At 68.1% G+C, this 57,433-nt stretch carries 50 protein-coding genes and 1 tRNA gene; 19 read left to right on the top strand and 32 right to left on the bottom strand.

Annotated elements, in window-relative coordinates:
• Positions 1 to 178: 178 nt before the first annotated feature.
• Positions 179 to 2,008: an alpha/beta hydrolase gene (locus tag RWR81_RS04375; RefSeq protein WP_314454954.1), complete on the bottom strand. Its 1,830-nt coding sequence runs from the start codon at positions 2,006 to 2,008 to the stop codon at positions 179 to 181.
• Between the two features lie 478 nt (positions 2,009 to 2,486).
• Between RWR81_RS04375 and RWR81_RS04370 the strand changes: the two genes are divergently transcribed.
• Complete coding sequence (locus RWR81_RS04370; protein ID WP_314454951.1) at positions 2,487 to 3,431, top strand: hypothetical protein; 945 nt, start codon at positions 2,487 to 2,489, stop codon at positions 3,429 to 3,431.
• A gap of 3 nt (positions 3,432 to 3,434) precedes the next feature.
• On the opposite strand, the gene RWR81_RS04365 is transcribed toward RWR81_RS04370, so the two are convergent.
• Together RWR81_RS04365 and RWR81_RS04360 are read right to left on the bottom strand one after the other, a co-directional pair.
• Positions 3,435 to 5,180 (bottom strand): hypothetical protein, encoded by a 1,746-nt coding sequence (locus RWR81_RS04365; protein WP_314454948.1) that lies wholly within the window; start codon positions 5,178 to 5,180, stop codon positions 3,435 to 3,437.
• A 16-nt stretch (positions 5,181 to 5,196) separates the two neighbouring features.
• Entirely contained in the window at positions 5,197 to 6,483 is a 1,287-nt protein-coding gene (locus RWR81_RS04360) for an adenylosuccinate synthase (protein WP_314454946.1), read from the bottom strand.
• A gap of 160 nt (positions 6,484 to 6,643) precedes the next feature.
• On the opposite strand from RWR81_RS04360, the gene RWR81_RS04355 reads away from it, so the two are divergent.
• On the top strand, positions 6,644 to 7,624 hold the full coding sequence (locus RWR81_RS04355; protein ID WP_314454943.1) for a hypothetical protein: 981 nt from the start codon (positions 6,644 to 6,646) through the stop codon (positions 7,622 to 7,624).
• Positions 7,625 to 7,687: 63 nt separating this feature from the next.
• On the opposite strand, the gene RWR81_RS04350 is transcribed toward RWR81_RS04355, so the two are convergent.
• From RWR81_RS04350 to RWR81_RS04310, 9 genes are all read right to left on the bottom strand, one after another.
• The gene (locus RWR81_RS04350; protein WP_314454941.1) at positions 7,688 to 8,356 is read right to left on the bottom strand and encodes a DUF624 domain-containing protein; all 669 of its coding nucleotides are present in this window, start codon (positions 8,354 to 8,356) and stop codon (positions 7,688 to 7,690) included.
• Between the two features lie 118 nt (positions 8,357 to 8,474).
• Complete coding sequence (locus RWR81_RS04345) at positions 8,475 to 9,380, bottom strand: carbohydrate ABC transporter permease (protein WP_314454938.1); 906 nt, start codon at positions 9,378 to 9,380, stop codon at positions 8,475 to 8,477.
• On the bottom strand, positions 9,377 to 10,222 hold the full coding sequence (locus RWR81_RS04340) for a sugar ABC transporter permease (RefSeq protein WP_314454935.1): 846 nt from the start codon (positions 10,220 to 10,222) through the stop codon (positions 9,377 to 9,379). The genes RWR81_RS04345 and RWR81_RS04340 overlap by 4 nt, the downstream gene beginning before the upstream one ends.
• A gap of 221 nt (positions 10,223 to 10,443) precedes the next feature.
• Positions 10,444 to 11,787, bottom strand: a complete 1,344-nt coding sequence (locus tag RWR81_RS04335; protein WP_314454932.1) for an ABC transporter substrate-binding protein — start codon at positions 11,785 to 11,787, stop codon at positions 10,444 to 10,446.
• 414 nt (positions 11,788 to 12,201) lie between these two features.
• Positions 12,202 to 13,251, bottom strand: a complete 1,050-nt coding sequence (gene fbaA, locus RWR81_RS04330; RefSeq protein ID WP_314454928.1) for a class II fructose-bisphosphate aldolase — start codon at positions 13,249 to 13,251, stop codon at positions 12,202 to 12,204.
• Between the two features lie 174 nt (positions 13,252 to 13,425).
• The gene (locus tag RWR81_RS04325) at positions 13,426 to 14,181 is read right to left on the bottom strand and encodes a TrmH family RNA methyltransferase (protein WP_314454926.1); all 756 of its coding nucleotides are present in this window, start codon (positions 14,179 to 14,181) and stop codon (positions 13,426 to 13,428) included.
• 53 nt (positions 14,182 to 14,234) lie between these two features.
• Complete coding sequence (gene pyrE, locus RWR81_RS04320; protein WP_314454922.1) at positions 14,235 to 14,804, bottom strand: orotate phosphoribosyltransferase; 570 nt, start codon at positions 14,802 to 14,804, stop codon at positions 14,235 to 14,237.
• 125 nt (positions 14,805 to 14,929) lie between these two features.
• Entirely contained in the window at positions 14,930 to 15,427 is a 498-nt protein-coding gene (tpx, locus tag RWR81_RS04315; protein ID WP_314454920.1) for a thiol peroxidase, read from the bottom strand.
• 80 nt (positions 15,428 to 15,507) lie between these two features.
• The gene (locus RWR81_RS04310; RefSeq protein ID WP_314454917.1) at positions 15,508 to 16,284 is read right to left on the bottom strand and encodes an SDR family NAD(P)-dependent oxidoreductase; all 777 of its coding nucleotides are present in this window, start codon (positions 16,282 to 16,284) and stop codon (positions 15,508 to 15,510) included.
• Between the two features lie 64 nt (positions 16,285 to 16,348).
• On the opposite strand from RWR81_RS04310, the gene RWR81_RS04305 reads away from it, so the two are divergent.
• The 3 genes from RWR81_RS04305 (at position 16,349) to RWR81_RS04295 (ending at position 18,990) form a co-directional block, all read left to right on the top strand.
• Complete coding sequence (locus tag RWR81_RS04305; RefSeq protein ID WP_314454914.1) at positions 16,349 to 17,158, top strand: exodeoxyribonuclease III; 810 nt, start codon at positions 16,349 to 16,351, stop codon at positions 17,156 to 17,158.
• Positions 17,159 to 17,643: 485 nt separating this feature from the next.
• Positions 17,644 to 18,066: a hypothetical protein gene (locus RWR81_RS04300; RefSeq protein ID WP_314454911.1), complete on the top strand. Its 423-nt coding sequence runs from the start codon at positions 17,644 to 17,646 to the stop codon at positions 18,064 to 18,066.
• A 429-nt stretch (positions 18,067 to 18,495) separates the two neighbouring features.
• Complete coding sequence (locus tag RWR81_RS04295) at positions 18,496 to 18,990, top strand: hypothetical protein (RefSeq protein WP_314454908.1); 495 nt, start codon at positions 18,496 to 18,498, stop codon at positions 18,988 to 18,990.
• Between the two features lie 197 nt (positions 18,991 to 19,187).
• Here the strand turns inward: RWR81_RS04295 and RWR81_RS04290 are convergent, their stop codons facing one another.
• Positions 19,188 to 20,039, bottom strand: a complete 852-nt coding sequence (locus tag RWR81_RS04290; RefSeq protein WP_314454906.1) for a serine hydrolase domain-containing protein — start codon at positions 20,037 to 20,039, stop codon at positions 19,188 to 19,190.
• A 205-nt stretch (positions 20,040 to 20,244) separates the two neighbouring features.
• Here RWR81_RS04290 and RWR81_RS04285 point away from each other — a divergent pair, with 205 nt between their 5' ends.
• Positions 20,245 to 21,030 carry a 3'-5' exonuclease gene (locus RWR81_RS04285; RefSeq protein WP_314454987.1) on the top strand — a complete coding sequence of 262 codons (786 nt, stop codon included), beginning with the start codon at positions 20,245 to 20,247 and terminating at the stop codon, positions 21,028 to 21,030.
• Positions 21,031 to 21,319: 289 nt separating this feature from the next.
• Here RWR81_RS04285 and RWR81_RS04280 read toward each other — a convergent pair whose 3' ends face one another.
• The 3 genes from RWR81_RS04280 to RWR81_RS04270 all read right to left on the bottom strand — a co-directional run bounded on the left by RWR81_RS04280 (position 21,320) and on the right by RWR81_RS04270 (position 23,757).
• Positions 21,320 to 22,447, bottom strand: a complete 1,128-nt coding sequence (locus tag RWR81_RS04280; protein WP_314454903.1) for a hypothetical protein — start codon at positions 22,445 to 22,447, stop codon at positions 21,320 to 21,322.
• On the bottom strand, positions 22,444 to 23,079 hold the full coding sequence (gene dcd, locus RWR81_RS04275; protein ID WP_314454900.1) for a dCTP deaminase: 636 nt from the start codon (positions 23,077 to 23,079) through the stop codon (positions 22,444 to 22,446). The genes RWR81_RS04280 and dcd overlap by 4 nt, the downstream gene beginning before the upstream one ends.
• Before the next feature lie 129 nt (positions 23,080 to 23,208).
• The gene (locus RWR81_RS04270) at positions 23,209 to 23,757 is read right to left on the bottom strand and encodes a TM2 domain-containing protein (protein WP_314454898.1); all 549 of its coding nucleotides are present in this window, start codon (positions 23,755 to 23,757) and stop codon (positions 23,209 to 23,211) included.
• Positions 23,758 to 23,995: 238 nt separating this feature from the next.
• On the opposite strand from RWR81_RS04270, the gene RWR81_RS04265 reads away from it, so the two are divergent.
• Together RWR81_RS04265 and RWR81_RS04260 are read left to right on the top strand one after the other, a co-directional pair.
• Positions 23,996 to 24,069, top strand: a tRNA-Gly gene (locus RWR81_RS04265).
• A 267-nt stretch (positions 24,070 to 24,336) separates the two neighbouring features.
• Positions 24,337 to 24,861, top strand: a complete 525-nt coding sequence (locus tag RWR81_RS04260; protein ID WP_314454897.1) for an OsmC family protein — start codon at positions 24,337 to 24,339, stop codon at positions 24,859 to 24,861.
• Between the two features lie 130 nt (positions 24,862 to 24,991).
• On the opposite strand, the gene RWR81_RS04255 is transcribed toward RWR81_RS04260, so the two are convergent.
• The 14 genes from RWR81_RS04255 to RWR81_RS04190 form a co-directional block, all read right to left on the bottom strand.
• Positions 24,992 to 26,206, bottom strand: coding sequence for an extracellular solute-binding protein (locus tag RWR81_RS04255; RefSeq protein ID WP_314454894.1), 1,215 nt, complete (start codon positions 26,204 to 26,206; stop codon positions 24,992 to 24,994).
• Between the two features lie 216 nt (positions 26,207 to 26,422).
• Positions 26,423 to 27,130 carry a M50 family metallopeptidase gene (locus tag RWR81_RS04250; RefSeq protein ID WP_314454891.1) on the bottom strand — a complete coding sequence of 236 codons (708 nt, stop codon included), beginning with the start codon at positions 27,128 to 27,130 and terminating at the stop codon, positions 26,423 to 26,425.
• 54 nt (positions 27,131 to 27,184) lie between these two features.
• Positions 27,185 to 27,877, bottom strand: coding sequence for a TetR/AcrR family transcriptional regulator (locus tag RWR81_RS04245; RefSeq protein WP_314454889.1), 693 nt, complete (start codon positions 27,875 to 27,877; stop codon positions 27,185 to 27,187).
• 97 nt (positions 27,878 to 27,974) lie between these two features.
• Complete coding sequence (locus RWR81_RS04240) at positions 27,975 to 28,469, bottom strand: NUDIX domain-containing protein (protein WP_314454887.1); 495 nt, start codon at positions 28,467 to 28,469, stop codon at positions 27,975 to 27,977.
• Positions 28,466 to 29,440: a hypothetical protein gene (locus RWR81_RS04235; protein WP_314454884.1), complete on the bottom strand. Its 975-nt coding sequence runs from the start codon at positions 29,438 to 29,440 to the stop codon at positions 28,466 to 28,468. The genes RWR81_RS04240 and RWR81_RS04235 overlap by 4 nt, the downstream gene beginning before the upstream one ends.
• Positions 29,440 to 30,543: a VWA domain-containing protein gene (locus RWR81_RS04230; RefSeq protein ID WP_314454882.1), complete on the bottom strand. Its 1,104-nt coding sequence runs from the start codon at positions 30,541 to 30,543 to the stop codon at positions 29,440 to 29,442. Before RWR81_RS04230 ends, RWR81_RS04235 begins: the two co-directional genes overlap by 1 nt.
• Complete coding sequence (locus RWR81_RS04225; protein WP_314454879.1) at positions 30,540 to 31,652, bottom strand: VWA domain-containing protein; 1,113 nt, start codon at positions 31,650 to 31,652, stop codon at positions 30,540 to 30,542. The genes RWR81_RS04230 and RWR81_RS04225 overlap by 4 nt, the downstream gene beginning before the upstream one ends.
• Positions 31,646 to 32,167 carry an alpha-amylase gene (locus RWR81_RS04220; protein WP_314454876.1) on the bottom strand — a complete coding sequence of 174 codons (522 nt, stop codon included), beginning with the start codon at positions 32,165 to 32,167 and terminating at the stop codon, positions 31,646 to 31,648. Before RWR81_RS04220 ends, RWR81_RS04225 begins: the two co-directional genes overlap by 7 nt.
• A gap of 3 nt (positions 32,168 to 32,170) precedes the next feature.
• Positions 32,171 to 33,139, bottom strand: coding sequence for a DUF58 domain-containing protein (locus RWR81_RS04215; RefSeq protein ID WP_399497983.1), 969 nt, complete (start codon positions 33,137 to 33,139; stop codon positions 32,171 to 32,173).
• A gap of 118 nt (positions 33,140 to 33,257) precedes the next feature.
• Positions 33,258 to 34,583, bottom strand: coding sequence for a MoxR family ATPase (locus tag RWR81_RS04210; RefSeq protein ID WP_314454871.1), 1,326 nt, complete (start codon positions 34,581 to 34,583; stop codon positions 33,258 to 33,260).
• Positions 34,584 to 34,792: 209 nt separating this feature from the next.
• Positions 34,793 to 35,710, bottom strand: coding sequence for a DUF2993 domain-containing protein (locus tag RWR81_RS04205; RefSeq protein WP_314454869.1), 918 nt, complete (start codon positions 35,708 to 35,710; stop codon positions 34,793 to 34,795).
• 1 nt (position 35,711) lies between these two features.
• Positions 35,712 to 36,545 carry a hypothetical protein gene (locus RWR81_RS04200; RefSeq protein ID WP_314454867.1) on the bottom strand — a complete coding sequence of 278 codons (834 nt, stop codon included), beginning with the start codon at positions 36,543 to 36,545 and terminating at the stop codon, positions 35,712 to 35,714.
• A gap of 183 nt (positions 36,546 to 36,728) precedes the next feature.
• Positions 36,729 to 37,931 carry an FHA domain-containing protein gene (locus RWR81_RS04195; protein WP_314454864.1) on the bottom strand — a complete coding sequence of 401 codons (1,203 nt, stop codon included), beginning with the start codon at positions 37,929 to 37,931 and terminating at the stop codon, positions 36,729 to 36,731.
• Positions 37,928 to 38,764 carry a protein phosphatase 2C domain-containing protein gene (locus tag RWR81_RS04190; protein ID WP_314454861.1) on the bottom strand — a complete coding sequence of 279 codons (837 nt, stop codon included), beginning with the start codon at positions 38,762 to 38,764 and terminating at the stop codon, positions 37,928 to 37,930. The genes RWR81_RS04195 and RWR81_RS04190 overlap by 4 nt, the downstream gene beginning before the upstream one ends.
• Positions 38,765 to 39,139: 375 nt before the next feature.
• On the opposite strand from RWR81_RS04190, the gene RWR81_RS04185 reads away from it, so the two are divergent.
• The 6 genes from RWR81_RS04185 to RWR81_RS04160 all read left to right on the top strand — a co-directional run bounded on the left by RWR81_RS04185 (position 39,140) and on the right by RWR81_RS04160 (position 45,849).
• On the top strand, positions 39,140 to 40,384 hold the full coding sequence (locus RWR81_RS04185) for a hypothetical protein (RefSeq protein WP_314454859.1): 1,245 nt from the start codon (positions 39,140 to 39,142) through the stop codon (positions 40,382 to 40,384).
• A 74-nt stretch (positions 40,385 to 40,458) separates the two neighbouring features.
• On the top strand, positions 40,459 to 41,745 hold the full coding sequence (locus RWR81_RS04180) for an MFS transporter (RefSeq protein ID WP_314454856.1): 1,287 nt from the start codon (positions 40,459 to 40,461) through the stop codon (positions 41,743 to 41,745).
• A gap of 161 nt (positions 41,746 to 41,906) precedes the next feature.
• Complete coding sequence (locus RWR81_RS04175; protein ID WP_314454853.1) at positions 41,907 to 43,154, top strand: glycosyltransferase 87 family protein; 1,248 nt, start codon at positions 41,907 to 41,909, stop codon at positions 43,152 to 43,154.
• 262 nt (positions 43,155 to 43,416) lie between these two features.
• A complete protein-coding gene (locus RWR81_RS04170) occupies positions 43,417 to 44,688 on the top strand; it encodes a phosphatase domain-containing protein (protein WP_314454849.1) in 1,272 nt (423 codons plus the stop codon).
• A gap of 351 nt (positions 44,689 to 45,039) precedes the next feature.
• Positions 45,040 to 45,384, top strand: a complete 345-nt coding sequence (locus RWR81_RS04165; protein WP_314454846.1) for a hypothetical protein — start codon at positions 45,040 to 45,042, stop codon at positions 45,382 to 45,384.
• A gap of 135 nt (positions 45,385 to 45,519) precedes the next feature.
• On the top strand, positions 45,520 to 45,849 hold the full coding sequence (locus RWR81_RS04160; protein WP_314454842.1) for a YtxH domain-containing protein: 330 nt from the start codon (positions 45,520 to 45,522) through the stop codon (positions 45,847 to 45,849).
• Between the two features lie 128 nt (positions 45,850 to 45,977).
• Here RWR81_RS04160 and RWR81_RS04155 read toward each other — a convergent pair whose 3' ends face one another.
• Positions 45,978 to 46,868, bottom strand: coding sequence for a trimeric intracellular cation channel family protein (locus tag RWR81_RS04155; protein ID WP_314454839.1), 891 nt, complete (start codon positions 46,866 to 46,868; stop codon positions 45,978 to 45,980).
• A 198-nt stretch (positions 46,869 to 47,066) separates the two neighbouring features.
• Here RWR81_RS04155 and RWR81_RS04150 point away from each other — a divergent pair, with 198 nt between their 5' ends.
• From RWR81_RS04150 to RWR81_RS04140, 3 genes are all read left to right on the top strand, one after another.
• Entirely contained in the window at positions 47,067 to 47,981 is a 915-nt protein-coding gene (locus RWR81_RS04150; protein ID WP_314454836.1) for a cation diffusion facilitator family transporter, read from the top strand.
• A 66-nt stretch (positions 47,982 to 48,047) separates the two neighbouring features.
• The gene (locus RWR81_RS04145) at positions 48,048 to 48,959 is read left to right on the top strand and encodes a copper homeostasis protein CutC (protein WP_314454984.1); all 912 of its coding nucleotides are present in this window, start codon (positions 48,048 to 48,050) and stop codon (positions 48,957 to 48,959) included.
• 294 nt (positions 48,960 to 49,253) lie between these two features.
• The gene (locus RWR81_RS04140; protein ID WP_314454833.1) at positions 49,254 to 50,078 is read left to right on the top strand and encodes an alpha/beta hydrolase; all 825 of its coding nucleotides are present in this window, start codon (positions 49,254 to 49,256) and stop codon (positions 50,076 to 50,078) included.
• Between the two features lie 78 nt (positions 50,079 to 50,156).
• On the opposite strand, the gene RWR81_RS04135 is transcribed toward RWR81_RS04140, so the two are convergent.
• Complete coding sequence (locus tag RWR81_RS04135) at positions 50,157 to 51,329, bottom strand: endonuclease/exonuclease/phosphatase family protein (protein ID WP_314454830.1); 1,173 nt, start codon at positions 51,327 to 51,329, stop codon at positions 50,157 to 50,159.
• A gap of 53 nt (positions 51,330 to 51,382) precedes the next feature.
• Here RWR81_RS04135 and RWR81_RS04130 point away from each other — a divergent pair, with 53 nt between their 5' ends.
• A complete protein-coding gene (locus tag RWR81_RS04130) occupies positions 51,383 to 56,035 on the top strand; it encodes a DUF3418 domain-containing protein (protein WP_314454827.1) in 4,653 nt (1,550 codons plus the stop codon).
• A gap of 302 nt (positions 56,036 to 56,337) precedes the next feature.
• Positions 56,338 to 57,276, top strand: coding sequence for an ABC transporter permease subunit (locus tag RWR81_RS04125; RefSeq protein ID WP_314454823.1), 939 nt, complete (start codon positions 56,338 to 56,340; stop codon positions 57,274 to 57,276).
• Positions 57,277 to 57,433 lie beyond the last annotated feature (157 nt).

Raw genomic sequence — 57,433 nt, 5'->3', positions numbered from 1 at the left:
TGGTGTTGGTTTCCTCAACCTCCTGGACGGATGGGGGTGGCCTTTCGGAGGAGACGGATCACGAGCACTCTCCTCCTCCAGAAGGAGAACGCATCCGCGCCCTCCGGTCCGGGGCCTTGGGTCCACTCGTTGAGTGGACCCAAGGTCCCGGAGCGTTTCGCGGGTGCGGTGCTGTTTGTCAGCCCTCGGCGGGTTGTGGGTCGGCGGCGCAGGTGGTGCCCTCATCCGGCATGGTCCCGTTGACCAGGAAGCCGGTGATGGCCGTGGTAGCGCAGCTGTTCCTGTCGAAGGCGCCGTGACCGTAGCCCTCGACGGTGAGCAGGTGGCCGTTGTCCAGCTGGCCGGCCAGGCTCCGGGACCAGGAGTAGAGCGTCTGGGCATCCCCAGTGATCCCGACGACGAGGATCGGGGCGGAGCCCTCGGCACGGGTCTCCTGGGGCGGGGTCGTCCCCCGATGCCCCCAGCCGCGGCAGTAGGCCTCCGCGGCGTTCGAGGTGCCGCCGAAGAAGGGGTGGGCCTTCCTCTCGGCGGCTGCCTGCGCGTCCATCTCAGAGGCGGTACTGCCCGTATCTGGGTTGTCGTTGCAGACGACCGCGTTGCCTAGGACCATGGCGTTGGCGGAGCGAGCCGCCTCCTCGGCGGTCATCTCCGGCGACAGCCCGGGCGAGCCCTGCTTCGCCTTGGCCATGAGGGTGCCGTCGTGGTTGGTCATCGCCGGGGTGAGCATGGCGGTCAGTCCGTCCCAGTCCGGCCGTCTGACGGCGAGCTGCAGGATGATGTCGGTGGCCTCCTGCGTGTTGACGGTGGCGTCGGAGTCCGGGGTGGTCAGTGGGTTCTTGTCCAGGCCGTTGACGAAGGCGGCCAGCTGGGTGATCGCCTCGTCCGTGGATCCGGTCAGGGGGCAGGCGCTCTGTGCCTGGCAGTGCTCGACGTACTGACGCAGAACACCTTCCGAGAAGGCGACCTGCCCTGCTCTGAGTTCGCCACCCAATCGTTTCGAGGGATCGACGGCGCTGTCCAGGACTGTGCGTCCGACACGGCCCGGGAAGAGGTCGGCGTAGAGGGCTCCGATGTAGGTCCCGTAGGAGATGCCCAGGTAGTTCAGCTTCGCGTTGCCGTTGGTGGCGCGCAGGACGTCCAGGTCACGGGCGACGTCGCGGGTGCCGACGTGGTCGAGCAGCTCAGGGACCTGTGAGTACTTGGCGCACCTGGCAGCATTGGACGCACCCCGGTCGATCCTCTCCTGGACGGAAGGATTTTTGGAGAAGACGGCATCGGTCGCCATGATCTCGGAGAGCGTGCTGCTTTTGCCGTTCTTGGTGTCCGTGAGGTGCTGGTTGAGCTCCTCATCGCTCCAGCAGGTGATCGGGGTGGACTGCCCCAAGCCCCGAGGATCGAACCCGATAATGTCGTAGGAGCCTCGAAGCTCCTCGAACACGGAGGCCTTGGCCTCCACTACCTCAATTCCGCTGCCGCCGGGGCCTCCGGGGTTGAGGAACAGGGAGCCGTGCTCGGCGTCGCCGTCTAAGGCGGGAAGCTTCTTCACCGCGATGGTGATGGTCTTGCCGTCCGGGTGCTCATAATCCACCGGGACGGTGACCGTCCCACACTGGAAGGTCGTGGTCTCGTTCGAGCAATCCTTCCAGTCGATGTCCTGGCTGTAGAAGCTCTCCAGCCCCCGGGGAGCATCGCCCTGGGAACCCCCAGTGGGGTTGGAGGTGGAGCCGTCGCTGGGGGTGCTGGTCTGGTCGGTGGACGTAGGTGCAGCGGTGGTCGCCGCGGTCCCGATGGAGCTGCCGGAGCCATCGGAGGAGCCGTCAGTGGGGGTGGTGGTGGAGCCGTTGGTGGGGGCGCTGGTCTGATCGGTGGATTCGGTGGATGCGGTTGCAGTGGTGGATGGGGCGGCGTCGGTGGAGCCGTCTGGTTGGCAGGCTGCTAGGGCGGTTGACAGCATCAGTACTGCCAGGGCCGCGCCTGCCTTCCGTGCGGTCAGGGGTGTGGGTCTCATCAGAGGGTGGCTCTCCTTGCGGTGTCAGTGCTCGTCATCTGGTCGTCGTCGGTCTCCACTGCCCGCCATAGCCGAGAGTGGTTGCGGGCAGTGCAGGGGCCCACTGCCCGGCTCACGCCGGCCGGTGGACCCGGCCCGGGCCCCGCTCCCGCGGCGCCCGGACCCCTACAACGCTAACGACAATGTGATGTAGGTTTCCTCAACCTCCTGGACGGATGGGGGTGACCTTTCGGAGGAGACGGATCACGAGCACTCTCCTCCTCCAGAAGGAGAACGCAACTGCCCCCTCCGGTCCGGGGCGCGAAAGCCCACCGGGGATTCGGGGGAGTCCACGGGTCGCGGACCGTCATCCGGGCTCATCCGTCTACTGCTACTGCTACAGCGCCATCCCCGCGGTGTGAGACACTCGGGACAACGTGTGCACCACACACCGGAATCGATAACCTCCGCCCAGTCCACTCAGGTTCTAAAGCGACGTATGCAGCACTCCCCCCTTCGGCGCGCCCCAGCAGCCGCTCTCGTCAGCGTCCTCAGTCTGGCCGCATCCCTCCTCATCGGGGTGGGCACGAATGCGGACGCCGCCACCCCGGCGGCAGGCTCCCACGCAGAGAAACCCTCCTTCGAGATCGCCATTAGCTCCAATGATGAGGTGACAACGACCTTCTTGGGCACCGCTCCACCAGATGCCGAGCAAAAGCTCAAGAAGTCCTGCACCGAGGAGAACTTCACGGTGAATGGCAAGAAGGCTCCGACGGTGACCTTCTCCACCAAGGACGGGATCCCGACCTGCACGGCCGTCCGCACCGAGTCGGTTTCCGACAGTAGTTATGTGACGCACGACGGAGATGAGTACGTCGTCGACACCAGCGTGGTCTCAGGCAAGACGGACCACTGGACACTCTCGGTCGTCTTCCCCGGAAAGGTCACCGACGCCGGCGAAGGAAGAATAGAAGGGGACAAGAAGAACAAGGTCTCATTCGACACCTTCTACAACCACAAGGCTCGTGGTAAGGACACCGCCGAAGCGGACTTCGGATTGGGATTATGGATAATCATCATCCTGGTGCTCCTGGCGGGAGTCGGAGGTGGTGTAGCGGCTCTCGTCATCAGTTCCAACAAGAAGAACCGGAAACGGAGATACCAGGATGCGCTGATGCAGCAGTCGTTCAACACGGCAGCCGCACCGGCGCACCAGCAGTTCCCCACCACCCCGCCTGCACAGGGCGTCCCGCTCCAGCCCCAACAGCCCTACCAACCGTACCCTCCCGGCCAGGGCGCGCTCCCCTCCACGCAGGCATCATCATCCGTCCACCCCGGTTATCCGGCTACCCCGCCGCCCTACCAGCAGGGCCCCGACCCGATGCCGCCAGGGACCGGCGGACCATCCCCTCAGGCGGGGCAGAACGGCTACGGCCGCTACTGACCCTCAAACCGGCCCGCGCATAAGCGCCTGCACCCGCACCAGACCCTGCTCGCTCGCCAGCTCTGCACAAGCCTCGGGATGGCTCGAGTAGAACTCCACGACCCGCTGCAGCTGGGCATGAGTCAGCGGCAAGGTATTCAAACGCGCCCGTACCCGTCCCACCGGGTGGATCTCAACCAGCACCGCCCCGGACGGACCACCACCAACGATACGGGGACGGTCCTTCCACCAGAACGGAGACTCTCTGCTAGTACCAACCGCAATACGGATGCGTTCTGGATCGAGGATGATCTCAGCGCCACGGCGAGGCAGCGGAGTACTCAGCCCGAGCAGCCCGGCTGTCACAAGCAGCACCATCGCTATGAGGAAGGGCACGACAACGCCCCCGCCATAAGCACGATCCCTGATCACCAGGAGGCCCACTGACAACAGGCAGCCGAGCGCCATGAGCGCCACCTCCACATGCCGAATCAGCAGAACGAACCACGTGCCCGTCAGACAGATCCCTTCATCACTGCGTGTCCATCGCCGATAGGCGATCGTACGGCACCTGCGTGCTCCGGCAAGCGCCACCGCATGAATCAGGAGCACCAGGGAGACAACAAGCCCAAGAAGGAAGGCCCCGGACTGCCGACTGTCCGTCACATAGGTGGAGAAGACGAGCACAATGATGGCCCAGACCAGGAACTGCCAGGGGGCTCTCCGTAGAGCCCGGTCCCCCTCCTCGCACGAACGCATGTCCCAGGGGGCCTGCTCTTCGTCCTTCGAGAAGTCTTCCGCCCCATCACGCGTCCTGGCCGTCTCATACGGTTGTGGTATGGCTCCGCTGTGGCCTGCGGCGAGTGAGGCCATCGCCTCCGGAGCCACTGGCCAGGGCCTCGATGTCGTACCCGAGGCCGTCGTGTACGGGGCACCCTGGTGCGGCACCAGCCCGTACGAAGACACCGGGTACGCGGATGGGGCGGGAGCCGACATGAGTGTCCGGACTCGCTGAAGCCCCTGATCGGTGGCGAGCTCCCCTCGCAGCTCGGCATGAGCCGTATAAAATCCGAGCACGGTTTGAAGCTGGCTGTACCCGATCGGGAGCAGGAATATGGGGAAACGCACCGGACGTGCTGCACTCCCCGTGATCAGGGCATGCGGCCGCAACCGGTGAATGATTCTCGCCTCGAGGCTCGGGCGCGCCCCCCAGGGGATATGCACATGGCGCCGTCCACCCGTCCAGATCCACACGGCCTGCGGTGTCAGGATAATCTCCGGAGCTCCCCTGCCACCGATGGGGACGGTCGCACACCCCAACAGCGACCCGAACAGCACGAGGACCGCCAGCTCGAGCGTCCACGCGCCGCCGGGAAAGGCCATGCCGGAGAAGGCCTGCAGCCACACGGCGACCAGCGCGCCCAGCGACGCCATGGCCGCAGGCAGGTAGTAGCGCAGGCCGACGCAGCGCGAGGGCCCGAACTGAATGCACCCGGCTCCTTGACTCCAATAGCGGGAGGACTGCGGGATCCGGCGACTCAGCGAGATCCTGCCCGCCCCGTGCCAGGCGGAACCCAGGCCTCCCAGAACGAGCATCACCCCCAGCGGCACCTTCGAACCGGTGAGGCATGAGACACCGACAGCAAGGGCGATGACGCTGAGTACCAGCCCGAGCCATCCCTCGGCCGCCCGTCCACGGTCGGCACGCTCACGAAAGTCACCTCCACGAGGTGCTGCGCCCGACACCGTCGGGTAACCGCTACTGCTCATGAATCGCCCTGCGGCGTCACCCCAGGAGCGAGTGGCGCGAGATCGAGGCCTCCCGGCCCGGCCCGACGCCGATCGTGGAGATGCGGCAGCCGGCCAGCCCCTCGATACGCAGCACGTAGTCCTGGGCCGCCTGAGGCAGGTCTAAGAAGCGACGCACCTCGCTGATGTCCTCGCTCCAGCCGGGCAGCTCCTCGTAGACGGGGACGGCGTGATGGAAGTCGGACTGGGTCAGCGGCATCTCCTGGGTGATGGTGCCATCGATGTCGTAGGCGACGCACACGGGAATGGTCTCGTACCCGGTGAGAACGTCGAGCTTGGTCATCACCAGGTCGGTGAGCCCGTTGACGCGGGCCGCGTACCGGGTGACGACGGCGTCGTGCCAGCCGCAGCGGCGCGGCCGGCCGGTGGTGACGCCGAACTCTCCACCCTCGTTGCGCAGGCGCTCACCCATCTCGTCATGAAGCTCGGTGGGGAAGGGCCCCTCCCCCACACGGGTGGTGTAGGCCTTGACGACGCCGACGACCGAGTCGATCCGGGTGGGCCCCACCCCGGTACCGGTGCAGGCCCCACCGGAGGTGGGGTTGGAGGAGGTGACGAAGGGATAGGTGCCGTGGTCGATGTCGAGCATCGTGGCCTGGCCTGCCTCGAACAGAACCGTCTTACCCTTGTCAAGAGCGCTGTTGAGCACCAGGGAGCAGTCGACGACCATCGGCCGGACCCGATCCGCGTAGGAGAGCAATTCGTCGGCGACGGCGTCGGCGTCGATAGCGGCCCGGTTGAAGACCTTGAGGAAGAGACTGTTCTTCTGGTCCAGGGCGGAGTGGACCTTCTGACGCAGGATCGACTCGTCGAAGAGATCCTGAACGCGCAGGCCCACGCGATTCATCTTGTCCGCGTAGGTGGGGCCGATACCTCGACCGGTGGTGCCCAGCTGGCGCGCCCCCAGGAAGCGCTCGGTGGTGCGGTCCAGGACCCGGTTGTAGGAGGGGATGATGTGGGCGTTGGCGCTGATGAGAAGGCTGGAGGCGTCCTTGCCACGAGCCTCGATCTCGGCGATCTCACTGAAGAGGACCTCCAGGTCGACAACGACGCCGTTGCCAATGATGGGGGTGACCCCGGGGGTGAGCACGCCCGCCGGCAGGAGGTGGAAGGCGAACTTTTCGCCGTCGATGACCACCGTGTGGCCGGCGTTGTTCCCGCCGTTGAACTTGACGACGTAGTCGACGTCCTGACCGAGCTGGTCAGTCGCCTTGCCCTTTCCCTCGTCTCCCCACTGGGTCCCGACGACGACAACGGCTGGCATGGCTGCTCCCTGACTTCAGTGACGGCGTGCCGGTGGACACACCGCGCTCCAGCCTACCGGAGCCGGAGGGGAGAGATACCCGCGCCCACCGGAGCCGGAGGGGAGAGATACCCATGACGACATAGTCACAAGAAGGTATCGATGACCGTACCGTGTGGGTATGTCACCTGTCTGCCTCCGCCGCATTTCCACGCCCCTGTCCGCACTGACCGCCTTCAGCGTCCTCGTCCTGGCCACCATCCTGGCCCTGGCCGGAGCTCCCGGTCACGCCGCCCCGTTGGACAACGACACCGATGCCAGCGACAAGATCTCGGTGGACATCGTCGTCAAATCAGATGAGACATATTCCGCCGTATTCCAGATCTCTGAGAGCTCCCCCATTCCCACGCTCAAGGAGGAGCACTGCAGCCAGGACTACCTTGATCCCGATCACAGCACCGGCATCAAGGACTTGAAGCCCGACTACAAAGAGGAGGGCGATACCCGCACCTGCATCCTTCAAGGAGAGGGGAGGATCACCGACGACTCCGATGTCATCGCCCACAACAACGACGAGTTCATCGTGATGACCCCCGAGTTCAACTCCGGCACCCCCGACGCCACCGTTGACTTCACCCAGTCGGTCACCTTCCCCGGGGAGGTGACCGAGGCCGACGGCGGCAAGGTCGATGGCACCAAAGTCACCTTCTCCGACCCACAGTCTCACAAGGTCAAAGGAAAGGACCAGGGCTCCGACACCGCCCGGGGAACAGGCGGTTCTCGCGACACCACGGGAAAGAGCGGCTCGACACCCTCCTGGGTGTGGAAGCTCCTCGCCGTGCTCCCCTTGGCCGTGGTCGGCGGAGTCGTCGGCGCTGTCGTCAGCTCCCAGAGAAGGAAGAAGAATCAACAGGCCGCGCCCTATACCGCTCCTGCCCAGGGCTATCATCCCGGCCAGGCGTTCCCGCCCCAGCCCGGTCAGCAGGGTTACCAGGGGCCCCAGGGACAGCAGCCCTACCAGCCGCCCTACGACGGCCAGCCCGGTCAACAGCCACCCTTCGGCGCGCCGCAGCCCCAGCCCGGTCAGCAGGGTTACCAGGGGCCCCAGGGACAGCAGCCCTACCAGCCGCCCTACGACGGCCAGCCCGGCCAGGGATACTGAGGTCCGATGCGCCCACGGCCGCGCCGCACAAGATTCACCTCGCGCTCTGGGGAGGCGACGTTGTCAGTCAGGAGTTGGGAGAGGAGGATTCGATGGCATGAGCCCGGCGATGGTGGAGCGCTGGAGCAGCGCGATGAGGTAGGCCTGGAAGGCCGGACCGATAAGAACCATGAACCAGGTTCCTGCCGTTCTCATGACGGGCAGCACCCAGACAACGGCCACCGGCACGCTCACGATCAGCAGTGCGAGCGCCGTGATCCCCAGATGCGCCACGGCAAGCCGAGCGGCGTTGGACAGATGCCGGGCGACCGACGCCTCGAAGAAGGCCACGAGCGGCAGCAGCCAGACGAGGATCAAGGCCAGAAGCACTCCTCCGGCCAGCACCAGACCGGCCAGGGCATCGCCCTGGACACTCTCCTGACCAGCTCCGACGGCGCCGTCGGCCAGGACCAGGTACTCCCAGGCCCCAAGGGCCATCAGGGCGAGCAAGGGCAGCCACCAGGCCAGAGACTGACGCAGGTTGAGGCGGAAGGAGCGCCACCAGGTACTCACGACCGCTGGATCACCCTCGGCCGCCATCTCACCGGCCACACGCGCACAGGCCGTCAGGGAGGCACCGGCCGTCACCACCGGCAGGCAGCCGGCCAGGGTGAGGACGTTGAGGATGACGACGTCGGCCGCTGCTGACCAGGCCCGGTAGGCCGGAGTGTCGGGGCCGGGGAACAGCGCCACGGGGTCTCCTTACATGCAGGGCACAGTCAGTAGCAGATGGACATGATACGGGCGGTTCTCGACACCCACGGCGGGGCATCGAGAACCGCCCATGCTCTGAGCGGGGCTCAAGGACGAGTCAGCCCTTGACCGCGCCCGCGGCCACGCCCTCGATGATGTGCTTCTGACCGAAGAGGTAGAAGGCGACGATCGGAACGATGGCGAAGACGAGCATGGCCATCTGGGCACCCATGTCTCGGTTTCCATTGGACCCGACGAGCGACTGGATGACGATGGGGATCGTCTTGTAGCGCTCATCCTGACCGATGACGAGGTTGGGCAGGAGGAAGTCGTTCCACACCCACATGGCGTTGAGGATCGCCACGGTGACCGCCGTCGGCCTGAGCAGCGGCATGACCACCTTGAAGTAGGTCTGCAGCGGGGAGCAGCCGTCCATGTAAGCGGCCTCCTCGATCTCCATGGGGACCGACTTGATGAAGCCAGCGAACAGGAACACCGACAGCCCACCGCCGAAACCGAGGTAGAGGACGATCATGCCCCAGGGCGTGGCCAGGCCGAGCATGTCGGCCACCTTGACGGTGGGGAACATGACCATCTGGAAGGGGGCGATCATGGAGAAGGCGAAGGCGTAGTAGATCGCCGAGGTCCACCAGGTCTTGATACGGGTGATGTAGTAGGCCGTCATCGCCGTCAGGAAGACGATGACGACGACGGAGCCCACTGTGATGAACAGCGACCAGCCCATGGCGCTGGCGAACCCGGACAGGGCCAGGCCGGTGGCGTAGTTGTCCAGGCCGGCGAAGGTCTTCAGGGTCGGCAGGGCGAAGGGGCTGTCAGAGATGTAGAACTTGCCCTTGAAGGAGTTGACGAGGATGAAGACCAGGGGGATGACCCACACGAGGGCCAAGACTCCCAGCAGTCCCACGAGCGCGTTCTGCCCCGGCGTGTGCCGGGCGGTCTTCCGACTCACCTCGTGGGCAGGGACGGCGGATCCGGATACCTGGGTCTGGACGGCGGTGCTCACGCGTCGACCTCCTTGGAGCGAGTGGCGCGCAGCTGGATGAGCGCGATGGCGGCGACGATGAGGAAGAAGATGACGGCCTCGGCCTGGGCGACGCCCTCCTGGCCGATCTTCTTGTACATCGTGTTGACGATGCTGAGCGCGGCCATCTGGGTCTGCTTGGCCGGGGCCCCGTTGGTCAGGGCGAGGTTCTGGTCGTACATCTTGAAGGTGTTGGCCAGAGTGAGGAACAGGCAGATGGTGATCGAGGGCATGATCATCGGCAGCGTCACGTTGCGCAACGTCTGCCAACGACCGGCGCCGTCGATCTGGGAGGCCTCAATGAGCTCGGGCGGCACGTTCTGCAGACCGGCGATGTAGATGACCATCATGTAGCCCATGAGCTGCCAGTTGACGAGCATGACCAGGCCGGCCAGGCCCAGATGCCAGTCGTTGACGATCGTCTGGCCCCAGCGCTGAAGGATCGCGTTGAGCATGACCTGCCAGGTGTAGCCCAGAACGATGCCACCGATGAGGTTGGGCATGAAGAAGACGGCGCGGAAGAAGTTGGTGCCGCGCAGCTTGCGGGTCAGGAAGTAGGCCAGGGCGAAGGCGCCCAGGTTCACCGTGATGATGGAGATCACCGAGACGACGGCGGTGAACATCAGTGCCTGGGGGAAGTCACTGCGCTCTCCCAGAGCCCTGGCGTAGTTGTCAGTACCGACGAACCTGGCGTTGGTCAGGGTACTGAACTTGGTGAACGAGAGGTAGAGCCCCATGAAGAAGGGGACGATGAACGCGATCATGAAGGCCAACAGGGTCGGCCCCGCGAAAACTGGGAAGAACTTTTTCAGTGCCTTGGTCATATCTGCCTTCGAGGTGTGACCGGCACCCGCCTAGGCGGCCGGGTACCAGGGGACTCCCGCCGGGGCGGCAGCACGAGCCGATCGGCTCAGGCGCACCGCCCCGGGCGGAAGAGGGGATGGGGAGAGATGAGTCGCCGTCGCACGGCCTGCCGATACAGGCCGGAACGATGCCGTCTGCCGCAGCGGCGTCGTCGGCGGCGAGCTCGGGAGACTCGTCGACGTCAGCCCTCCTTGGCCGACTTCTTTTCTGAGGCCCAGTCAGTGACGAAGAAGTCCTTGACCTTCGCCCAGTCCGTGCTGCCGGAGGCGTACTGGGCCAGTTGCTGGCCGAGCTGATCCTTGAAGTTCTGGCTCGGGAAGGTCGGGAAGACCCACTTGACAGGCGTGAGGTCCTTGTCGGCGATGGCCGCGGCGACCTCCTTGCCCAGCGGGTCGGAGGGGGCCAGTTCGGCGTAGGCCTTGTAGGGGGCGATGATGCTGAGCTTCTCAGCGGCGAGCTTGGAGCCCTCGGCGTCGGTGAACAGCCAGGTGAGGAACTCCTTGGTGGCCTTCTGGGCGTCGTCGGAGGCCTGGGAGTTGATCGTCAAGTAGTTCTCGGTGCCGATGGCGATATTGCTCTTGTCCTCGCCGGACACACCGACGTAGATCGGCAGGAAGTGGACGTCCTCGGCCTTGACGGTGTTGCCGGACACCTCGGAGATCTGCGACCAGCCCCAGTTGCCGTTCTGGACCATGGCGGCCTTGCCCAGAGCGAAGTCGGCCATCGAGTCGGTGACCGTCTTGGCACTGGCCTCGGTGGGGGCGATCGTGGAGTTGTTGAGGTAGAGGTCGAAGATCTGCTTGTAGTTGTCCGAGTAGGTCAGCTTGAGCTCGTCAAGGTCGTCGACCTTGGCGTCGCGGTACTCGTAGTAGACGGGGTAGTTGGCCAGGTGGGTCTGCCAGCGCCACTCCTCGCCCGGGGACAGAGACGTCGCGGCGAAGACCCCCTCGATACCGAGATCGGCCTTCTTGGCCTGCATGTCCTCGACAACCTCCTTGAGCTTGTCGAAGCCCTTGATCTGGTCGACGGCAGTGACCTTGGCCCCCTCCATCGCGAAGTACTTGTTGAGGATGGCGGCGTTGTAGATGATGCCGTAACCCTCAATGGCCAGCGGTACGCCCACGACCTTGCCCTCGTCCCCCTTGAGGGCCAGGGAGTCGTCCGTCATCTGCTTGGTGAAGTCGGCATCGGACAGGTCGGAGGCGTACTCCTTCCAGTTCCTGTAGCCCACGGGACCGTTGAGGTTGAACAGCGTGGGCGGGTTGGACTTGGCGACCTCGGACTTCAGAGTCTGCTCATAAGTGCCGGAGGCGGCGGTGACGACCTTGACGGCCACGCCGGTCTTCTTCGTGTAGGCAGCCGCGATGTCCTTGAAGGCCTGCTCCGACTCGGGCTTGAAGTTGAGGAAGTAGACGCCCCCATCGCCGTCGGAACCGGACGAGCCCTTCGAGCATGCCGCCAGGGTCGCGGCGACGGCGAGCGCGGCGGTTCCGCCCAGCATGGAGCGGCGGGAGATGAGTCGCATTGGGAGTCCTCCTTTGGACGCATGGGACGGGTGCGGACAAGGCGTCCGCGAGGTGCGACTGCCGTACGGCCGACGGCGGGACCATCGGCTTAACGGCGACGGCCCATCATTGCACATTTTCAGCGTTCTTTACTGCAAGGTTTGCAATCAGTGACCCGGGTCTCGAACTTGAATGCCGCATTTCATCGGCATTTCTCCTTGGATTATCGCTCTTAACCAGCCGGCTCACGACACCGAGGCCCGATGCCACTGCTCTCCGCAAGAATGCAACCGTACGTCAGATTTATAAGTATCGTCTCCCCCGAGCACCACGTGGCACGTCTGCAACGTGGCCCCGGCACCGTGATGGTGCCGGGGCCACGTGCAGCGATCAGGCCGCCGCTCGGCCGTTCACCCCTGCCGCGGGGCGAGGACTCACTTGCGGGCGGAACCGACGGAGCCGAGACGCTCGCAGGCCTCGACGACACGGGCGGCCATGCCCTCCTCGGCGGCCTTGCCCCAGGCGCGCGGGTCGTACTGCTTCTTGTTGCCGACCTCGCCGTCGATCTTGAGAACGCCCTCGTAGTTGGTGTACATCCAGCCGGCGACCGGACGGGTGTAGGCGTACTGGGTGTCGGTGTCGACGTTCATCTTGATGACGCCGTTGCGCACCGCGGTGGCGATCTCCTCGTCGGTGGAGCCGGAGCCGCCGTGCATGACCAGGTCGAAGGGCGAGCTCTTGTCGCCGACCTTGGAGGACAGCCGGTCGCCGAGGCGCTTGGCCACATCGTCCTGGATCTCGCCGAGGATCTCCGGGCGGAGCTTGACATGGCCCGGCTTGTAGGAGCCGTGCACGTTACCGAAGGTCAGGGCCGTGATGTAGCGACCGTTCTCGCCCAGGCCGAGGGCCTCGATGGCCTTCCAGGCGTCGTCGGCGGTGGTGTAGAGGTTGGCGTTCTCCTCACCCTTGATGCCGTCCTCCTCACCGCCCACGGCGCCGATCTCGATCTCGAGGACGACGTTGGCGGCCTTGGCGCGCTTGAGCATGTCGACGGCGATCTCGATGTTGTCGTCGAGGGCCTCGGCGGAGCCGTCCCACATGTGGGAGTTGAACATCGGTAGCTCACCGTTCTTGACCTGCTCGGCCTCGATCTCCATGAGCGGGTGGATCCAGTCGGCAAGGAGCTTCTTGGGGCAGTGGTCGGTGTGCAGGCCGATGGTGACCGGGTAGAGGTCGCCCACGGCGCGGGCGTAGGCGGTGAAGGCGATCGAGCCCTTGACGCGGTCGAGGCGCGAGGAACCGGACCAGTAGGCGGCACCACCGTTGGAGATCTGGACGATGCCGTCGGACTCGGCGTCGGCGAAGCCCTTGAGGGCGGCCGACAGGGTCTGGGACGAGGTGACGTTGATCGCGGGGATGGCGTACTTGCCGGCCTTCGCGCGGTCAAGCATATCGGCGTAGGACTCCGGGGTTGCAATGGCCACTGGGTGCCTCCTGATTGTCTGTGTGAGTCAGTGGTGCGGGGCCGATTGTTCCACGAATTCGAACCCACGTGAACCGGATCATGGTCCCAGGTTGGGCTCCTTGGCCTGTTCAGGACCGGTTTGGTCCTGCCACTAATGAAGCGGGATGAAACCGCGGGCCGCCGGCGCCCGAAGTCAGTCGGGCGCCGGCCCGGCGTGCTGGAGGATCCAGGTGTGCATGGCCACGGCCGCTGCGGCAGCCACGTTGATGGAGCGGGTGGAGCCGTACTGGCCGATGCGCAGCAGCCGGGAGCAGCCGGCGCTCAGCTCGGCGCTGATTCCCTCGCCCTCGGAGCCGAAGACCATGAGACAGTGCTCGGGCAGCGCAGCGACCTCCAGGGGCCGCGCCCCTGGACCGTTATCGATGCCGACGACCTCGTACCCCTCTGCCGCCGCCCAGTCGAGCAGTCCACCGGCCTCAGGGTGGTGGCGCACGTCCAGGTAGCGGTTGGTGACCATGGCACCGCGCTTGTTCCAGCGGCGTCGGCCGATGATGTGGACGCCGGCGACGTTGAAGGCGTTGGCGCTGCGCACGATGGAGCCGATGTTGAGGTCCTGGCTGACATTCTCGATGGCGATGTGCAGCCGGTGGGCGCGGACGGCCAGGTCGGCGCGGATCGCCGCGACGGTCCAGTAGCGGTAGCGGTCGACGACGTTGCGCCGGTCACCGCGCGCCAACAGTTCACGGTCGTAGCGGGTGTCGGTGGGCCAGGCCTCGGGGCCGCCGGGCCAGGGACCGACTCCGACCTGACGGACATCGGCCGGCTGGTCCTCCTCCGGGCTCAGCGCGGAAACCACGGGGGACGCCGAGAGCTCGGGGGACGACCCCCGAGCCCGAGTGGACGCCTCGGGCAGGTGCTCCCCCTCGGGCAGGTCGACGGGCTGATCCATGCGATCAGTCTCCTTGCCCCGGCGAGCGGATACCGGCGAACGCCGTCGGGGACTCACTCCAGGCCGAGGTCGGTCAGGCCGAGCGCCGCGTAGTAGGGCAGGCCGGCGGCCTCGATGCGCTCGCGCGCGCCGGTGGCCCGGTCGACGATGACGGCGACGGCGCGCACGTCGGCACCCGCCTCGCGCAGGGCCTCGACGGCCTCCAGCGGAGAACCGCCAGTGGTGGAGGTGTCCTCCAGGACCACCACGGAGCGGCCGGCGACGTCGGGCCCCTCGATGCGCCGACGCATACCGTGGTCCTTGGCGGCCTTGCGCACGACGAAGGCGTCCAGGTCCAGGCCGCGCGAGGCGGCGGCGTGCAGCATCGCCGCAGCCACGGGGTCGGCACCCATGGTCAGGCCGCCGACGGCGTCGATCTCGTCGGTGCCCAGGCCCGCCTCCTCCAGCATGTCGAGCATGACGTGGCCGATGAGGGGGGCGGCCTCGTGATGGAGTGTGGCGCGGCGCATGTCCACGTAGAAGTCGGACTCGAGGCCGGAGGCGAGGGTGACCTTGCCTCGGACGACGGACAGCTCGTTGACGAGCTTGGCCAGACGGGCGATGTGGGAATCGTTGGTGCTCACAACTCCGATGGTAGTGGGCTCGCGGACCGACGCACCGGGTGGACACCCGCCGATGCGGGAGCCCGCCCTCTTCCGCGTGATGCGAAAGGGGCGGGCTCTGGGCGACTCTCAGCAGTAGAGGAGGGTCAGGACAGGGCGGCCACGGCGGCGTCGTAGTCGGGCTCCTGGCCGATCTCGGGGACCTGCTCCGTGTAGACGACCGTGCCGGACTCGTCGAGGACGACGACGGCGCGCGACAGCAGGCCGGCCAGCGGGCCGCCGGTCAGGGTGACGCCGTAGTCGGTGCCGAAGGCGGAGCGGAAGGTCGAGCCGGTCACCACGTTGGTAAGACCCTCGGCACCGCAGAAGCGGGCGCCGGCGAAGGGAAGGTCGGCGGAGACGCAGACCACGGTCGTGTTGTCCAACTCGGAGGCGAGCTTGTTGAACTGGCGCACTGAGGCGGCGCACACCCCGGTGTCCACCGAGGGGAAGATGTTGAGGACCACGCGCCGGCCGGCCAGGGACTGGCTGGTCACCGGGGCGAGGTCAGCGCCCACGAGCTCGAAGGCGGGCGCGGTCGAGCCCACGGCGGGCAACTCGCCGACGGTATTGACGGGGTCTCCGTGGAAGGTAATGGAAGCCATGATGCGATCGTTCCAGGTTGCAGCCCTCCTGACCAGCAGGGGCCCTCAGCCCTGGGCGATTCTCTGGTGAGTCACCGCCCTTACTCTGGCTGACGGCGAGAGCGCTCGGGGTCCTCGGCCATTCGACGCACGAGCCAGCGGGGAGCCAACCGCAGCACGGCGTTGCCGCAGCGGTAACCCAAGCTTGGAGTGCAGATGACCTGGCCGCGGCGCACCGCAGCGAGTCCGTCGCTGACCACGCGCTCGGCGTCCAGCCACAGCGACTCCTTCCACTGGGTCTCATCGATGCCGGCCGCTGCGTGGAAGCCGGTGTGGACCAGTCCCGGACACAGCGCCGTGGCGGTCACGCCGCTACCGGCGAGTTCAACGGCCAGCACCTCGGTGAAACGCAGCACCCAGGCCTTGTGGGCCGCGTAGGTACCCACGGCGGTGTGCGCAGCGATGGAGGAGACGTTGAGGATGGCGCCACGTCCGCGCCGCACCATGGCACCGGCCGCCGCGTGGGAAGCCACCATGACCGCGCGAACCATGACGTCGAGGGCCTGCTCCTCAGGGGCCAGGTCTCCCCCGACGAATGGCTGCCCCAGCCCGAAGCCGGCATTGTTGACCAGGAGCCCCACGGGTTTATTTGGGTCACGCAGACGCTCGGCGACGAGTTCGAGCTCGTCACGCTGGGACAGGTCGGCCCGCAGGACCTCCACCTGGACGCCGGCGAACTGCCGCATCTCCTCGGCCACCTCCCGCAGGCGCTCGGAGGTGCGCGCAACGAGGATGAGGTTGTGACGGGCCTGGGCGAGCTGCCAGGCGAATTCCAGTCCGAGGCCGCTCGTAGCCCCGGTGACGAGTGCTGTTCCCATGACGGCAGACTACGAGCACTTGTTGAGTGCTTGATGGGAATCGGGCACCGGATACGCTGCTGCCATGCGTCTGGCCACCTGGAACGTCAACTCCATCCGCACCCGTGTCGACCGCGTCCTGGCCTTCCTGGAGCGCGAGGACATCGACGCCCTGGCGATGCAGGAGATCAAGTGCCGCCCCGACCAGTTCCCGGTCGAACCCTTCGAGGCCGCCGGCTACGAGCTGGCCATCCACGGCCTCAACCAGTGGAACGGGGTGGCGATCGCCTCACGTTCGGGGATCGATGATATCGTCACCTCCTTTCCGGGCCAGCCCGGCTGGGCGGCCAAGCCCGAGGCCGAGCCGATCGTCGAGGCCCGGGCGCTCGGGGCGACGGTGGGAGCCGACTCAGGATCAGGGCCGGTGCGCCTGTGGAGCCTGTACGTGCCCAACGGCCGCGACCTCACTCATCCGCACTACACGTACAAGCTCGACTGGCTGCGGGTGCTGCGCGACGACGTCGCCGGTTGGCTGGAGGCCGAGCCCGACCTGCCGCTGGCGCTGGTGGGTGACTGGAACGTGGCACCGAGGGACGAGGACGTGTGGGACATGAGCGTCTTCGAGGGTGCCACCCACGTCTCGTCACCGGAGCGGGAGGCCTTCGGGGCCTTCGCCGAGGTGGGCATGCATGAGGTCACGCGCGAATGGGCCACCAACTACACCTACTGGGACTACCAGAAGCTGCGCTTCCCGAGGAACGAGGGCATGCGCATCGACTTCGTCTACGCCTCCCCGGCCCTGGCAAGCCGCGTCACCGGCGCCGCCATCGACCGCGACGAGCGCAAGGGCAAGGGCGCCTCCGACCACGTCCCCGTCATCGTCGAGGTCGACTGAGGCCGCAGGCCGCGACCAGAGTGACTGAGCACGGAGCCGGCGCACGACCCGCACATCGCATGGCTCGTCTGTCACTCAGTACAGTGGAGCACAACCAACGATTCAGTCAGAATAATATGGGGATATTTGTATAGAAATTAAACTTCATACCTCTCAGAACCTGGACATATCAGCCATATTATGTCCGCATGAAATATAAGACCGAGCCGGTCAGTCGGCGTACAGCCCTCACCCTCTCCTCCCTTGCCGCACTGACGTTGACGGCGTGCTCGGGACGGCATTCCACCCCCGAGTCCAGCACGCAGCCGACAACGGCCCCGCCGACCAAGAATTCCACTCCCCCTCCGAGTCCCACCGAGACTCCGACACTGACCAGCTCTCCCTCAGCAACAGCCGGCACCACGGCAGGCACCCCATCGGCACCACCTGCACACAACGCCAATGGCGAACCGTCATCCGGGCACACTTCCGCAACCGGAGCGCCAGTGAACACCCAGGGGCGAGACCTGACACTTGAAGACTTCTTCGAACCGCCGAGAGAACTCCGGCAAGACCTCTTCAATGTGGCCACCACGAGCAACGCAAAAGGGATCGGAGCCGAGCTGGAGGGAAGCCAGGGCGTACAGGCCGAGCTCCGCCTGGAGAATCGGTTCCACAAACTCACCCTTAAAGCCGGACAGGCGAATACCTCAAAGTCCTCAGACCTCATCCTGCGAGTGGGAACCTACAAAGACGGCAAGAACGACCAGCTCATCGACATCCCTTTCAACGAAGTGAAACCAATCGAGGTTGATGTCTCGAACGTCAATGCCTTCAAAATCGAGCTCCTTCCTCTGACATCTGAAGGCAAGACCAAATATGGGCTCGGATCCATCACCGGGGTCATGTTCGACATGAGACTGGAGTAATCACCGACACCCAAAAAGATAACTGCAATGAATTTAGACCCAGACGATGCCGGGAAAACCAAGCCTAAAGAGGAGAACACCTCGCATGTCCGCGACAACACCAAAATTAATAGAACATCATGTCAACTGAAGAGAAAATTACTTAATCCTAACGCCATCGCACTGGCCACTCTCATTATTACCATCGCAGGCGTTATTATTTCTACAGTTCTCGGTCTCCCCGGAGCTATCCTCGACTCCAGAACCCTCTCGCACGAAGATACCGCACCGTCACTAGTTCCAGCCGCCTCCAATCGATCAGAAATCCGAGCATCCACCGACAGTAAACACGCTCAGCAGCAGACATCGTCTACTACCGAAGCGCCGCTGTCGAGTGGCTGCTACGACGGCGACACCCCAACACCGTGCGACTCTCCGCACTCGCGGGAGGTGTTCACCAAACCGGCCGGATCCTCCTGCGATGCGGGTGCACTCATCCTCTACATGGGCGGAGTCCCCGGCGTCGACCTTCTCGCCTCAGGCATCGATGTCAAGACCCTTGAGAACACGGACGACCAGTGCGTTGTCGAGAGGCAGTCCGGGATGCCGAGCATGTCGCTCAAGGACGTCTGGACGACCGATAACGACCACAACGGATACAGGGACGGCGGCGAGTTCCGTCGATGCTTCAACCGTCAGGGGCAGGCGACCTCCTGCGACGCTGACCACGCCTCGGAGGAGTTCTACGACGCAGCCGAGGAGGTCGACTGCGGCAAGAAGTACGAGGAGTTCTCCAGACGGCCGGTCGACCGCAGCATTCGGGTGACCCGGGAGCCCAGAGACCACCGGATCGTCTGCCGAGCGGAGGTGCAGGTGAGCACTGACAGGCTGACCGCCTCGGTCCGCGACCTTGAGAATGCCACCCTCCCCATCAAGCAGAACTAGGTCTCGTTGCAAAAGTAGAGGGGATCCAGGACTACTACCGAACATGCGGTTGTCTCGGACACGCCTTAGAGCTCGACTGCGGACGTCGCGAGTACGGTCCACGAGTCTCCGGGTGCATCCATGAACCCCGCCCCCCTGGAACCGACAGACTTTCCCGACAAGCTCTAGCGGGCTGCCCGACCGATCCCTCTGTATCCCTACAAGGCCAGGATCTGGTCGCCCAGCGCGGGCCACGCTCTGCGGTGCACTGCCCCGAAGGGCTCGGCTCCCAGGAAGACGGCCTGGCGCCCGGCGACCGGATCCACCCATATGAAGGAGCCGGCCTGGCCGAAGTGCCCGAAGGTCTGCGGGCTGTTGCCTGTACCGGTCCAGTGCGGGGACTTGGCTCCACGCACCTCCACCCCCAGGCCGAAGGGGTTGGGGCTCTGGCGCCCGTAACCGGGCAGGACGCCGTCGAGACTGGGCAGGACCGGCGCACAGGCCCGCTCCGCCAGCGCCGGCGAGACGAGCCTTGGGGCAGCCAGCTCGCGGGCGAACAACGATAGGTCGCGGGCGCTGCCCTCCCCGGAGTGGGCGGGTGAGCCGGGAATGAGGACACTGGCCATCCCCAGAGGCTCGAGCACCGTGGTCTCCACCCAGGTCTCCAGGGGTGTGCCGGTAGCCTCTTCGAGCCGATCCCCCAGGATCTCAATACCGCGGTTGGAGTAGATGCGGCGTGAGCCCGGAGCAGCCAGGTGCTCGTCGGAGTCGGTCGCTATCCCTGAGGAGTGGGACAGCAGGTGGCCAATGGTCGCCCCGTCGGGAGCGGGCGCGCCCGCGGGAGCGCCCAGGTCCAACAGCCCTCGGTCGACGGCGACCAACGCGGACCAGGCGACGATCGGCTTAGTGACCGAGGCGAAGGGGAAGACCTCGTCAACGTCGCCGGCCTCGTAAAGCACGCCGCCGTCGGTCGCGAGCACATCGGTGACCACGAGCGCGGTCGGGAAGGGGAAGTCGGCCAGGGCAGGCAGGATGGCGGAATCCGTCTGAGAGGTGTCCGGTGTGATCATCGCTCCTCCTGGCCAGGATCGTGTCGCCGCTCGGAAGGTCGTGCTCCCTCGCGTTCGTACCTTACGCCTCGACGACTGAGGCCCCGATGCCGTCCACGCGCCGTAGGGCACGGCCGCGAGCGCCCGCCCACCCGACCCGATGGAACATGGAACATGGCGCACCATGACCCTGCGAATCGTCTCCGCTCGAGAGAGGATCAGGGTGATGCCCTTCTACCACCGCCCACCCGCCGACCGTGGCCCACTGCGCCCCCGCTCCCCCATGGCTCCCGGCCAGGCAGCTACCGGTCCCACACCCGCCGAGCTGACCGACGCCGCCGGTGTCGGCTACGCCGTCGTCGACCTGGAGACCACGGGGCTGTCCCCCACGACGGACTCGATCCTGGAGATCGCGCTGGTGCTCACCGACGCCGCCGGGCAGGTCGAGCACAGCTGGTCCACACTCATCGATCCCGGCGCGGGCGTGGACGTCGGCCCCACCCGCATTCACGGCCTCGTCGCCGAGGAGCTCATCGGAGCGCCCCGGCTCGACGACGTCGCCGACCTGCTCGTGGCCGACATGGCCGGACGGGCAGTGGTCGCCCACAACGCCCGCTTCGACGTCGGCTTCCTCACCCAGGCGCTGGGGTTCCGGGGACTGCTGGACCGCGGCGCCCGGGTGCCGCGGGTGTGCACGATGGAGTGGGCGCGCCATTTCATGACGACGCCGTCGCGTCGGCTGACCACGTGCTGCGAGGTCGCCGGGGTGGAGATAGGCCGCCATCACAACGCACTCGACGACGCCATGGCCGCTGCCGGCCTGCTGCGCCACTATCTGGAGGTGGGGGCGCAGCGCGGCGAGGAGCCGGTGGCCTGGGCCCGAGCGCTGCTCGATGCCCACCGCTTCACCGGCTGGCACTGGGACGTCCGGCGAGCGCAGATCGGCTCCGAGCGTCTGGCGGCCCGCACCACGCCCGGAGCCGAACGGGCCCGGACCGAGCCCGCGTCCTGAGGGTTAAGTCAGTAGGAGCCCGGACTGCGAGTGATGGCTGGGCCACCGGTCTTGTGCGAGCCCAGCCCCTTCCTGCTGAGTGCGGTTCGGATGTCGACAGCGACGTAGATGTCCATATCTGCAGCAAAGGCCGGTTCTCAGCCTTGAACTTGGAGAAAGAACCTTGAGATTCTGCGGATCGTGTGACGGTCTCAAGGCGCGCCGCCCCCTTTGCTGCAGATCTGGACACGCCGGAGCCGTCTTGTCACCTGTCGGCGCCATCCGGCAGGCCGTTTGCGGCCGGGGCCCCTCAGACCTCCTCGGCGTCCTCGCCCAGGGAGACGAGGAAGCCATCATCATCCACGGCCACCCCGGAGACGGCCGGGACCAGGACGGTGGCGAGCTGCTCGACCAGGTCGCGCGCGGTCTGACGTTCACGGCGCCGGGAGCGGGAGACCACCTCGGCATAGGCATCGGCCTGGTCCTGGGGGATCCAGCGCAGGTCGTAGGACAGGACCGCCCCGCGCGCCCACGGCTCGCCGCGCACGGCCAGCGGCAGCCCGTCGGTGGCGCCGGCGCGCACCTCGATGCGCCCCCACCCCTCGTGCTCGGGGTCGACCGGGGCGACGACCGCGTAGCCGTCGCGCAGCTCCTCGATGACATTGCCGGTGGCGGCGGCAACGATCTCCTGACGCATCGTGTCCTGACGGACCTTCTCCGATCCGCGCCAGGCCTTCTCGAAGACCTCCGGGCCAATACGTTCGACCAGGCGCTCGAGCTGCTCGGGATCGATGGCATCCAGTCCGATAGCGCCCGGGGGCTGGACGGCATCCAGAGCGGTGGTGACCTCGGGGGCCACGGGGCGCAGAACAGCCACCAGATCCTCCGGGCCGAGCCACACCGGGGCGTAGACCGTCAGGGAGGCGGAGACCTCGGGGCTGGGTTCGAACAGGACCGGGTCCTCCTCGTCCCCGCCGGGGATGAGCCGCAGGGCACCGGCAAGTCGCCGGGCGATGGCACGCAGACGGGTGAGGGCCACCAGCTCGGCCCCTGTGGGCTGGGCCTTGGGGAAGGCGTCGGAGAGCGGGTCCAGACCGGCGAGCTCCGCAGGCAGAGCACCGGCACGAATACGGGGGCAGTCCAGAATCATCAGCTGCGTGGTCCACTCCGGGGCGCCCAGGAGCCGGCGCATCTCAGCGTCGACCTGCCAGGGCCCCAGGAGGGAGACCCCGGGGAAGAGCTGCAGGCTGGAGACACCCACCCAGCCGGACTGGATGTCCTGGGACAGTGCCAGGGCCTCGACCTCGTCAGAGGCGACGTCGTCGGCCAGGAGCAGGACGTGGTTGGTGTCCAGCAGACCGACCGGCAGCATCGAGGAGGCCGTGAAGGTGCCGGTGTCGGTGGGCAGGGAGACCGCGAAGTCGGTCGAGTCGCTCATGCGTGCTTCTCCTGGGAGACGGGGTCGGCACCGTCGGCGGGGACCGCCGGGGCGTCGGGGATACGGGTGCGGTGGAAGGACTTGTGGGAGCGCGAGGCCGTCGGTCCGCGCTGCCCCTGGTAGCGCGAGCCGGTGGCGCCCGAGCCGTAGGGCGCCTGGGCCGGGCTGGACAGGCGGAAGAAGCACAGCTGCCCCACCTTCATCCCCGGCCAGAGCTTGATGGGCATGGTGGCCGTGTTGGACAGCTCCAGGGTGACGTGCCCGGTGAAGCCGGGGTCGATGAAGCCCGCCGTGGAGTGGGTCAGCAGGCCCAGGCGGCCCAGGCTCGACTTGCCCTCCAGGCGGGCGGCGACGTCGTCGGGCAGGGTGATGCGCTCGTAGGTGGCGCCCAGGACGAACTCACCAGGGTGCAGGACGAAGGGCTCGTCGGCCCCGACGTCGACCAGATGGGTGAGCCCCTCCTGGTCGGCGGCCGGGTCGATGACAGGGTAGCGATGGTTGTCGAAGAGACGGAACCAGCGGTCCAGGCGCACGTCGATGGAGGCCGGCTGGATCATCTCAGGGTCGTAGGGGTCCAGGACGACCCGGCCAGCGTCGAGCTCGGTGCGGATATCGCGGTCTGAGAGCAGCACGGGCCCGATTGTGCCAGGTCCCCGCGGGAGCAGGCACCCGAGGGCCCGACGACGCCGGAGACATCACACGTGCGCACCCCGGCCGTTCCCGGGATGAAGCCGGCGACCTCGGGCAGGGCTGTCGGCGAGTCAGCCGGTCAGTGGCACGCCATCGGCATCGACGCCCCACGGCGGCTCACCCGGGCGGGCCGTCAGGATGAGGATCCCTTCGACGAAGGACCATATCCCGATCGGAATGGCCAGGATCCCGCAGCTCAGCAGCGAGCACAGGAGCTGAATGAGCGCCTTGTTGGTGTGGCCGAGGTAGAAGTTGTGGATCCCGAAGGTTCCGGTGAGCAGCGCCAGCACACCGGCGGCGACCTTGGACTTGCCCTGGTAGGCGGGCGGACCGTAACCGGGGTAGGGGCCGTAGGCGGCCTGCTGCCCGTACTCGGGCGCCGCCCCGTAGCCCGGCTGGGCGCCGTAACCGGCCTGCGGATCGAAACCGGGCTGGAAACCAGGATCGGGAGCCCCGAAGCTCCCCTGAGAGCCGTACCCCGGCTGTGCGGCGTCGTCGGACCACGCCGCGCTCTGCGGGTACTCGGCGCCGAGGCCTTCTTGCGGCGGTGAGCCGGGCGACACCTCTGGGGAAACCGCCTGAGGGCCCACGGGATCGTTGGGACTGGTCGGATGAGTCATGTGTCCACCATATGCGTCTGGACTTCCAGGAATGCCGGCGAGTCTAGATCGGTACAACAGAACCCGCGACGATACCGCCCACACTCAGGCCTCACTGGGCGAACGTCACACACCGACCGAGTGGCATCGTCAGTGCACGGCTCGGCATAGGACCGGGCCCCCTCCTCGATTTGCGCAGATGACCGGAGTCTGGGTTAGACTTCCGCACGCACCTGGGATGCATGTCCACTGGTGCCACGCGGGTGTAGTTCAATGGTAGAACTTCAGCTTCCCAAGCTGACAGCGCGGGTTCGATTCCCGTCACCCGCTCCATTCGCAGGTCACTCCGGATATGAAGGATTCCCCGTCTGGCCGGGAGGTGTCCGGGTAACTTTTTGCCGTCCCAGGGCTTTTTCGAGGTGGCGACATGCCGCCATGTCGCCACCGGGCTACGGCACCCGGCCGGCGCCCTCGTCACAACAGGGGACCCGCACCCCGTCCAAGCGACACGCAACCCCGATCAAACCGGTTCGGACACCTCCATCCACCGACTTCCCCGGCCCCTTGGACGGCCAGGCGACTCATCTCTACACTTTTTGCATGTCAGATCATGAATACTCCGTGTGCGTGGAGTGGACAGGCAACCTGGGTACGGGCACGTCCGGCTACCGCGCCTACTCGCGTGACCATGATGTCCGGGGAACCACCACCGGCCCGCCGGTGATCCACGGATCGGCAGATCCTGCGTTCCGAGGGGACGCTCACAGATGGAACCCGGAACAGCTCCTGCTCGCCTCGCTCTCGCAGTGCCACATGCTGTGGTACCTGCACCTCGCAGCAGATGCGGGCGTCACCGTCACTGCCTACTCGGACACCCCTACCGGCATCATGGTCGAGCACCCAGGCGGAACCGGGGAATTCACTTCAGCAACCCTTCGCCCCACGGTGACCATTGCTCCCGGCAGTGATCCTGAGCGTGCAGCCGCATTGCACGACCGAGCCGCCGAGTACTGCTTCATTGCCCGATCAGTGAACTTCCCAGTCCATCACGAAGCCGACATCACGACCGGACAAGAGAGGGCCGGGGAGGGCTTCCGGGCGCGCCAGGGCCTGTCACGAGAGTAGGGTGCAGCGCCTGCGGGCTGTCCCTCTATCTCTCGCACACGAGCCCTCAAGCACGACCGCGACGTCGGCGAGCGGGGTTCTTGTTCTGCGGGGAGGCCCCGACGTCGTCAGCCGGCGCCTCCCCGCGACATCAGGACAGGATGGCCTGCAGGTTCACCTGGGTGCCGGCCAGGATACCGGCGGGATCGCCGGCCGCCAGTCCCGGCAGCTCGTTGTCGAGGTTGGCGATGATGTCGGAGACCCCGGCGGCGGAGGGCACGGCCTGAGAGTACTCGACGCCGGTCAGGAAGGCGGCCTGGTCAGCGTGCTGGCCCTTCCAAGTCTCGCCGGCGGACCGACTGGCTGGGACGGTGCCCGCCGCGGTGGCCAGAGTCACCTGCCGCTCGGCTCCAGTGAGGTACTCAACGAGCCGGACGGCGTCGTCCTTGTACTTGGAGGCCTCGACCACACCGTAGAAGGTGGGGAACTGCAACGTCCCCTTGCCGCCACTGCCGGCCGGCAGCTCCATCACGGTGTAGGAGATACCCGGATAGACATCCGCCAGGGTCTTCATCAGGGACGGAGTCTCCACCACCATGGCGGCCTGCCCCTCGCCGAAGGCGTCCGCTGCCGACCCGGCGGGCAGGTCACCGCCCCAAGCGGCCGAGCCGGATGACAGGAGATTCTTGACCTCGGTCAGTCCCGCAACCGACCCTTCGGAGGAGGCGGTCGCCTGCGTGCCGTCGGCACTGGTCAGTCCTCCTCCGCCCTGGATCATGAAGGCGCCGGCGCGGGTATAGGAGGCGTCCAGGGAAAGTCCGACGACGCCGCCGGTCGTGAGCGCCGCGGCCACCTGGTCGAGCTGCTCCCAAGAGGTCGGGTGGTCCGACTCGCTCAGGCCCGCCGCCTGCCACAGCGAGGTATTGATGTACAGGGCGAGTGTGGAGACGTCTCGCGGCGCCGCACTGATCCGCTCCCGCCTGGTGGCGCTCGTCAGCAGGGCGGGCTGGGCATCCTTCACAGCGGCCGAGCTCTTGTCCCAGGCGTGCAAGGAGTCTGCGTAGCTGGACAGCTGCGCGGGGTTGAGGACGACGACATCAACACTCGGGTTGTCCGTGATCCCGCGGGCCAGCTCCTGGGAGATGTCGGAGACGACCTTGACGTCCACCTCCACCTTGGTCTCCTTGGTGAAGGCCTTCACCGCTTCAGTCAGCTCCTCCGCGGCGGCCTCGCCGGCGTCGGAGACGATGAGCGCCATCTTGCCCGCCTCGGTGCCCTCCTGGTAGTTCGAGGAGCAGGCGGCGAGTGTGGCCGAAACGGCCAGTCCCAGGGCGGTCAGGCCGAACGTCCGGCGAGTCAGCATCATGTGTTCTCCTTGTGGGAATCCCGGAGTGCCCGGGAGCAGGGTGTGCCCTGGTCGTTGGCTCCGCACAGGATCGCGCAGCGATCGACGTCGGGTGGGGACGGCGGGCGGGCCCGCTGGGGCTCGGCATCGCCAGGACGAAGACTAGGCCATATTGGCGGATCACCCCGCCCCTCGTACCGGCGCAGCAGACGCCCTCACCCGTCGCCGGGACGCACCTCACAGGAGGTCGCGCACGGCCAGCACGACGACGCCGGTGGCCAGCACATCCACCAGGAACCAGGTTGCCAACCACACTCCGGCGGGAACGCCGGTGAGCCGGGCCAGGGTGCGGTGGTCCTGCTCCGGCTCACGTGAGGCCGCGACATCGCGCAGGGAGTCCCAGGCGCCAACGATGAGGGCCAGTCCGACCCCGGCGGCGACGCCGGCGCGCCATGTCCCGCCCCACCACCACAGCGCCCCGGTCAGGGCCGCCACCAGCAGCACGAGAAGAACCGTGCGCACCGAGCGGGACATGACCAGCAGGATCGCCAGGATGACCAGCCCCAGCAGCAGTACCGCGCTGGCCCAGCCGTGAAGCGCCAGGAGCACGACGGCAGCGCCCAGAACCGCGGGGGCCGGGTAACCGGCCCAGGAGGTGGCCACCCGGCCGGGGCCGGTCGGCTTGCCGGCGGTGACAGCGTGCCCGGACAGGTCCCGGCTCACGACGAAGCCGAGGAAGCGCCGCCCCACCATGAGACCGACGGCGGCGTGCCCGGCCTCATGGACGATCGTCACCAGGGTGCGACCCAAGCGCCGAGCGGGCGCCCAGATCAGGACGACGATGAGGATCGCCAGTGCCGGCCACAACACGCCGGGGTCCAGGCCGACGACGTTCGAGGCTCGGGCCAGCAGGTCGTTCCAGGTCTCAGTCCAGCTCAGGTTCACGGGCGGAAGTCTGCCAGGCCCACCTGTCCCCGCGGCAGCCCCCGGCGCACGCTGTCAGCCAACGGCGCTGTGACGAAGCGAACCAGGGTGATCGGCGCCCTCCAGCGGCTCGGCGCCATGGGGATGCGGGATGGTCGGCACGGCATGCTCCGGCCGGCGGGCCCCCACCGCCCGCAGTACGAAGGTGTCCAGACTCTCCAGGTAGGCCAGGCGACGCTCCGGATCTGTGGGCGTCGGGCGTCCCCCCATGACGGTGGCGTGGATGAGGGGAATGACCTGCTCGGGCTCCTGGGCGGGAATGAGGCCCTGGTCCATGGCGTCGGCGAGGATCGAGGAGAGCATCTGGGTCAGGAGAGCGCCATGTGCCCGCAGGCGACCGACCGTCCCTTGGGAGACGGAGTCGGCCAGCTGCCCCGACGTCGGGAAGTGGAAGTGACGGGTGATGAGGGCCTGCTGGCGCACGTAGACGCGCAGGCGGTCGATCGGGTCCTCCATCCCGGCCAGCGCTCGGGACAGTTCCTCGGCGTAGCGGCCGGCCTCATACTCCATGAAGGCCAGGAGGAGGTCCTCCTTGTCCGCGAAGTGGTTGTAGACGGCCGTGCGTCCCACACCCGCGTGGTTGGCGACGTCGGACAGAGTGATCTTGTCGAAGCTGCGGTGACTCATGAGCTCGCAGAGCGCCTGGAACAGGGCTGTGCGCGTGCGCTCTCGGTGCTCGGCCAGTGAGGAACCCAGGATCTTAGGCATGAGGTCACCTTAGCCCGCAAGATGACGCCGATGATAGAAGTGTCATGAAACCGACATGCCGACGGCGCCCGGGCGGGGCGCGGGGCGGCCTCGCACCTCAGCGTCCCAGCGTCGCCATGAGCTCATCGATAATCGGCAGGTCCGCGGACAGCCAGGGCAATCGGCGCAGCCGATCGGGCGGGTCCAGGCTCACCCACTCCAGCCTCTGATGGTCAGTGCCCACCCGTCCCCGGTCCCCGGCCAGGGCGGGCTCGGCCAGCCACACCCGCATCCTGAAACCACGCATGACCGGCCAGGCCGGAGCGTCGTCGCCGGGAGGGCCCCCCAGCGGGGCCGGGTCCGCCAGGTCGCTCGGCGGGACGAGCTCGGGCCCCAGGCGCACCCTCAGACCGATCTCCTCGTCGAGCTCACGAACCAGGGCCTGCCTGGGTCGCTCCTCGAGTTCGACCTTCCCGCCGGGCAGCTCGAACTGCCCGGCGTACTCGGGCGGGTAGGAGCGTGCGGCGCACAACAGCGCCGTCGGGGTCTCCAGGCGGTCCAGGACCGCGGCCGCCACGACGAGCCGGGAGAGGCGCGCGTCGAAGCCGCTCACCAGGGCTTTCCCCCGCCACCGCCGCCGTCTTCGGGCTTCGAGGTGGTCCCCGCGCTGCCGTTGTTACGATCGCGCAGGCGCTGTGGCCGGTCATCGACCGGGGTCGGGGTCGGCTGAGTGCTCGGGGTGCTAGAGGCGCTCTCGCCCGGGGAGCTCGAGGCCGACGACGACGCCTCCGAGCTCGGTTCCGCCGACGGGTCGGAGCTCGGCGTCGAGCTGGGGGTACTGCTGGAGCCCCCCGACGGTTCCGGGCTCTGCGAGGGGCTGTCCTCAGGAGGAGGCGGCATCTCGCAGGCGTCGGCAGCCTTCTCGGCGGCCTCGGTGTGCTCGGTCACCGCCGCGGAGTCGCCGCGCTCCTGCGCCTTGGAGACCAGAGTGACGTGTGCGATGTACAGGTTGGTTCGAACCATGCACTCCGGGGAATCGGTCTGCTTCGCCCCAGTCTGGGAGTCGACCTTCGCGGTCGGCGCCTTGGCGAGGGCGTGGTTGAGGTTGGTGATCGCTGAGGTCGGATCGTCCGCGGCGAGCTGGCCGGTCCCCAGGTTGAAGTAGACGCGCCACTGCTCCACCCAGGGGTTGATCCGGGCCACCAGGCGGTAGCGGGACAGGGCGGTGTCGTAGTGGCCGGCGGCCACCGCACGGTTGCCCGCCAGCGAGATGAGGAAGATCGCCCCGAGCCACAGGGAGACGATGGTGGCCAGCGCGGCCGGCACTGCACCGATCTTGAGAAGCCGACGACGCCGGCGCAGGCGGGCCTCACGCCGTCGGGGGTCCTCCGGCCCGGAGGGATCCTGGGCGGAGGACCCCCCGGAGGCGTCCGAGTCCGGTTCCCGGAGGTAATCGGGCGCTGCGTCCGCAGCATCCGCGACGCCTGCACCCGGTGCCGTCTCAGGACCGTCGGCGGAACCGAGCCGGCCCTCATCCTCCCCCTGGGGGAACGCTCCGGGTGAATCGTTTCCTGTTGCTGTCATCATCTCCCCCTTCCCATGAGCAGGCGCAGGCGCAGGTCGGCTCGGATGAGATCGATGATCTCCCACAGCAGCAGGCCGAAGGCGACGATCCCCAGCGGCCAGGTCAGGTAGACCCGGGTGCTGGTCCTGGTCCGCTCGTCGGAGGTAACGGCCTCGATGTCCAGGCTGGTGAACTTGCTCGTCGGGTCGTCATCCGATCCGCCGGTGCGATGGAAGTAGGGCAGCCCCATGTCCTTGGCCACGCCCTGAAGCTCGTCGGCATCGATCTTCGACACGCCGGGCTGGCCGCCCTGACCGTCGGTGATGTAGTCGGACTGGGTGTGCTCACCGGTGGCGGCCGAGCCGTCGTAGCTGCGCATCTTCCCGCCCTCGGTGCTCCCGTAGCCCAGCACCGCACCACCGTCGACGACGCCGGCCAGCGACTGCCAGGAGGCCCCGGAGCTGTCGGCCTCCTGGGCACCGCGTCCCCCGTCGGTGGCCTCGCCGTCGGAGAAGATGTAGACGAGGCGGATGTCCTTGGGCTCGGACTGATGGGACTGGACCAGGGACTGGGCCAGCAGCGGCAGCGCCACCTCCAGCGAGGAGCCGGTGGCATGCGCCGTCACCTCCTGCTTGAACGAGCCGATCCAGGAGTCGACGGCGTTGACGTCGCGGGTTAGCGGCAGCTCCGTGGCCGCGGCGTTGTCCAGGGCGATGATGGAGAACCGTGAGTCGGGGAAGGCGTCCCGGATGGCGCGCATGTCCGAGCGCACCCCGTCCAGGCGGGTGGAAGCGGCCGGGTCGGTCCCGTCGGGTCCCTTCCCCTGGTAGTCCTCTGCCGCCATCGAACCGGTACGGTCCACCACCATGTAGATCTCCACGTTGGAGACGCTCACGGCCGCGCTACCGCGGATCGCCGGCCCCGCCATCGCCACCACGATGACGACCACGATGGCCAGCCGCCGCCACCACGCCCTCCAGGCGGCCGGCTCGGCGGCGTCACGGCGAAGACGACGTCGGGACACCACCAGCAGGGCTACCATGGCAGCGGCCGCGAGGAGGATGAGCACCCACCGGGTGACCGGGACGAAGGCAAAGCCCCCGATGACAGGAACCGGTCTCATGCTCGCCTCCAGGTGGTCAGCCCCAGGTAGGCCAGGATCACGAGCGAGAGAGTAATGATCAGGCTCTGGGGGACGTCCGTGCGCCGGGTCTGCGTGCGACCCCCGAGCGTGCTGACCTCCGTCTTCTCCAGCTCTTTGACGATGTGCCCTCCGGTGCCGGAGTCCTCGACGTCGTAGAAGCGGCCCTCGCCCTGATCCTCGGTGACGCTCCTGAGCTCCTCGCGGGAGGCCTCTGGGCTCTGGTCGAGCTGGTAGTGGTAGGACTGATCGTCATCAGCACCGTAGACGGAGAACAAGCGGATCTTGCGCTCGGACAGAAGATCGACCGCGTCCGGCAGGGAGTAGATCTGCTCCTTGTCGGGGTCGATGACCTGGTTGTCGGTGGCGAAGATGATGGAGCGGGAGCGCTCCAGGCCCTGGTTGTCGAAGGCCTGCGCGCAGGAGGCCAGTCCGTCCCCGGCCAAGGAGGAGGCGTTGATGCTCCTGTTCTGGGTCCCGCTGAAGGCCTCGTCGTACCTGAGCGCCTGCTTGTAGGTCGGGTTCTGCGGGTCGATGTCCAGCACCTCGCTCAGCTTGTCCATCTGCTGACGCAGCAGCTCGTAGTCGTCCGTGAGCGGAACGATGGTCTGGGCGGCGGAGTTCCAGGCCACCAGCCCCACGCGCTCGCCGTCGAAGTCCTCCAGGATGCCTGAGAAGGTCGCCAGGACGGAGGCATCGATCCTCACCATCGAGGTCGACACGTCCAAGCACAGGACGATGTCACGGTTGGCCAGGGCATCAGAACGCTCAGTGACGCGCACGGGGCGTCCGGCGATGCCGGAGGCGCTGAGCAGACACACCACCAGCAGGACCGCCAGGAGCGCGTGCAGCCAGCGCTGGGCCCGGATGCGGGAGCGCACCGCCGGAAGCCGAAACAGGCTCGCCGAGTTGGCCAGTCGCCGCGGTACCTCGACGTCCTGCGGCATTGTCCGGCGATTCCAGGGCAGGTGCAGACGTCTACGAGGCGTACCGGTTGGCGTCCCGTTGAACCGCCGCTCGGCGACGAGGACGGCGAGGGTCGCCGCCACAGCAATGGCAACGAGGATCCAGAACAGCCAGGGCATCACCATTGGGTGACCACCTCCCGCGCGTGGGTCAGGGCATCCTGCGCGGCGGCCTCCGGCTCTCGGTCGAAGGAGGGCTGCTCCCACATGGCGAGCAGCTCGCCGACGTGCCCCAACGGGTTGGCATCCAGGGGGCGACCCGCCTCGCGCACGCTGCGTCGGCGTTCCTCCACCGAGCGTGGGCCGGTGGTGGCGGCCATGTCGAGGATCTCCGAGACCGTGGCCGTGGTGATCTCCTCACCGCTGCGGGCCTCGGCGAAGCCGCGCAACAGCGCCGACAGCTCCAGGTGCAGCTCTCGCAGATCCAGTTCACCGCCGTCCCAGCGCTGGGAGATCGCCCACAGGCGCTCCCCCCACTGGCGGCGCTCACTCGGAGCCATCGGGATGTCCCCGACCTCACGCGCGGCGTTCCTGCGGGTCACCAGGAAGGTGCGCAGCAACCAGGCACTCACCAGGAGAATGCCGATGATCATCACGATGATCATCCACACCGGCATGAGAACCGGGGGCCATACCTGCATCGTTCACCGCCTCCCTCGGGCCACCGCGGCGCGCTCGCGCTGGAGGAGCTCGGCGATGGAGTCAATGAGTGTCTCCTCGGAGGAGACGACCCCGCGCTCCAGGTGACGGGCGTCAAGGACCTGGGCGACAGTGGCGCGCCACTGCTCGCGCACCCCGGCGGCCTGAGCCACGAGACGCTGGTCGGAACGCAGAAAGGCGGGGATCTCCACTGGGAGGTCGATGTCCCGCCCACGGCCGCCCTGGGGACGCAGCGGGTCATCATCCTCTATCTGGATCACGATCACCTCGTGCTGGATCGACAGGCGCCGCAGCCAGGTCGCGGAGTCGGGACCCGGGTGAGCGGTGTCGGTGATGAGGATGACCAGGCTGCGACGACGGTGCCAGGTACTCACCCGTTCCATGAGCCGAGGCAGGCTGGAGACCGGTGCTCCGGGCGCCAGCTCGAAGACGCCGTCGGGCGCTCCGGCGACGGGGACATCGAGCTCCTTGAAGGTGCGGGCCAGCAGAGTCAGCAGGGTCTCGATGTGCTTGGCCCCTGAACGCGCCGGGCGCGAGATCGTCCGACCGGCATCCCCGGCCACGAGTGCCACCGAGTCGCCGCGCAGGCGGGCCAGGTAGGCGAAGACCTCGGCGACCCCCAGAGCCAGGTCGCGTTTGTCCTCCCCGGAGGGGGTCATCGCCGCCATGGTCCGACCGGTGTCAACGGCCAGGACCATGGGCATCATGGACTCGCGCTGGTAGCGCTTGATGACCGGCTGGCCCAGACGGGCCGAGGACTTCCAGTCGATGTCGGAGATGTCGTCCCCGGGCCGGTAGAAGGACATGTCATCGAAGTCCTGGCCTCGTCCGACGAAGACCGACCTGTGGCGTCCGTCGAGCAGTCCCGTGGCCCGACGCAGGGTCGGCAGGGACAGGGCGGCACGCAGACGCTCGATCCGTGCGCCGCGCCGCCCGCTGCCGGGGCTGGGCACGGCCGCCCCCGCGACAGGTCCTGAGTCGGGTGCCGTACCCGCCCCGCCCCTCGGTGTCCGGGGTGACCCGGGAGCGTCAGCCGCCTTCATACTCATCGCTCAGCAGGTCCCACCGGGCTCAGGGAGTGGGGACGGCGGCGAAGATGGCGTCGATGATCGCCTCGGGGGCGACGCCGTCGGCCAGCGCGTCGTAGGTCAGCACCAGCCGGTGACGCAGCACGCCATGGCGCAGCAGGCGGACGTCGTCGGGGATGACGTAGGTGCGCCCCTCCTGAAGGGCGACGGCCTGAGCCACCTTCATCAGCGCGATGCCTCCGCGCGGGGAGGCCCCCACGCGCACCTGCCGGTCCAGTCCGGGCATAGGCCTCGGCCCCCCGCCGCGGGAGGTGTTGATCAGGGCGACGATGTACTGCTTGATGACCGGGTCCACGTAGACCCGCTCGGCGGCCCGCTGAAGCCACTCGACGTCGTCGGTGGAGATGGGCCGCCCGGTCACGGGCTGGTCGAAGGTGCCGTTGGAGATGCGGTCGAGGACGTCGGCCTCCTCCGAGGGCCGCGGATAGGTGAGTACCTCCTTCATGAGGAAGCGGTCCATCTGCGCCTCGGGCAGGACGTAGGTGCCCTCCTCCTCAATGGGGTTCTGAGTGGCCAGGACCATGAAGGGGTGGGGCAGTGGGTAGACGACACCACCGATGGAGGTCTGACGCTCCTGCATGGCCTCGAGCATGGCCGACTGGGTCTTGGCACTGGAGCGGTTGATCTCATCGAGCAGGACGATATTGGCGTGGACCGGGCCCAGCTGAGTGGTCATCTCGCCGGTGGAGGAGTTGAGGATCTGAGTGCCCACGATGTCGTTGGGCATGAGGTCGGGCGTGCACTGGATGCGCCGGAACGAGCCGGAGACCGCCGAGGCCAGCGTCTGAGCAGCAGTGGTCTTGGCCAGGCCGGGCACGGACTCCAGCAGGATGTGCCCGCTGGACATCAGGGAGGTGACCAACGCGGTACGCAGCTGCTCCTGACCGACGACGCGTTGAGAGAAGATATCGGCCACGGACTTCAGCAGCTCACCGGCGCGCTCGACATCGGCGTCGCCGGCGCCCCTGCGACTGGAGGCAGCACGGGCCTCACGGCGCAGCGTCTCACGCGAGGGCAGGGGCCCGGTGCTGGCCCCGTCCTCCGCCGGGGCCGCCGGCCCGGAGGGATAGCCGGGAACTGTCATCCTGGAGGAGGCAGGCGCTGATGAGGCGTGGACTCCGGAGGCCTGCGGGTTGATCCGCGGAGGGAAGACCTGCGGTTCCTGAACCATGGCGGGACCGGCCTGGCCCGCGGAGGTGCCTGAGGGGCTGTCGGCCTGCTGAGAGGTCTGCCGGGCAATTGACTCACCGCTGCGCCACCCGCCCGACTGATCGCCGGGTTGGGTACGGTGCTCGGGCTGCATGCTCATGGCTCTCCTTGCTCGGTTCTTGCTTGATTCCTCGCGCCGTTCGCCTGCGCGTGGAAGGTCAGCGCACCGGCAGGCTATACGAGGTGGCGCCGGCCGGGGAGCCGGTGTACGGGAAGTCCTCCCCACCCGCGCGGGCAGGGTTCACCTTTCGCTGCTATAGCAAGAATCAGCGGAAATGTGACACGAATCGTGATCGAGGCCGTCCTGATTCAAAGCCGGCGGAGGTTCACCTTGCTTCCGCTCAGGGCCAGCCGGAGGCCGTCGTCAGTGACCACCGCGCTGGTCAGGTGCAGCCCTTGCGGTAACGAGTCGGGCGGGATCGTGATCTCCGAGGAGTCCATCCCGATATAGCTGAGCAGGATGTTCTGATCCGCTTCCATGTCGATCCCGAGCTGCCCATCCCCGACCTGGATGGAGGTGACGGTGAGTGTGAGGCTTCCGTCATCCTTGAGCGACGGCACGATCTCCGCCTCGCCGTTCATGCCGAGCAGGACGATCGAGGCCTGGATGGTTCCGGGCTCCTGGGCACTGACTCCCGTGCGCTGAGCCTTGAGGGTCATGCCCCGCATCTTGGGGTGGGACGCGACCGCCAGCTCGGTGACCTGTTTCCAACTGATGGTTCCGGCGGCCACGACCGTGTCCGCCGGGTAGGGATTGCGCAGACCGATGCCGCCGAGGTCGACGTCGACGTCACTGAGCGTGACTGTGGTGCCACCGTGGCCCTTGGCGGCGATCTCCATGCTCTTGGAGTCCACCGACAGGCTGTCCAGCGAGCCGCCGACAAGCTGGGCCAGGACGACTCCCTTGGTGGCGATTCTCGCGTCCGAGCTGAGCCCCGGCAGCGCGGAGCGCACCGCGCTGTCGACCTGCGCGCGCACGAGGTACTCCGCCCCGACCGCACCGGCGGCCAGAACGACGGCGAGTACCACGAGCACCACCACCCATCGTCCCACCCGACGACGCCGAACGGGCCGGTGTCCGACGTCGTCCGACGCATCGCCGTCCTCGGGATCTCTCACCAGGACCTCGTCGAAGAAGGCCCCTCGAGGCGTGCTCACCTCCACCGCCTCCTCCAGCGTCTCGGGCGGATCGGCCTCGCCCCGATCGAGCTTCATGTCTCGTGCCACATCATCTCCTCGACGCCGACGGCGAGGTCTGGGCCATCGGTGCGGTGGTTGCCGAGCGCTCGGCCGTTTGGCCTGCGGCCGCCTGGTTTGCGGCCTGCTCTTCGTCGAGCATGTAGAGGTCCTCAGCGGTGACCATGAGGGTGGAGACGGCGTGCTCCACCAGCGCGGTGCGACGGTTGGAGGCGGCGCCCGCCATGCGTCCGCCACGCAGCCCGCGCACCCCCACTCGGTCGAGTTTCTCGCAGACGTTGTCGAGCTTGCGGTTGAACTTGGTCAGGGGCCATCCCAGTCGCGCCGCGGCCGCCGCGGAGGAGGGGATCTCGGCGGCGCCGGTACCGGCCCGTTTGAGCACCGGCTCGGACAGGGCCAGGACGAGCAGGAGCTGGGAGCGGGTCATCGGGGTCACCCCGATGGTGGTCTGGCCGGTGGACTGACGCACGCCGTCGATTCCGGAGAAGTGGTCCTCGCCGGAGGTGACGAGGTTGATCTCGTAGGTGGTCGGGCCGGCGGAGAAGGTGAGGATGAGGCGGGGGAACACCAGGGGGATGCGGGCTCCCGGAGCCAGGCGTGACTGGACCAGCCCCTCCCCATCGGTCAGTGTGGCTGACAGCCGCGATCCCTCGTTGGCGATCCACCACAGCCCCTCGGCGTACGCGAAGACCAGAAAACGGCGGTGCAGGTAGGGATTGTCATCGATGTCCAGGTCGCCGCCCCGGCCGATGACGAAGGTGTCTGCGGCGGAGACCCGATGAATCTCACCGGAGAAGTCCAAGACGAGCTCATCGGGCCGCTCCGGATTGACCTCTGGCATGTCCATCCAGGTCAGGTCACTCATACAAAATCTCCTTATCAGAAGTCCGATCTCGGTGCGGAGCGGTCAGCAGCGGAAGCGACCGGACTATCGGGCCTGTCGGGACCATCGGGTCCATACGGTATTGAATCCGACGATGCGCTTGAGGTAAGTGTTGTCCAGAACTCAACTCCGCACCGGCGAAGCACCACCGGCAAGAATGTGACCTCAACCATGCTGTTGCCTCATCCACGCCGGCGGGTCTATACGAAGAGTGACACCGTCCCCGATATCCATCAAGTCCTCCCTGAAGACTGGTGTGGGCATACCCGCCCCCAGCAGGACGGGCGTCGCACCGGGACGTGCCAGCACCGTACCGTTGGACGACCCGAGGTCCTGGGCCAGGATGCTCCACCCCGAGGTCGTGAGCATGAGGTGGGAGCGCGACACCTTGTGATGGTGACTGGGGACCGCGATCAGGGTCACGATATGCGGATCATCTCCGGGCTGCGGCTGGGGGGCGCGTCCGACGACGACGTCACCGGCGACCTCGACGGCGGCGCCGGTCGACAGGGTCAGAGTCGCCAGCGCCGGTCGGCGCACGTAGGAGAAGACGCCCATCAAGGGCTGCGAGCAGCTCAAGCACTCGCGGGCCTCGGGTGGGTTGGCATGACCCTGGGGACAGATCGATGCCCGCACCGGGGGCGCCGCGACCAGAGCCGTCTCGGAGGCGGGGACGACCTCGGTGCGGGGCAGCGCCTCCAGGGCCTGGGGGGCACGAACCGGCTGGGGCTGTCTGATCTGAGAGTTGTCGGAGGCCGTGGGGGTGTCGGCCGTCAACGGTCCCCCCGAGCCGACCGGCCTCGTCGTCAGGCTCCGGCGGGCGCCGCGACGGCGACGACCCGAGCCGGGCTCAGGCTCGGGATACTCCGGCACCATGTCAGCACTGTCAGCAGTGTCGGCACTGTCGACAGCATCGACCACCTCACCGCCGTCGCCCTCGGCACCCCAGCCCGAGGCGGAGGACTCGTCCGGATCCTCCCAGACGCCCGTCTCCAAGAGCTCACCATCGGCCTTCTCCGCAGCGCGCGTGGCGAACTCCTCAGTGCTCCTCCCAGCGCAGCCCCAACTGTCACCCGTTCCAGGGGCACCTTCAGGCAGAACGGTCGCCGCGCGCCCGAGACCGGGCCGCCCCGTGGCCGTGCTTGGCACCCCCGAAGTCGTCGGTCCCACTGTAGGCAGATGGGCGCCGCCCAGGGCCTGAAGGACTCGCAGCCCCGCCCCGACGGGGACGGGCCGGGAACCGGTCCCGCTGGCAGGGCTGATCACGGCGATACCGTCCACCCCATCGGCACGCAGGGCGCCGCCCGAAAGTCGCGTCAGTCCCTCGGGCAGTGGGACGCGCTCGTCTGGCGAGGTGGAGGCGGTCACCGCACCCCCTCAGCGAGGGCGTCGACGGGGGCTGTGACGGGAACCTCGGTGGAGTCGACGACGACGGCCGTGGTGTTGTCGTGACCGCCCCCCTCCAGGGAGGCGCCCACCAGGAGCTCAGCCGTACGCTGTGCCGCATAGCCGGCCGCCAGCACGGTGGCGATGCCCTCGTCGTCGAGCTCGTCACTCAGGCCGTCGGAGCACACGAGCAAGCGGTCCCCGGAGGCGACCGGGACGCTGTAGAGATCGGGGATCGCGGAGTCGGCGATACCTCCTCCCAGGGCACGGGTCACGATGTTGCGGCGGGGATCGCGCCTGGCCTGCTCGGGGGTGAGCTCTCCGGCCTCGATCAGGATCTGGACCCGGGAGTGGTCCCGGGTGACCTGGGAGAGCATGCCGTCGCGCAGCAGGTAGACCCTGGCGTCCCCGATATTGAAGATGATCCAGGTCGGCCGCGTAGTGCCCTGCTCGTCCTCCAGCCAGGCCAGGACGACGCCGGCGATCGTCGCGCCGGGCAAGTAGGCGGCGTGTGAGGGAATGGCGACGATCGCCTCCTGCGCGGCCATCACTGCGCGCACCACCGCCTCGACGTCGGTGACGGTCGTTCCGGCCAGCGAGTAGAGGGCGTCAAGGGCGGCCTGCGTGGCCATGCGGCCGGCGGCGTGCCCGCCCATCCCGTCGACGACGACGAAGGCCGGGACGATGGCGAGGTAGCCGTCCTCGTTGACCGCACGCAGGCGCCCCACGTCAGTGGCCGCACCGACAACGATCCCGGGAACACCGGCACCACGGATCCCGAGAGCATCGCCGTCGGCACGAACGTGCTCGGTCATCGTCTCCCCTTCGCCTGTGTCGCTTGCACTCCCCTAGTTAACCTCAGCACCCCGTCCTGAACCACCGCGCCACGGCCGGGACTCGACCATCATTCCAACATACGGAAACCCAGACGGAGCGGAGGACGAACAGCACCGACGCCGTCACCACGCGTCCGATGCCATTTGCGCCGTGACCCGTCAGGCAGCCGGTGCCACAGAGTCCTCGGGTAGTCTTTTCAGAGCGGCCGGATGACCGGCCCACGCGCCACCAGCGCGATACCGCGTTGCCTCAACCCGACATCGCAGGTGGTTCCGGCACCCGACCCAGGGCGGGTCCGGGTACCGGTCACAACCAGGACCGACATAGTTTTCCCGACCCTCGAAGGACCCAGCATGTCTCAGGCCAAGGACGAGCTTGTCGCACGCGCCCAAGATCCCAACGCGGAGCTGGAGACCCTGCATCAGCTGGCGCAGAACTACCCCGGCCTGCGCCCCTACATCGCCACGAACCCGCGGACCTACCCGGCTCTCCTGGAGTGGCTGGGCACCCTGGGCGACCCCGCGGTCGACGCCGCCCTGGCCTCCCGAGCCGGCCATCCTCAGTCGGCGCAGTCCCCACAGGGCTCGCCGCAGCTGGCGGTCGTCTCGCCCCCCGGCGCCCAGCCGGGGCCGTCGTCGACCATGCCCTCCGAGGCTCCGACCCAGGTGACCCTGCCCTACTCGCTCCAGTCGGACGACACGATCTCAGCATCTGCGAGCGCATCCGGCGCCTTCAGCGCTGCCGGCGCCAACACCCAGGTGGACGGATTCCGGGCAGCAGGAGACCCGACCGTCTCCGACTCGACGTTCCGCCCCACCCAGGCGATCCCCTCCCAGTCACCGGCCCGGCCGGTCCAGCCGGCCCTCCAGCAGACCTTCCAGCAGTCCACGAGCATGTCCCAGGCTCACAACGCCGCCATTCCCGTTGCGGCCCAGGCCTCCCCCAACGACGCCGGCATCCTCGGCGTCGGCACCGAGGACGACTCCTCGGCCCCGTCCTCCTTCCTGACCTCCAACCGCATCCTGCTGATCCTGGCCGTGATAGTGGTGACCGTCCTGGTCTTCCTGGCCACCTGGTACTTCTCCGGCGGCGACGGAGAAAATTCCCCCATGGGCGGCGATACCCAGCCCACTGCCGAGAGCAGTCAGGGCGCCAACCAGGCCAACGCCTCCCCGAGCACGGCCTCCGCCTCCCCCAAGGCCTCTGCCACCCCGAGCGCCTCGGCCACCCCCACCCTCAAGGCACCCGCACCCGGCAACGCTCTGGAGCTGTCCACCTTCGACGCCCCCAGTGGCAACATCACCTGCACGTTGGGGAGCAAGGAGATCACCTGTGTCATCAACGAGCACGCCGCCACTGACTCCTGCCCCGCCTCGAAGCCGTTGACGGTGAAGATCGGCTCCAACGGTCAGTCCAGCCAGTCCTGCGGCTCGAATTTCGCTCCCAGTGGAGTCAGCCTCAGCTACAGCTCCTCCGCCAAGAACTCCGATTTCGCCTGCACCTCGGCCGAGGCCGGCATGCAGTGCTGGAGCCAGGTCAGCGGAGAGGGCTTCACCCTCAGTCGCGAGGGGGTCGAGTCCACCAGCCACGCCCGCTGAACGGTTCCGTTCCGGCTCTGTTCCTCCCCGGCCCAGCACCGGTCCGAACCCGCGGCACCCCCACAGATCGTCATATGACCACCTCTTACAGCACAATTCTCGCCCGCCCCGGTGCGCGCGCCTTCTCCAGCGCCGGTCTCATCGCCCGATTCCCCATGTCAATGGTGGGGATCTCCACGATCCTCGCCGTGGAGGATCTCTACGGATCCTACACGGCTGCGGGGCTGGTCAGCGCCGCGAACTTCGTGGCGCTGGCGGTCGGCGCGCCAGTTCTGGCCCGGTGCGTGGACCGGTACGGTCAGTCGCGAGTCATGCTGCCGGCCCTCATCGTATCGTCGATGAGCCTGGCCGGGCTGGCCGTTGCCGCCACTGCGCACGCGAACCTGGCGGTCCTGGCGGTCCTGGCCGCGCTGGCCGGAGGCCTGGCGGGCTCCATGGGTTCGCTGGTAAGGGCGCGCTGGACCGCGATACTCACTCGCCCCGAGGACATCCATGCGGCCTTCTCCCTGGAGGCCGCTCTTGACGAGATCGCCTTCATCCTCGGTCCGGTGCTGGCCACGTCCCTGTGCACGACATCAGCCCTCCCGGTGTCCTCGGGTTGGATGACCTGCCTGGTGATGCAGATGGTCGGTGGGCTGTGGTTCCTCAGCCAACGCGCCACCGAGCCCGTCCCCCATCCTCGCCGGCCGCAGCACGCAGCCGAGAACGCTGAGGAGGCTGAGGAAGCCGAGGAGACCGCCTGGGACTCGGCGCGCGAGACGGCGGGCCGGCGACCGGTTCTGCGCTACGGCGCCGTCACCGCCGTCATCGCCGTCTTCCTACTCTTGGGAGTGATGTTCGGGGCCAACGACGTCGCCGCGGTCGCCTTCGCCACCCAGGCCGGGCACAAGTCGGCCTCAGGACTCGTGCTGGCCGTCTGGGGGGTGGGGTCCTTCGCAGCGGCCCTCGTCTACGGCTCGCGCACGTGGGGCTGGCCGCTGTGGAAGCAGCTCCTGGCCGGAATGGTGGCACTGGCCATGGGCACCTCATCCTTCTCCCTGGCCCCGAATCTCGTGGTCCTATCGGTCCTGGCCCTCATGACCGGGCTGGCCATCGCCCCGACCCTGACCAGCGGCAACAACATCGTGCAGGTGACAGTCGCCCCCTCCCAGCTCACTGAGGGGCTGGCCTGGGTGAGTACCGCGCTCAATGTGGGGGTCTCAGTCGGGTCCCTGCTCGCGGGACAGGCCGTGGACGCCGACGGCGCACGCGCCGGCTACCTGACGGTGGCCGCCTTCGCCTGGACCACCGTCCTGGCCGGGATCGTAAGCCTGCCCGCTCTGCGGCGTGCACGGACCTCCCACCCCTTGGGTGACCGCTGACAATCCTTCACTTCGGACGGATTCCCAACGGCTTATGTGTTTCTTCTACACTCGGCACAATGTCGACAGCAGGGAATCCACAAAACGAGCCCCTCTCTGCGAGTCCGGGCTCCGTCACCGAGGAGCGGGAGGATCAGGCATCCACGCCTCGACTCTCACGCTTGGCGTCAGCAGCACGTGATGTCGCGAAGGTACCAGCCGTCGCCATCCTCGGGTGGCTGGCGCTGCTGGTTCCCGCCTACCGCTCCCTGGTGGACGAGAGCGGCCGGTGGGTCTTCAAACTGGACTCCTTCGTCTACTACGAGGCGGTCCGTCAGTGGCTCGACGGCGGAGACCTCTACCACTGGTACGCCAATCCTCCCCAGTCGCTGTGGCCCTTCACCTACACGCCTCTGGCGGCCTGGATCATCTCCCCCCTGACCCGGCTCTCGTATCAGTCGGCCACGGTGCTGCTGGTCATAGCCACCCCACTGTGTACCGCTGTGGCGACGCACGTGGTCCTCAGACGCTCAGGGGTCGGGCCCCGGACGTCGCACAGCCTGGCGCCGTGGATCGCGCTGATCGGAGTGATCGCGCTGGAGCCCTTCCCCAAGACGATGGAGTACGGACAGGTCAACGCCATCCTCATGGCGCTGGTCGCCGTCGATCTGCTCGCGATTCCCGTTCACTCCAAGTGGCGAGGCGCCCTCAGTGGTCTGGCCGCCGCGATCAAGCTGACACCGGCGGTGGCGATCTTGGTGCTCCTGGTGCGCCACGAGTGGCGGGCCGCCGCCACCATGGTGGGCAGCGCCGTCGGGCTGACGATCCTGGCCGGACTGTTCGCCCCCACCGAGACCCGGCAGTTCTTCACCTGGGCCATGTGGGACCCGGGACGTGCCGGCTTCGCCGACTACTCGGGCAACCAGAACCTCAAGGGCGCCATCGCCCGGGCGCTGCCGGAGTCGACCTGGAACCCGACCTGGGCGGTCTGCTCGCTGCTGACGGTGGTCGCGGCATGGTTCCTGTGCCGCCGACTGGATCGGCTGCGGGAAGCCGACGACAACGCCGGTGACATCGGCCCGATCCTGACTCTCCAGGTCAGCGTGGTCATGGTGCTGGGTCTGCTCATCTCCCCCATCTCCTGGTCGCATCACTGGGTGTGGTGCCTGCCGACGCTCATGTCGGTGGGGGCTGCCGCCTGGCGCTGGCGCTCCATGGTCCTCGGGGTCGCCGGGATCGCCGGGATCGCCGTATTCGTCCTGGCGATGCAGTGGTGGTTCCCCGAGCAGAATCACGTCGAACAGGGCTGGCCGGCCTGGGCAAAGTTCGTGGGATCGAGTTACAGCTGGTGGGCCCTGGGCTGCGGAGGCACCTTGTGGTGGGCCTCCGGCCGGCGCCTGGCGGCCTCAAACAGTCGCGCCGGCGGGTGACACAACCACTGCGACGGGGAGTGGGGATGGCTGTCCTTGTCGAGCCTGTTGGTACTGCACGAGATCCCGGGGCCACTGCCCGGTACATGGGTGTGGCGCGTTCGCACGGAACTGGGTGCCCTGTCACGACCCCACCGCCCCAACTCCGCATCCACACGCCTATTGACGCCATCTCGTCCCAGAGGTCCCCTCACCCCCACGCCTCTCAGGACGCACCTTCACATCGGCTCCCCGGATTCGGCCCGTCATCTAGGATCGAGGGGTGCCCCTTTCCGATATCGCCCGCGCCGTCGAGGACCAGTTCCACCGTGACTCCGTCCCCGTCCTCAGGCGCCAGGGCTGGCGCCCCCGCGTCATCCCCTACGACGGCTACGGCACCAGCGCCTCGGCTCACTCAGAGCCATCAGCCCCAACAGACCTGTCGGGGTCGGCGTCGGAGCAGCAACACGGATCGATCCCGGCGCGAACCAGGGCCGTCGGCGACCCGGGCACCGCCCCCGCATCCCGCGCAGCCTCCCCGGGGATCTCCCCGCCCACGTCCATGGCCCGGGTGCTGGCCCGCATGGTGATGCGCCCCCAGGACGCTCCGGCCGAGGGACCATTGTTCCGCTCCCTGCCGAGCCCCCTCCCGGTGAGCGCCGCCCAGGCCCGTGACTTCGCCCTGACCGGTCTGCTCGACGCCCAGCGCGGCTGGCGCCTGTTCATCGAGGTGCCGATGGCCTTCCTTCCAGTGACCGTCCACGTGGGCCGCGCCAGCGTACGCACGCGGGCCGACCGCAGCGGCTACATCGACGTCGTCGTGCGTGATCACGGGCTGGAGCCGGGCTGGCACGAGGCCAGGATCGAGGCGATGGGAGCAGAGACCGTTGCCTCCAAGGTCCTCATCATTCCCGAGGGTCCGCGCCTGGGCATCATCTCCGACATCGACGACACCGCCATGGTCACGCACGTGCCCCGTGTACTCGTGGCCGCCTGGAACCAGCTCGTCAAGTACTCCTCGGCGCGCGAGCCCGTCCCCGGGATGGCCGAGCTCTACTCGCGCATCCTGGCCGCCCATCCGGGCACGCCGATGATGTATCTGTCCACTGGCGCATGGAACGTGGTACCCACCCTGCGCTCCTTCCTCTCTCGGCACGGATTCCCGTCGGGACCCGCGCTCATGACCGACTGGGGGCCGACCAACACCGGCTGGTTCCGCTCGGGCATCGAGCACAAGCGCACCGAGCTGCGCCGCCTCATGATCGACCTGCCCCAGATCACCTGGGTCCTCTTCGGCGACGACGGCCAGCACGACCCACTCATCTACGGCGAGGCCGCCCGCCACCACGCCGACCGGATCGCCGCCGTCGCCATCCGTCGTCTGACCGCCACCCAGCAGATGCTCGCCGGCAGACTGACCGTGCACCCCATGGGCACTGGCCCCGAGGCCCGCACTCTGGCCGAGGCCGACGTACCCGTCGTCGTAGGGGCCGACGGCCACGAACTGGCCCGGCGCCTGCCCCGCGAACTGTTGAAGCCAGCACCGCGCCGCTAGAGGGCAGCCGACCGTCGCCGACGTCCGCAGACGGTAGCAGAAGAGCTCACGACGGCACCTGCGACCCAGCACTGAACCCCCGTCGAACCATGAGCCCCATGGTGCGGTCGCGCGAACCGGGCTGAGTCACTCAGCACCGTGGCAAGTCTCGCAAGCTGCCGGAGCGGCATGTCTCACATCTCCATCTCCATCCCGAGCGATCCACGGCAACGCGCACCTTCACACAAGCCACCACTGCTTCACAGAAGTATCACAGGCTCACCGAACGAGGACGACAGGTCCTGGTAGTTGCCTGGTTCCAACACAGAGGAGGATGCCCTCGTTCCCACACCCACAAACAGAAGGAAGCACATGTCCACCTTCGCTGCGAGCCCCTCGACCGGCTCAACCGACTCAGCCGTCTCACCGACCCGCTCAACGCACGACTTTGTGAAGAACCCAACCGTCTCAACAGAATCGGCGCCGTCAACCGCCGCATCACTACGGCGTCACGCGATCCTGGCAGACCTGAGTCTGCTGCAGGTGGCGACCCTCGTGGGTACCGGACTGCTGGTGGCGCTCGGCGTAGTCCTGGGCGGGCGCTCCTACATCACCACTGTCTCACCCGAGGGTCTGATCAGCTCCCAACCGAGCACCCACGGCAGTGCCGAGAAGCCGACCACTTCCTCCGACGGTTCCTCGCCAGTGGCCCTGTGACGCCGAACGCGTCCCGAATATGACGCTGAGGGCGATCACGACGTCGAGGAGGGGCTCTCACGGCGACCGCCCCGGTTCGGGGCCGGTATGGTGATGACGCATCAACCAGCGCTTCCTTCAGCTCAGGAGACAGATATGGCCGGCAAGATCCCCTTCATCCTCGGACTCGGCGCAGGTTACGTGCTCGGGACCCGCGCGGGGCGCGCTCAGTACGAGCGCATCAAGTCCGCCGCTCTGAAGGTCGCCGAGCAGCCCTTCGTACGCACCCGGGTCGATGCCGCCTCCAGCCATGTCAAGCAGGCCGTGCGCACCCAGGGCGAGGCCGTCACCGAGAAGGTCGCCGACGCCGTCAAGGAGCGGCTGTTCGGGACGCCGTCGACCAAGGACAGCGACCGGTCCCAGCCCGTCGACGCCGGTGAGGCAGAACTACGCCCGGTCACCCCGGTCAACAACGAGGCCGGCTGAAGCCGAACCGGACCGGAACCCACGAACGCGGGCCATGAGGCGTTGCCGGCGCACCTGAGGGACCATGGGCTGTTCCGGGCGCTCCCTGGCCGAGTCCCGGAGTGCGTCCGTGCCGACAGCCGGAGGAGTCACGGTGAGGCATTCCCCTCCCCGTGACAGCAGCCCCTGAAGTCCTCGGCATTGCGGGCATCGTGGGTGCTGCCGGGCTCCGCGCGACTCGTGGTTCCGACCGGATTCCTACCGGTGTCTGCGGCTCGCCGGCCCCGGCCACGCCAAACGGGGGTCTTGAGCGGCGCCATCATGAGCGCCCGGCGCCAGCCGACCAAGGCGCCCGATCCGCTGCGACGCCCGGCTCGGCGCCGTTCCCGGTCAGCGATGACCGGCAGCCGCCAGGAGCGCCAGTAGGCCAGTAGACACAGGCCCGCGCCGACGGCGGTCGACGCCAGCATGGCATACGCATCGGCCATCCCCATCCGCACGGCCAGTACCTGGGTGCCGGCAGCAATGAGCGCCGGGATCGCGTAGAGCTTGTTGCCCCCGAAGACCGCCGGTGTCTCCCCCACCGCGACATCGCGGATCATGGAACCGCCGATCGCCGTGAGACACCCCAGCAGGAGGGCTGGCATGACACCGAGCCCGTGGGTCAGCGCCTTGGAGGCGCCAGTGGCGGCCCAACAGCCCAGGATGACGGCGTCGGCCACCACGAGCAGGCGCCGGGTGGGGCGCGAGGTCAGGGGCACGAACCAGGCCACGGTGGCCCCAAGGCAGGCGGTGTAGAGGTAGTAGGGGTCGGTCAGGGCGAAGGGCGGGCCGGCCTGGATCATGACGTCGCGCAGGATGCCGCCGGCTGTGGCCGTGAGCATGGCAAGGACGACGAAGCCCACCAGGTCGAAGTTCTTGCGCCGGGCGATGAGCCCACCCAGGATCCCGTTGAGCAGGACCCCGCACAGGTCCAGTACTCGGAAGGTGTCGGTGAGGGAGGCCGGCAGGTGAAGCGCAAGGGATGAGTCGTTCAGCACCTCGATCCCTACCTTTCACTGACACGCGCAGCTCCTGCGCCCCGTTGCCGACCTAGGTACCTGCCCGACTGCCGGCGTCGTGCGCCGCCTGGGCCCACGATAGCCCACGGGCCCGACTTCCTGACCCGCCACTGGCACGTTGCGGCGACACGAAACCTCAGGTGGTCAGAGCGCCCCGGCCCGGGCGATGATCGGGGGGTGCCCTCACGTTACGTTCCGCCCAAGGACCTGAGCTCTTACGCGTGGCTCTCCATCGGCGCAGCCTTGGGCACAATCACACTCAAGGGGGCGGCGGCCTGGATGACCGGCTCGGTGGGTCTGCTCTCCGACGCCGCAGAGTCCGTGGTCAACCTGGTGGCGGCGGTCGTGGCGCTCATCGTCCTGAAGATCGCGGTCAAGCCGGCCGACGCCGACCACCAGTTCGGGCATTCCAAGGCCGAGTACTTCTCGGCCGTCGTCGAGGGCGTCATGATCTTCGTGGCGGCCGCCTTCATCATCATCTCCGCCATCGGGCGCCTCATTGACCCGCGGATGCCCGAGCAGTTGGGGATAGGCCTGGCGGTCTCGATGGTCGCCTCGCTCATCAACGGGGCGGCGGCGTGGGTCCTCTACCGGGCGGGGCGCCGCGAGCGCTCCTTGACCCTCGTTGCGGACGCCAAGCACCTGGCCACCGACGTCGTCACCTCCGCCGCGGTCCTGGTGGGGGTCGTCCTGGTGGCGATCTTCGACTCGGCCGTGCTCGACGCAGTCGTCGCCCTGGGAGCCGGGTTCAACATCATGTGGACCGGCTTCACCCTCATCCGCGAGTCAGTGGGCGGGCTCATGGACATCGCTCCCTCCGCCGAGGTGCTGAACACGGTCGAACGGGTTCTGGCGCGCCGCCGCAGGGAGGGCATGATCGACTTTCACGCGGTTCGGGTGCGTGAGGCCGGCAACCGGCGCTTCATGGAGCTCCACGTGCTGGTTCCCGCCGCCTGGAGCGTCAAGAAGGGGCACGACTTCACCGAGCAGGTCATCGACGAGCTGGTCGACGCCGACGCGAGCCTGCGCATCTCGGCGCACCTGGAGCCGATCGAGGACCCCAAGTCCTACGAGGACCTCGAGGATATCTGAGGACATCTGACGTCAACTCGGTTTTCATCAACGTCCCGACATGTCAGACTCGGCCCCATGAACGCAATGAGGCTCACCGGCTCAGCACCGTCGCTGCGCCAGCACGCAATCACCGCCCCCACTCCCAGCTGGCGCCGGCCTGACCACGTCGTCCTGGAGACCTGCGTCGAGGACGTCGAGGGTGTGAGGATCTCCGCCCGCACCGGGGCCGACCGGGCCGAGCTGGGCGACAACCTCACCGCCGCCGGCACCACTCCCTCGATCGGCACCATCGAGGCCGCGATCTTCGCCGCCGCCGAGCAGGTGGAGCAGCGTCGGGCCCAGGCCGGCGCCCACTGGGCGGACAAGCCCGAGGCCGCCGCCCCCTTCGGTCTGCGGGTCCTCATCCGTCCCCGTGGCGGCTCCTTCGTCTACGACGCCGATGAGGGCCGGGCCATGATCGCCGACGTGCGGCGCATCGCCTCTCTGGCCCTGGAGATGGCCGAGTTCACCCGCCCCCAGGCCACCGGCGGAGGGCGGGGGGAGCTGCCGCCGGCCGTGGACCTGGGCTTCGTCGTCGGCGCCCTGACCGAGGACGGCACGGTCGACCGCGGCCTGGTGCGCCTGTTGGTCGACATGGCCAGTGGCGCCCCGGTCACCTTCCACCGGGCCTTCGACCACTGCCGCGATACCGTCGAGGCCTACGGTGACCTGGAGGGGCTCGGCGTGCGCTACGTGCTGACCAGCGGCGCGGCACAGACCGCGGCCGACGGCGCCTCGGTGATCGCGGGACTGGTGGCCAGCGGTGGGCCGACCGTGGTCGCGGCCGGGGCCGTGCGCCCTCACAGCCTGGTCGACCTGGTGAAGTCCACGGGCGTGCGCGAGGTCCACATGCGCTGTCCGCGCGAAGGCATGACCCCCGACGAGCCTCAGCGCACCGACGAGGCGCTGGTGCGGCGCGCCGTCGAGGTGGTCCGCGCAGTTCCGCTTCCCGAGTAGCCAGTCCAGCACCGCCCTGCCGCCCGATCCTGAGCGGAGGACGCCACCTGGCCCGTTCCGGAGCGGCGTACGACGTCGCAGCCCCCTGGCCCGGACGCAAGCCTCGGGTCAGGGCCTCCCCTCCATCTCAGCAGCCACCACCCGCCGTCGAGGAAATCTCATTGCTTCGTGGGCATCCACAATTATCTGCCTGATCGGCGACCTCGACGGTCCCTTCACGCTGGAAGCGCAATCGTGACAACGGCACCTCTCAGCCCCGTGACCTTCCCCCGTTTTCTGTCTTAGGTTGGCCCCATGAGCGACGTCCGTATCGGCACCCCCCGCGGGATCACTTTAGCCGGTACCCTCCACCTGCCTGCGGGGGCGGCCCCGCTCGATCTGGAGGTTCTCACGACGCCGGCTCACACCGCCCAGCCCCCGCAGGTGCGAGCCGAGGGAGTGGTCCTTCTGGCGCACGACTTCCTCACCGACCGCCATGGCCAGAACGGCCGTCTGGACAGAATCGGCGCCCACTACCGCGAAGCGGGCCTGGCCACGCTCAGCCTGGACTTCTCCGGCCTGGGCGAGTCCGACGATGACGTCATCACCCTGGCGGGAGAGGCCGAGGACCTGCGTGCGGCCTCCAGTTGGCTGACCGGCTTGGGATTCACACGGCAGATGATTCACGCCAACGGCTTCGGGGCGACGGCCGCGCTCCTGGCCCGCCCCGAGCAGGTGCGCACAGCCGTCCTCGTAGGCGCCATCGTGGGCCCGCAGTCGATCCTGTGGGAGGAGATCTTCTCCCCCGAGCAGCTCGACGAGCTCGCCCAGCACGGACTGACGCGCCTGGTGGATGACAACCCCAACTCGCGCGAGTGGAATGTCCTGTCCAAGGAGACCCTGGCGGACTTCTCCATGCAGGAACCGAACCGGACCCTGGCGGACCTGCCCTGGCCGGTGCTCATGGTGCACGGGGTGCTGTCCAATGAGCTGCCAGGTACCGCCGAGGCCACGGCTGAGGGCTTCCCACTGCTGCCCGACTCCAGCCAGATGGTCCATGTCCACGCCGAGTCCCTGGACCAGGCCCAGGAGGAGGTCGCCCGCCTCAGCCTGGAGTGGGCCCGCCGCCGACTGCGCTGAGTTCACCCGCACCAATAAAGAACTCGTGGACGACACGGAGCCGTGTCGTCCACGAGTTCTTTATCGAGACTGACGTCTTCACCTACCGGCGAGCTGGACGACGACGGCGCGGTGGTCCGTCCCGGGGACGGTGACCACTCTGCCGTTACTCCCCCGCCAAGCACCATCATCGACCAGGACGTGATCGATGGTGGTACCGAGCCACCTGGTACCGGTGGCAGTGGGCCAGGTGGCCAGGCCCCCGACACCGGCCTGCTCCCCGGCGCTCGCGCACCCTCCCAGGTCTTGCAACGGGGCATGGTCTCGGGTGGCGTCGAGGTCGCCGGCCACGATGAGCCCAGCGGGCGGGTGACTGCACAGTGAAGCCACACCCGCCACCGAGCTCCTCCACCAAGCCATGGCCCCCGACACCGGTGGGTAGGTATGGACACCCACGATGACTGGCCCGTCCCCGTCAGCCGGTTCGAGACGGACCGCACCGAAACCGGTATCGGTGGGTCCCTGCACCTGACGGTACTCGCCCAGACGCGAGGAGAGGAGGACGGTCGTGGAGTGGACCGGGTCCGATTCGAGGCCGACCCCCCGCTCGGCCAGGTCGGACGGCATCCCACTGGCCGAGAAGACCGCGAAGGTCTCCCCGTCCTTGGCCGCAGACGAAGCCTTGAGGGCCTCAGCCACGTGCTGTCCGTAGCGCTGTGTCGTCTCCGGCAGGACCACGACGTCCACCCCGGCATCGTCCGCCAGCCCGGCAACCGTCTCAACATCGACACCCTCCCGTGCGGTGTTGAGGTTCAGGACGCCGACGGCACCGGCGTGATCAGCCGCGACAGGGCTCTCCCACACGCCTCGGGCCAGCAGAACACCGCCGTGGGCTCCGGCCACCAGGAGAAGGACCATGCCGACCACCCCGGTGCGCAAGCCCGCCCTGCGTACTCCCTCCCCCGACTGCACAGCCCGCCGGCGCGCTCGCCACCACAGCCCGCCGGCGACCGCAAGGAACACGGCACCCGCAAGCACCGCCCCCAGTGCCAGCAGCGAGCGCATCGCGATGAGCTGGACGAGGACGAGGGCCGTCGTCGGTGGGAACAAGCTCGCCAGAGCCAGGGTGATGAGAACACCGGCGGGAACCCACCGCAGGATCTGTCGAGGACGGCTCACGGCCCCACTCAACCAGAAACCACCCTCGCCCACCAGTTCCCAGGAGCTCCAGGAGCCGGTCAGGAACCCACCGGAAACCAAGGTCGTGCGCACCCTCAGCCTCCCGGGCGGGCAGAAGGGCGCATATGAGGAACAATAGGTCCCCTATGAAGCAGGGAGAACAGAACGACAGCCGACGCAGCACTCCGGGCGGAGGCTGCAAGCGGGATCGACTGGATCGGCAGTCGGGCCGCAACCGTCACAGGCGCTCGGGAAAGCGTCGCAGCGCCTGGAAGGGCTACTCCCCCGAGCGACTCGCCGCCCGCGCCGCCGCCGTCCCGGTCATCGTCTACCCCGAGGAGCTGCCGGTCAGCGCCCGCCGCGAGGAGATCGCCGCCGCCATCGCCGAGCACCAGGTCGTCATCGTCGCCGGCGAGACCGGCAGCGGCAAGACCACCCAGCTGCCCAAGATCTGCCTGGAGCTGGGCAGGGGCGTGACCGGGATGATCGGCCACACCCAGCCGCGACGCATCGCCGCGCGCAGCGTGGCCGAGCGCATCGCCTCCGAGCTGGGCACCCCGATCGGGTCGGGCGGCATCGTCGGCTACCAGGTGCGCTTCACCGAGGAGGTCGGCGAGAACACTCTGGTCAAGCTCATGACCGACGGCATCCTGCTGGCGGAGATCCAGTCCGACCCCCAGCTGCGCCGCTACGACACGATCATCGTGGACGAGGCCCACGAGCGCAGCCTCAACATCGACTTCATCCTGGGCTACCTGGCGCGTCTGCTGCCCCAGCGCCCGGACCTCAAGGTCATCATCACCTCGGCCACCATCGACTCCGAGCGCTTCGCCGAGCACTTCGGCCGCGAGCAGATCGGCGACCGGGAGCGGCCCTTCACCGTTCCCGCCCCGGTCATCGAGGTCTCCGGACGCACCTACCCCGTTGAGGTGCGCTACCGTCCCCTGGCTCCCGACGACGTCGAACCGGCCTCCGTCGACGCCGTCGCCCCATCAGTCGACACCTCATCCGAGATCCGGCCCGGCCCAGCAGGGCCCGGTGAGCTGAGCGAGGCCGAGCTGGAGGCCCTGACCTCCCCCGATCCGGCGGTGCGCGCCGCAGCCCGGGTCCGCCGCCAGGCCATCCGCTCCAACACCGGGTCCACTTCACTGGCTCCCCGGAACCAGGGCGTTCGCGGCAAGGGCCGGGGGCGGGCCGGCTCCGCGGCCGCCGAGTCCGGGGAGCCCAAGGACCAGGTGACCGGGATCCTCGACGCCGTCGATGAGCTCCTGGGCGAGCCCAGCGGCGACATCCTCATCTTCCTGGCCGGTGAGCGCGATATCCGTGACACCGAGTCGGCCCTCATCGACCATCTGGGGGCGCGCTACACGCCCGACGGCCGCTCGCGCACACCGGGCGCCATCGAGGTCGTCCCCCTGTACTCACGCCTGAGCGCCGCCGAGCAGCACCGGGTCTTCGAGGCCCATCAAGTCCGCCGCATCGTCCTGGCCACGAACGTGGCCGAGACCTCCCTGACGGTTCCCGGGATCCGCTACGTCATCGACCCGGGCCTGGCGCGCATCTCCCGCTATTCCAACCGCACCAAGGTCCAGCGCCTGCCGATCGAGCCGGTCAGCCGGGCCAGCGCCAACCAGCGGGCGGGCCGCTGCGGGCGCGTGGCCGACGGCATCGCGATCCGCCTGTACTCGCAAGGAGACTTCGAGGCGCGCCCGGAGTACACCGAGCCGGAGATCCTGCGTACCTCGCTGGCCAGCGTCATCCTGCAGATGGCTGCCCTGGGGCTGGGGGCGGTGGAGGACTTCCCCTTCCTGGACGCCCCCGACTCCCGCCAGGTCCGCTCCGGCCTGCAGCTGCTTACGGAGATCGGCGCGATTGAGCCGGCCGGGGCCGCTTCCACCCGGTCCGACGACGATCTCGGGCGGGGCCGCCGGGGACCGCGCCTGACGGGGATCGGGCGGCGACTGGCGCGCCTGCCGATCGACCCGCGCCTTGGGCGCATGCTCCTGGAGGCCGGAGAGCTGGGCTGCGTCGGGGAGGTCATGGTCATCGTGGCGGCCCTGTCCATCCAGGACGTGCGCGAACGCCCGGCGGACAAGCAGGAGGCCTCCGACGCCCTGCACCGGCGCTTCGCCGACCCGACGAGCGACTTCCTGACCTACTTGAACCTGTGGCGCTACCTGCGCACGCAGAGCCGCGAGCTGTCGGGCTCGGCCTTCCGGCGCATGTGCCGCGCCGAGTTCCTGCACTACCTGCGGGTGCGCGAGTGGCAGGATGTTCACGCCCAGCTGCGTCAGCTGGCACGCCCCCTGGGTCTGGATGCCGCCCCGGTGGAGCTACCGACGTCTCGTTCAATCCGGGCGGCCACCGATGCCCTGGAGCCGGGCAGCCACGCGGCCCAGATCGCCAACGGAGGCGTGGCGGCCGCCGTCGTCGCCCTGGGGCACAGCGCGGACACGCCCGACGCCGACGCGATCCACCGCTCACTGCTGGTGGGCCTGCTGTCCAACGTGGGTAACTGGGACGAGCGGCGCCGGGAGTACGCCGGCGCGCGCGGGACCCGCTTCACGATCTGGCCGGGCTCGGGGCTGCGCCGCAAGACCTACGACTGGGTGATGACCGCCGAGCTGGTGGAGACCTCCCGGCTCTTCGCCCGGACCGTGGCCAAGGTGGACTCCCGGTGGATCGAGCAGGTGGCGGACCGGGCCGGCCTGACCCGCCACGTCTTCGGCGAGCCCTACTGGTCGACCCGCCAGGGGGCGGCCATGGTCCACGAGAAGGTGCTGCTCTACGGGATGACGCTGGTGGCGGACCGGTCGGCGACGCTGGCGAGCGTGGGGACGGACTCGGCCAGGGAGGTGGCCCGGGAGATGTTCATCCGCTCGGGACTGGTGGAGGGCGGCTGGCACGCCCGGCACGGCTTCGTGGAGCGCAACCGGGCACTGATCGAGGAGCTCCAGGACGTGGAGCGGCGTCGGCGCGAGCACGGTCTGCTGGCCGACGACACCGCCCTGTTCGATTTCTACGATGACCGCGTCCCCGAGGAGGTGATCTCGGCGGCGGCCTTCGACGCCTGGTGGAAGGAGCAACGGCACACGAACCCGGATCTTCTGGACTTCACCCGAGAGCTGCTGCTGCCCGGCGGGGGCGACGCGAGCGGTTTCCCGGACACGTGGGTGCAGGGCGATCTGACCCTGGGCCTGGACTACGTGTTCGAGCCGGGCCACCCCGAGGACGGGGTCGGCGTCCAGGTGCCGGTGGAGGTGCTGGGGAGGCTCAGCCCGGAGGGTTTCGACTGGCTGGTGCCGGGTATGCGCGCCGAGCTGTGCGTGGCCACGATCCGGGCGCTGCCCAAGCGGGTGCGCCGCCAGCTGGTGCCGGCCCCGGACGTGGGTGCCCAGGTGTGGGCGCAGATCGCGCAGGAGTTCCCGACACCGCCAGGAGCGAGCTGCCCGGAGGTGCCCTTCGAGGAGGCCTTCAGCCGGGTGGTGCTCCGGCTCAAGGGCGTGGAGATCACGGAGGCGGACTGGGCCGAGGCGGCCGAGCGGCTGCCGGATCACCTGACGATGGGCTTCGCGGCCCTGGATGCCCGGGGCCGGGTCATCGGTCGCGGCCGGGACCTGGTCTCGCTCCAGCAGCGGCTGTCGGGAAGGACTGAGGCCGCTGTGCGCTCGGCGGTGCGCGGCGCACTGGCCCAGGCGATGGCCGAGGCCCAGGAGCGCCAGGACGCACAGGACGGAAGGTCCGGCCGCAAAGGCCGCAAGAAGAAGGGCGGGCGACCGGCTGGCGCCCAGCGTCACGACGGCGCCGCTGGGACCGCAGGGGTGGCGGGGGCCTCCGAGGCCGGTGCCGGTCTGGAGGAGCGCAAGGGCCTGACTAACTGGCCCAGTGGTGTGCCGGGCCTTGGCGACCCGGATGGCTCGACGATCCCGGCCTCGGTGGAGTCGGCGGGCCGGGCCGGCCTGATAGTGCGCGGTTACCCGGCCCTGGTGGCGGCCTCAACCAGGAGTGCGGACTTGCGGATCCTGCCCGACGCCGTCGCCCAGCTGGGTGCTCATGGCGCCGGAGTCACGGCGCTGGCCCTGGCCCGCACGGCGCTGGCCACGGCCCGAGTGACGAGCCGGTGGAGTGCGCAGGAGTCGCTCATTCTGGCAGCCGGCCCCTACAGGAGTACTGAGGCACTGGTGGAGGACGTTCAGACGGCCGCCGCTCGGATCGTGGCCAGGCGTTGGGCGGCGTCGGCCTCCGGCTGCGCGCTGGCGGAGGTGCGCAGGCGGGAGGTCTTCGAGGCGCTGGTCGGTGTCATGCGCGATGAGCTTGAGGACGAGGTCTACGGGGTGGCCCGGTATGCGGCCGCGGCGCTCAAGGCGGCCCGGGAGGTGGAGCGCGTGGTGGGTGAGCACACCTCCCTGACGCTGCTGAACACGCTCCAGGAGGTGCGCGAGCACGCGGCGTCCCTCATCCTCGACGGCTTCATCACTGCCACACCCCCGGAGTATCTGGCGCACCTGGAGCGCTACCTGAGGGCGTTGGTGATGCGGGTGGAGAAGGCGGCCTCGGCGCCGTCGGCCACCTCCCAGGACGCGGCCCTGGCCTTCCAGGTCTCCCAGGCCCAGGAGGTGGTGGACAAGGCCCGCGCCAAGGCGACCTCCCTGCCGACCGATCCGCAGCGTGAGGCCCTGCTGGAGGAGGCGCGTTGGATGGTGGAGGAGCTGAGGGTCAGCCTGTTCGCCCAGACGCTGGGCACGAGCCGCAAGGTGAGCCTCCAGCGCATCACCAAGCTCTGCGCCCAGATCGTCTGACATCCCGGTCCGCTCACCTCATGAGCCCCGTCCCCGCGCGGACGCTCCCATGGAGCCCCAAGGCCGAGGCCCAGGTACCGCCCGCGAGCCCTCGGATGCGTCCACGTGCTTCAGTCCCCTCCAAGAGGCCGCCGTGCGGTGACGGCTCATCATCCCAGAAGATGACGTCTCCTCCCTCAGAGGGGTACCTCGGTACTACCCACAATCACCCATCGGGACGATCACACCGGGATCCGGCGTCTCTAGTCTGAAGTCATTCAGGAAGAACGACCGTCACGAGGAACCCCGAGGACCGACTCCCCATGACCGCAGCGATGACCACAACGCCGGCACCCGCCACGGGCATCAACCGTTTCGAGGCGCTGAAGCAGAACGCCCTTGCCTTCCACCAGCCCAGCACTACGCATCAGCGAGCGCTGGAGGCCTCCATCTGGCCGACCCGGCCGCGTATAGCCGGCAAGCAGTCCTTCCCCGGCGCGGTCAGCGCCGAGTGGCTCAAGATCCGTACCCTGGCCTCCACGTGGTTCACCTCGGCCATCACGATCGCCGTCATGGTCCTGTTCGGTGCGGGCCTGTCCATCGGTTACGCCGGTTCCCCCGAACGGGCCGACACCGCCAAGGACGCGATCTCCTCGGGCTCCACCCTGGGTATGATCGTCGTCGCCGTTCTGGGAGCGCTGGTGGTCACCGGCGAGTACGCCTCGGGCCAGATCCGCTCCTCGGTGGTGGCCGTTCCCCGCCGCGGCCGTCTTTTCGCGGCGAAGGCCCTCGTCGTCGCGGCCTTCGCCTTCATGCTCGGGCTCATCTCCGTGGCACTGTGCTACGCGGTCTCCTACCCGTTCATGAAGGGCCACGCGGGCTCCCTCACCGACTCCCACTACCTCGGGATGTTCTGGGGAACCGGGCTGTCCTTCGCAATCATCGCCCTCATGGCTCTGGGGCTGGGCTACCTCGCTCGTTCGACGGCGGGCGCCATCACCGTAGTGGTCTCGTTGCTGTTCGTGGTTCCCATCCCACTCCAGCTCATGGCCAACCGCTGGGACTGGGCGGCCAAGGCCATGGGTCTGCTGCCCCACACGGTGTCCACCGCCGTCACCGACCCCTTCTGCCTGACCAACGAGTGGGGCCAGGCCGGGACCGCCGCCTTCCTCCAGCACTGGCAGGCCGTCGCCGTCTTCACCACCTGGGCCATCGTCCCGCTGACAATCGCCGCGGTCGTCTTCACCCGCCGCGACGCCTGAGCCACCGGTTCACGCGCCCCATCAGACCCTTTCTCCGGTTCCACACAGTCGGGGCCCCCCCCCCCCCCCCCGGGGGGGGGGGCCGGCCGGCGGTCGGATGAGACCGCGGGCTGGCGGGCGCCGGCGGGGGCCCCCCCGCCGGGCGCCGCCAGGGGGG

Source organism: uncultured Actinomyces sp., assembly GCF_963526355.1.
Lineage (GTDB): Bacteria > Actinomycetota > Actinomycetes > Actinomycetales > Actinomycetaceae > Actinomyces.
The sequence above is the reverse complement of the archived record's forward strand: the minus strand, read 5'-3'. Positions and strand labels throughout refer to the sequence as shown.

Excerpts from the sequence above, each read along its gene's own strand:
- RWR81_RS04305 (WP_314454914.1), top strand. The coding sequence starts at position 16,349 with ATGCGTCTGGCCACCTGGAACGTCAACTCCATCCGCACCCGTGTCGAC.
- RWR81_RS04260 (WP_314454897.1), top strand. The coding sequence starts at position 24,337 with ATGTCAGATCATGAATACTCCGTGTGCGTGGAGTGGACAGGCAACCTG.
- RWR81_RS04355 (WP_314454943.1), top strand. The coding sequence starts at position 6,644 with ATGTCACCTGTCTGCCTCCGCCGCATTTCCACGCCCCTGTCCGCACTG.
- RWR81_RS04225 (WP_314454879.1), bottom strand. The coding sequence starts at position 31,652 with ATGGTGATGCCCTGGCTGTTCTGGATCCTCGTTGCCATTGCTGTGGCG.
- RWR81_RS04360 (WP_314454946.1), bottom strand. The coding sequence starts at position 6,483 with ATGCCAGCCGTTGTCGTCGTCGGGACCCAGTGGGGAGACGAGGGAAAG.
- RWR81_RS04220 (WP_314454876.1), bottom strand. The coding sequence starts at position 32,167 with ATGCAGGTATGGCCCCCGGTTCTCATGCCGGTGTGGATGATCATCGTG.
- RWR81_RS04375 (WP_314454954.1), bottom strand. The coding sequence starts at position 2,008 with ATGAGACCCACACCCCTGACCGCACGGAAGGCAGGCGCGGCCCTGGCA.
- RWR81_RS04280 (WP_314454903.1), bottom strand. The coding sequence starts at position 22,447 with ATGAGCGACTCGACCGACTTCGCGGTCTCCCTGCCCACCGACACCGGC.
- RWR81_RS04340 (WP_314454935.1), bottom strand. The coding sequence starts at position 10,222 with ATGACCAAGGCACTGAAAAAGTTCTTCCCAGTTTTCGCGGGGCCGACC.
- RWR81_RS04365 (WP_314454948.1), bottom strand. The coding sequence starts at position 5,180 with ATGAGCAGTAGCGGTTACCCGACGGTGTCGGGCGCAGCACCTCGTGGA.
- RWR81_RS04325 (WP_314454926.1), bottom strand. The coding sequence starts at position 14,181 with ATGGATCAGCCCGTCGACCTGCCCGAGGGGGAGCACCTGCCCGAGGCG.
- RWR81_RS04190 (WP_314454861.1), bottom strand. The coding sequence starts at position 38,764 with ATGACCGAGCACGTTCGTGCCGACGGCGATGCTCTCGGGATCCGTGGT.
- tpx (WP_314454920.1), bottom strand. The coding sequence starts at position 15,427 with ATGGCTTCCATTACCTTCCACGGAGACCCCGTCAATACCGTCGGCGAG.
- RWR81_RS04230 (WP_314454882.1), bottom strand. The coding sequence starts at position 30,543 with ATGAGACCGGTTCCTGTCATCGGGGGCTTTGCCTTCGTCCCGGTCACC.
- RWR81_RS04310 (WP_314454917.1), bottom strand. The coding sequence starts at position 16,284 with ATGGGAACAGCACTCGTCACCGGGGCTACGAGCGGCCTCGGACTGGAA.
- RWR81_RS04145 (WP_314454984.1), top strand. The coding sequence starts at position 48,048 with ATGAGGCTCACCGGCTCAGCACCGTCGCTGCGCCAGCACGCAATCACC.
- RWR81_RS04245 (WP_314454889.1), bottom strand. The coding sequence starts at position 27,877 with ATGCCTAAGATCCTGGGTTCCTCACTGGCCGAGCACCGAGAGCGCACG.
- RWR81_RS04285 (WP_314454987.1), top strand. The coding sequence starts at position 20,245 with ATGCCCTTCTACCACCGCCCACCCGCCGACCGTGGCCCACTGCGCCCC.
- RWR81_RS04160 (WP_314454842.1), top strand. The coding sequence starts at position 45,520 with ATGGCCGGCAAGATCCCCTTCATCCTCGGACTCGGCGCAGGTTACGTG.
- RWR81_RS04200 (WP_314454867.1), bottom strand. The coding sequence starts at position 36,545 with ATGAGTGACCTGACCTGGATGGACATGCCAGAGGTCAATCCGGAGCGG.
- RWR81_RS04335 (WP_314454932.1), bottom strand. The coding sequence starts at position 11,787 with ATGCGACTCATCTCCCGCCGCTCCATGCTGGGCGGAACCGCCGCGCTC.
- RWR81_RS04270 (WP_314454898.1), bottom strand. The coding sequence starts at position 23,757 with ATGACTCATCCGACCAGTCCCAACGATCCCGTGGGCCCTCAGGCGGTT.
- RWR81_RS04370 (WP_314454951.1), top strand. The coding sequence starts at position 2,487 with ATGCAGCACTCCCCCCTTCGGCGCGCCCCAGCAGCCGCTCTCGTCAGC.
- RWR81_RS04210 (WP_314454871.1), bottom strand. The coding sequence starts at position 34,583 with ATGAGCATGCAGCCCGAGCACCGTACCCAACCCGGCGATCAGTCGGGC.
- RWR81_RS04255 (WP_314454894.1), bottom strand. The coding sequence starts at position 26,206 with ATGATGCTGACTCGCCGGACGTTCGGCCTGACCGCCCTGGGACTGGCC.
- RWR81_RS04130 (WP_314454827.1), top strand. The coding sequence starts at position 51,383 with ATGAAGCAGGGAGAACAGAACGACAGCCGACGCAGCACTCCGGGCGGA.
- RWR81_RS04165 (WP_314454846.1), top strand. The coding sequence starts at position 45,040 with ATGTCCACCTTCGCTGCGAGCCCCTCGACCGGCTCAACCGACTCAGCC.
- RWR81_RS04185 (WP_314454859.1), top strand. The coding sequence starts at position 39,140 with ATGTCTCAGGCCAAGGACGAGCTTGTCGCACGCGCCCAAGATCCCAAC.
- RWR81_RS04290 (WP_314454906.1), bottom strand. The coding sequence starts at position 20,039 with ATGATCACACCGGACACCTCTCAGACGGATTCCGCCATCCTGCCTGCC.
- RWR81_RS04235 (WP_314454884.1), bottom strand. The coding sequence starts at position 29,440 with ATGACAGCAACAGGAAACGATTCACCCGGAGCGTTCCCCCAGGGGGAG.
- RWR81_RS04125 (WP_314454823.1), top strand. The coding sequence starts at position 56,338 with ATGACCGCAGCGATGACCACAACGCCGGCACCCGCCACGGGCATCAAC.
- RWR81_RS04180 (WP_314454856.1), top strand. The coding sequence starts at position 40,459 with ATGACCACCTCTTACAGCACAATTCTCGCCCGCCCCGGTGCGCGCGCC.
- RWR81_RS04140 (WP_314454833.1), top strand. The coding sequence starts at position 49,254 with ATGAGCGACGTCCGTATCGGCACCCCCCGCGGGATCACTTTAGCCGGT.